The sequence below is a fragment of the Nostoc sp. LEGE 06077 genome (genome assembly GCF_015207705.1).
In the GTDB taxonomy this organism is placed as follows: Bacteria; Cyanobacteriota; Cyanobacteriia; order Cyanobacteriales; family Nostocaceae; genus Nostoc_B.
In genome coordinates this window covers 1-57671 of sequence record NZ_JADEWI010000024.1, presented here as the reverse complement: position 1 = coordinate 57671, position 57671 = coordinate 1, and the positions used below count along the sequence as shown (strand labels likewise).

The 57671-nt window shown below is 40.0% G+C and carries 51 protein-coding genes and 1 pseudogene; 33 read left to right on the top strand and 19 right to left on the bottom strand.

The window, feature by feature from the left end:
• Positions 1-27: 27 nt before the first annotated feature.
• The 14 genes from rpsK to IQ244_RS16560 all read left to right on the top strand — a co-directional run bounded on the left by rpsK (position 28) and on the right by IQ244_RS16560 (position 11718).
• Positions 28-423, top strand: a complete 396-nt coding sequence (gene rpsK / locus IQ244_RS16625) for a 30S ribosomal protein S11 (protein WP_015113409.1) — start codon at positions 28-30, stop codon at positions 421-423.
• Positions 424-733: 310 nt separating this feature from the next.
• The gene (locus tag IQ244_RS16620) at positions 734-1681 is read left to right on the top strand and encodes a DNA-directed RNA polymerase subunit alpha (protein WP_193895985.1); all 948 of its coding nucleotides are present in this window, start codon (positions 734-736) and stop codon (positions 1679-1681) included.
• A gap of 33 nt (positions 1682-1714) precedes the next feature.
• A complete protein-coding gene (gene rplQ / locus IQ244_RS16615) occupies positions 1715-2065 on the top strand; it encodes a 50S ribosomal protein L17 (protein ID WP_193895983.1) in 351 nt (116 codons plus the stop codon).
• Positions 2066-2125: 60 nt separating this feature from the next.
• Complete coding sequence (gene truA, locus IQ244_RS16610; RefSeq protein ID WP_193895981.1) at positions 2126-2947, top strand: tRNA pseudouridine(38-40) synthase TruA; 822 nt, start codon at positions 2126-2128, stop codon at positions 2945-2947.
• A gap of 64 nt (positions 2948-3011) precedes the next feature.
• Positions 3012-3467 carry a 50S ribosomal protein L13 gene (gene rplM, locus IQ244_RS16605; protein WP_193895979.1) on the top strand — a complete coding sequence of 152 codons (456 nt, stop codon included), beginning with the start codon at positions 3012-3014 and terminating at the stop codon, positions 3465-3467.
• Positions 3467-3883: a 30S ribosomal protein S9 gene (gene rpsI / locus IQ244_RS16600; protein ID WP_015113404.1), complete on the top strand. Its 417-nt coding sequence runs from the start codon at positions 3467-3469 to the stop codon at positions 3881-3883. The genes rplM and rpsI overlap by 1 nt, the downstream gene beginning before the upstream one ends.
• A 123-nt stretch (positions 3884-4006) precedes the next feature.
• Positions 4007-4246 (top strand): 50S ribosomal protein L31, encoded by a 240-nt coding sequence (gene rpmE, locus IQ244_RS16595; RefSeq protein ID WP_190588753.1) that lies wholly within the window; start codon positions 4007-4009, stop codon positions 4244-4246.
• A gap of 93 nt (positions 4247-4339) precedes the next feature.
• Positions 4340-5440, top strand: a complete 1101-nt coding sequence (gene prfA / locus IQ244_RS16590) for a peptide chain release factor 1 (RefSeq protein ID WP_193895977.1) — start codon at positions 4340-4342, stop codon at positions 5438-5440.
• A gap of 161 nt (positions 5441-5601) precedes the next feature.
• A complete protein-coding gene (locus IQ244_RS16585; RefSeq protein WP_193895975.1) occupies positions 5602-6102 on the top strand; it encodes a hypothetical protein in 501 nt (166 codons plus the stop codon).
• Positions 6103-6136: 34 nt separating this feature from the next.
• On the top strand, positions 6137-6928 hold the full coding sequence (locus IQ244_RS16580) for an Rpn family recombination-promoting nuclease/putative transposase (protein ID WP_193896052.1): 792 nt from the start codon (positions 6137-6139) through the stop codon (positions 6926-6928).
• Positions 6929-7061: 133 nt separating this feature from the next.
• Positions 7062-8756 (top strand): ABC-F family ATP-binding cassette domain-containing protein, encoded by a 1695-nt coding sequence (locus IQ244_RS16575; protein ID WP_193895973.1) that lies wholly within the window; start codon positions 7062-7064, stop codon positions 8754-8756.
• 213 nt (positions 8757-8969) lie between these two features.
• Positions 8970-10568 carry a 2,3-bisphosphoglycerate-independent phosphoglycerate mutase gene (gene gpmI, locus IQ244_RS16570; RefSeq protein ID WP_193895971.1) on the top strand — a complete coding sequence of 533 codons (1599 nt, stop codon included), beginning with the start codon at positions 8970-8972 and terminating at the stop codon, positions 10566-10568.
• A 180-nt stretch (positions 10569-10748) separates the two neighbouring features.
• A complete protein-coding gene (gene secG / locus IQ244_RS16565; protein ID WP_193895969.1) occupies positions 10749-10982 on the top strand; it encodes a preprotein translocase subunit SecG in 234 nt (77 codons plus the stop codon).
• A gap of 10 nt (positions 10983-10992) precedes the next feature.
• Positions 10993-11718 carry a peptidase gene (locus IQ244_RS16560; RefSeq protein ID WP_193895967.1) on the top strand — a complete coding sequence of 242 codons (726 nt, stop codon included), beginning with the start codon at positions 10993-10995 and terminating at the stop codon, positions 11716-11718.
• Between the two features lie 48 nt (positions 11719-11766).
• Here IQ244_RS16560 and IQ244_RS16555 read toward each other — a convergent pair whose 3' ends face one another.
• From IQ244_RS16555 to IQ244_RS16520, 8 genes are all read right to left on the bottom strand, one after another.
• The gene (locus tag IQ244_RS16555) at positions 11767-12348 is read right to left on the bottom strand and encodes an SMI1/KNR4 family protein (protein ID WP_193895965.1); all 582 of its coding nucleotides are present in this window, start codon (positions 12346-12348) and stop codon (positions 11767-11769) included.
• A gap of 50 nt (positions 12349-12398) precedes the next feature.
• Positions 12399-13025, bottom strand: coding sequence for a Uma2 family endonuclease (locus tag IQ244_RS16550; RefSeq protein ID WP_193895963.1), 627 nt, complete (start codon positions 13023-13025; stop codon positions 12399-12401).
• A gap of 30 nt (positions 13026-13055) precedes the next feature.
• Positions 13056-14204 carry a glycosyltransferase family 4 protein gene (locus IQ244_RS16545; RefSeq protein ID WP_193895961.1) on the bottom strand — a complete coding sequence of 383 codons (1149 nt, stop codon included), beginning with the start codon at positions 14202-14204 and terminating at the stop codon, positions 13056-13058.
• Positions 14205-14541: 337 nt separating this feature from the next.
• The gene (locus IQ244_RS16540) at positions 14542-16128 is read right to left on the bottom strand and encodes an MFS transporter (RefSeq protein WP_416209781.1); all 1587 of its coding nucleotides are present in this window, start codon (positions 16126-16128) and stop codon (positions 14542-14544) included.
• Positions 16115-17026: a DNA repair protein RecO gene (gene recO / locus IQ244_RS16535; RefSeq protein ID WP_193895957.1), complete on the bottom strand. Its 912-nt coding sequence runs from the start codon at positions 17024-17026 to the stop codon at positions 16115-16117. The genes IQ244_RS16540 and recO overlap by 14 nt, the downstream gene beginning before the upstream one ends.
• Before the next feature lie 118 nt (positions 17027-17144).
• The gene (gene deoC / locus IQ244_RS16530; protein WP_193895955.1) at positions 17145-17825 is read right to left on the bottom strand and encodes a deoxyribose-phosphate aldolase; all 681 of its coding nucleotides are present in this window, start codon (positions 17823-17825) and stop codon (positions 17145-17147) included.
• 298 nt (positions 17826-18123) lie between these two features.
• Positions 18124-23742: an ATP-binding sensor histidine kinase gene (locus IQ244_RS16525; RefSeq protein ID WP_193895953.1), complete on the bottom strand. Its 5619-nt coding sequence runs from the start codon at positions 23740-23742 to the stop codon at positions 18124-18126.
• Between the two features lie 583 nt (positions 23743-24325).
• On the bottom strand, positions 24326-24988 hold the full coding sequence (locus IQ244_RS16520; RefSeq protein ID WP_193895951.1) for a response regulator: 663 nt from the start codon (positions 24986-24988) through the stop codon (positions 24326-24328).
• A gap of 342 nt (positions 24989-25330) precedes the next feature.
• On the opposite strand from IQ244_RS16520, the gene lipA reads away from it, so the two are divergent.
• Positions 25331-26254: a lipoyl synthase gene (gene lipA, locus IQ244_RS16515; protein ID WP_193895949.1), complete on the top strand. Its 924-nt coding sequence runs from the start codon at positions 25331-25333 to the stop codon at positions 26252-26254.
• A gap of 125 nt (positions 26255-26379) precedes the next feature.
• A complete protein-coding gene (locus IQ244_RS16510) occupies positions 26380-26517 on the top strand; it encodes a photosystem I protein PsaX (RefSeq protein WP_193895947.1) in 138 nt (45 codons plus the stop codon).
• Positions 26518-26538: 21 nt separating this feature from the next.
• On the opposite strand, the gene IQ244_RS16505 is transcribed toward IQ244_RS16510, so the two are convergent.
• The gene (locus IQ244_RS16505; RefSeq protein WP_193895945.1) at positions 26539-27405 is read right to left on the bottom strand and encodes a branched-chain amino acid ABC transporter permease; all 867 of its coding nucleotides are present in this window, start codon (positions 27403-27405) and stop codon (positions 26539-26541) included.
• A 190-nt stretch (positions 27406-27595) separates the two neighbouring features.
• Between IQ244_RS16505 and hrmK the strand changes: the two genes are divergently transcribed.
• Both hrmK and larE read left to right on the top strand, forming a co-directional pair.
• Positions 27596-29398, top strand: a complete 1803-nt coding sequence (hrmK, locus tag IQ244_RS16500) for a hybrid histidine kinase/response regulator HrmK (RefSeq protein ID WP_193895943.1) — start codon at positions 27596-27598, stop codon at positions 29396-29398.
• Between the two features lie 70 nt (positions 29399-29468).
• The gene (larE, locus tag IQ244_RS16495) at positions 29469-30302 is read left to right on the top strand and encodes an ATP-dependent sacrificial sulfur transferase LarE (protein WP_193895941.1); all 834 of its coding nucleotides are present in this window, start codon (positions 29469-29471) and stop codon (positions 30300-30302) included.
• Between the two features lie 44 nt (positions 30303-30346).
• On the opposite strand, the gene IQ244_RS16490 is transcribed toward larE, so the two are convergent.
• Positions 30347-30709: a DUF4864 domain-containing protein gene (locus tag IQ244_RS16490; RefSeq protein ID WP_193895931.1), complete on the bottom strand. Its 363-nt coding sequence runs from the start codon at positions 30707-30709 to the stop codon at positions 30347-30349.
• A 5-nt stretch (positions 30710-30714) separates the two neighbouring features.
• Positions 30715-31866, bottom strand: a complete 1152-nt coding sequence (locus IQ244_RS16485; RefSeq protein ID WP_193895929.1) for an SGNH/GDSL hydrolase family protein — start codon at positions 31864-31866, stop codon at positions 30715-30717.
• Between the two features lie 672 nt (positions 31867-32538).
• On the opposite strand from IQ244_RS16485, the gene IQ244_RS16480 reads away from it, so the two are divergent.
• Complete coding sequence (locus IQ244_RS16480; RefSeq protein ID WP_015113380.1) at positions 32539-32751, top strand: hypothetical protein; 213 nt, start codon at positions 32539-32541, stop codon at positions 32749-32751.
• 43 nt (positions 32752-32794) lie between these two features.
• Here IQ244_RS16480 and IQ244_RS16475 read toward each other — a convergent pair whose 3' ends face one another.
• The 3 genes from IQ244_RS16475 to IQ244_RS16465 form a co-directional block, all read right to left on the bottom strand.
• The gene (locus IQ244_RS16475; RefSeq protein ID WP_193895927.1) at positions 32795-33700 is read right to left on the bottom strand and encodes a DNA-methyltransferase; all 906 of its coding nucleotides are present in this window, start codon (positions 33698-33700) and stop codon (positions 32795-32797) included.
• A 206-nt stretch (positions 33701-33906) separates the two neighbouring features.
• Entirely contained in the window at positions 33907-34923 is a 1017-nt protein-coding gene (locus IQ244_RS16470) for a DUF6745 domain-containing protein (protein WP_193896050.1), read from the bottom strand.
• A complete protein-coding gene (locus IQ244_RS16465; RefSeq protein WP_193895925.1) occupies positions 34910-35203 on the bottom strand; it encodes a hypothetical protein in 294 nt (97 codons plus the stop codon). Before IQ244_RS16465 ends, IQ244_RS16470 begins: the two co-directional genes overlap by 14 nt.
• A gap of 462 nt (positions 35204-35665) precedes the next feature.
• Between IQ244_RS16465 and topA the strand changes: the two genes are divergently transcribed.
• From topA to IQ244_RS16435, 6 genes are all read left to right on the top strand, one after another.
• On the top strand, positions 35666-38317 hold the full coding sequence (gene topA / locus IQ244_RS16460; protein WP_193895924.1) for a type I DNA topoisomerase: 2652 nt from the start codon (positions 35666-35668) through the stop codon (positions 38315-38317).
• Between the two features lie 299 nt (positions 38318-38616).
• Positions 38617-38754 carry a hypothetical protein gene (locus IQ244_RS16455; RefSeq protein WP_193895922.1) on the top strand — a complete coding sequence of 46 codons (138 nt, stop codon included), beginning with the start codon at positions 38617-38619 and terminating at the stop codon, positions 38752-38754.
• A gap of 24 nt (positions 38755-38778) precedes the next feature.
• A complete protein-coding gene (gene aroQ / locus IQ244_RS16450) occupies positions 38779-39231 on the top strand; it encodes a type II 3-dehydroquinate dehydratase (RefSeq protein WP_193895920.1) in 453 nt (150 codons plus the stop codon).
• Between the two features lie 134 nt (positions 39232-39365).
• Positions 39366-40304, top strand: a complete 939-nt coding sequence (locus IQ244_RS16445; protein WP_193895918.1) for an ADP-ribosylglycohydrolase family protein — start codon at positions 39366-39368, stop codon at positions 40302-40304.
• A 200-nt stretch (positions 40305-40504) separates the two neighbouring features.
• Complete coding sequence (locus tag IQ244_RS16440; RefSeq protein ID WP_193895916.1) at positions 40505-43225, top strand: HD family phosphohydrolase; 2721 nt, start codon at positions 40505-40507, stop codon at positions 43223-43225.
• 82 nt (positions 43226-43307) lie between these two features.
• Positions 43308-43883: a Uma2 family endonuclease gene (locus IQ244_RS16435; RefSeq protein ID WP_193895914.1), complete on the top strand. Its 576-nt coding sequence runs from the start codon at positions 43308-43310 to the stop codon at positions 43881-43883.
• Positions 43884-43928: 45 nt separating this feature from the next.
• Here IQ244_RS16435 and IQ244_RS16430 read toward each other — a convergent pair whose 3' ends face one another.
• From IQ244_RS16430 to IQ244_RS16420, 3 genes are all read right to left on the bottom strand, one after another.
• Complete coding sequence (locus tag IQ244_RS16430) at positions 43929-45170, bottom strand: DUF445 domain-containing protein (RefSeq protein ID WP_193895912.1); 1242 nt, start codon at positions 45168-45170, stop codon at positions 43929-43931.
• Between the two features lie 113 nt (positions 45171-45283).
• The gene (gene ubiE / locus IQ244_RS16425) at positions 45284-45976 is read right to left on the bottom strand and encodes a bifunctional demethylmenaquinone methyltransferase/2-methoxy-6-polyprenyl-1,4-benzoquinol methylase UbiE (protein ID WP_193895910.1); all 693 of its coding nucleotides are present in this window, start codon (positions 45974-45976) and stop codon (positions 45284-45286) included.
• 73 nt (positions 45977-46049) lie between these two features.
• Entirely contained in the window at positions 46050-47006 is a 957-nt protein-coding gene (locus IQ244_RS16420; protein WP_193895907.1) for a response regulator, read from the bottom strand.
• 241 nt (positions 47007-47247) lie between these two features.
• Here IQ244_RS16420 and IQ244_RS16415 point away from each other — a divergent pair, with 241 nt between their 5' ends.
• On the top strand, positions 47248-48333 hold the full coding sequence (locus IQ244_RS16415; RefSeq protein ID WP_193895905.1) for a RuBisCO accumulation factor 1: 1086 nt from the start codon (positions 47248-47250) through the stop codon (positions 48331-48333).
• 80 nt (positions 48334-48413) lie between these two features.
• Here IQ244_RS16415 and IQ244_RS16410 read toward each other — a convergent pair whose 3' ends face one another.
• Positions 48414-50069, bottom strand: coding sequence for a glycosyltransferase family 39 protein (locus IQ244_RS16410; RefSeq protein ID WP_193895903.1), 1656 nt, complete (start codon positions 50067-50069; stop codon positions 48414-48416).
• A gap of 97 nt (positions 50070-50166) precedes the next feature.
• Here IQ244_RS16410 and IQ244_RS16405 point away from each other — a divergent pair, with 97 nt between their 5' ends.
• The 7 genes from IQ244_RS16405 to IQ244_RS16375 all read left to right on the top strand — a co-directional run bounded on the left by IQ244_RS16405 (position 50167) and on the right by IQ244_RS16375 (position 57353).
• A complete protein-coding gene (locus IQ244_RS16405) occupies positions 50167-52638 on the top strand; it encodes an ATP-dependent helicase (protein ID WP_193895901.1) in 2472 nt (823 codons plus the stop codon).
• Between the two features lie 33 nt (positions 52639-52671).
• Complete coding sequence (locus tag IQ244_RS16400; protein WP_193895899.1) at positions 52672-53061, top strand: hypothetical protein; 390 nt, start codon at positions 52672-52674, stop codon at positions 53059-53061.
• A 600-nt stretch (positions 53062-53661) separates the two neighbouring features.
• Positions 53662-54972 carry a hypothetical protein gene (locus IQ244_RS16395; protein WP_193895897.1) on the top strand — a complete coding sequence of 437 codons (1311 nt, stop codon included), beginning with the start codon at positions 53662-53664 and terminating at the stop codon, positions 54970-54972.
• A 199-nt stretch (positions 54973-55171) separates the two neighbouring features.
• Complete coding sequence (gene rpmI / locus IQ244_RS16390; protein ID WP_062289269.1) at positions 55172-55369, top strand: 50S ribosomal protein L35; 198 nt, start codon at positions 55172-55174, stop codon at positions 55367-55369.
• Positions 55370-55393: 24 nt separating this feature from the next.
• Positions 55394-55750, top strand: a complete 357-nt coding sequence (rplT, locus tag IQ244_RS16385; RefSeq protein WP_193895895.1) for a 50S ribosomal protein L20 — start codon at positions 55394-55396, stop codon at positions 55748-55750.
• 44 nt (positions 55751-55794) lie between these two features.
• Positions 55795-56700, top strand: a complete 906-nt coding sequence (locus IQ244_RS16380; protein WP_228058955.1) for a transporter substrate-binding domain-containing protein — start codon at positions 55795-55797, stop codon at positions 56698-56700.
• A gap of 128 nt (positions 56701-56828) precedes the next feature.
• Complete coding sequence (locus IQ244_RS16375; RefSeq protein WP_193895893.1) at positions 56829-57353, top strand: tetratricopeptide repeat protein; 525 nt, start codon at positions 56829-56831, stop codon at positions 57351-57353.
• 94 nt (positions 57354-57447) lie between these two features.
• Here IQ244_RS16375 and IQ244_RS16370 read toward each other — a convergent pair.
• A pseudogene (locus IQ244_RS16370) lies at positions 57448-57671 on the bottom strand (IS630 family transposase); the annotation flags it as partial.

The window sequence follows — 57671 nt, the reverse complement described above, 5'->3', positions numbered from 1 at the left end:
GTTTTCCCTTAAATTAACTAAACAAATATGGCGAGACAACCAACTAAAAAAACTGGGAGTAAAAAGCAAAAGCGGAACGTACCCAACGGACTTGCTTATATCCAATCTACTTTCAACAATAGCATTGTCACCATCACCGATCAAAATGGTGATGTCATTTCCTGGGCAAGTGCAGGTTCCAGTGGTTTTAAGGGAGCTAAAAAGGGAACTCCCTTTGCCGCACAAACCGCAGCGGAAAGTGCTGCCCGCCGAGCTATTGATCAAGGAATGCGTCAAATTGAAGTGATGGTCAGTGGCCCTGGTGCAGGTAGAGAAACTGCAATTCGCGCCCTTCAAGGAGCAGGACTGGAAATTACACTTATTCGGGATATTACTCCAATTCCTCATAATGGTTGCCGTCCACCAAAGCGCCGCCGAGTCTAGATAGAACCTGTAAGGAAACAAAGACAAGAAGTTTAATCAAAAATTCACATCTAAATAGCTACTCAGGCTTTGATGTGAATACTAAATAACTTCTGATGGCTTAGGCGTTAAAAAGCCAGTTAGCTCTTCTCAGGGGGAGAGCTACTGTACTTTCTAAAACGCCATATATATGGATAATCGCCCCTGAATCAGGAGATCCGATACAGCCTGGGATTTTGGCAGTTTGATCAACCTGAAGAAAGTTCAGGGCAAAAGTAAATTGAATAGGCAATTAATTGCTAGCAGCACCTTAATCAAGGGAGGCTACTCCGTGGCGCAGTTTCAAATTGAATGTGTAGAGTCTAGTACAGAGGAAAGTCGGAGCCATTACAGTAAGTTTGTCTTAGAACCCCTAGAGCGTGGTCAAGGCACAACTGTTGGTAATGCACTCAGACGGGTGTTACTGTCAAATTTGGAAGGAACAGCTGTTACCGCAGTACGAATTGCGGGTGTAACACACGAGTTTGCCACAGTTCCTGGTGTGCGGGAAGACGTGCTAGAAATCTTGATGAGAATGAAAGAAGTTATTCTCAAAAGCTATTCTTCCCAAGCCCAAATTGGCAGATTGCTTGTTACTGGGCCAGCAACAGTGACAGCAGCCCATTTTGATTTACCTAGTGAAGTAGAAGTCGTTGATCCTACCCAATATGTTGCTACCCTGGCTGAGGGCGGTAAGCTGGAAATGGAATTTCGGATCGAACGAGGCAAGGGTTATCGCACTGTAGAACGAGGAAGAGAAGAAGCTACATCTTTGGACTTCTTGCAAATCGACTCGGTATTTATGCCAGTGCGAAAAGTTAACTACAGTGTTGAAGAAGCACGGGTAGATGGCTCAATTACAAAAGACAGACTGTTATTAGAAGTTTGGACAAATGGCAGTCTCTCTCCTCAAGAAGCACTATCTTCAGCAGCCAGTATTCTGGTAGATTTATTCAACCCGCTGAAAGATATTTCTTTAGAACCAACAGATATTGGTTCGGATATTCCAGACGACCCAACCGCTCAGATCCCCATCGAAGAATTGCAACTTTCTGTGCGCGCATATAACTGTCTCAAACGCGCACAAGTTAATTCTGTGGCAGATTTATTGGATTTTACCCAAGAAGATCTGTTAGAAATTAAAAACTTTGGTCAAAAATCAGCGGAAGAGGTTGTAGAAGCCCTGCAACGACGTTTGGGGATTACCCTACCGCAAGAAAGAAGCTCCAAACACAACTAAAGCAAAACCTTTCATAGTTCATAGTCCACTATTATGCGTCACCGTTGTCGGGTTAAAAAACTTGGTAAACCAGCTGACCAGCGTCGCGCTCTCCTGCGTACCTTAGCCACTGAGCTAATTCGTCATGGTCGAATTACCACCACTTTGATTAGAGCGAAAGCCCTGCGAAGTGAAGTAGATAAAATGATTACCTTAGCTAAAGACGGCTCTTTAGCATCACGTCGGGCAGCTTTAGGTTACATATACGATAAACAACTGGTTCATGCTTTGTTTGAGCAAGCTCCTACTCGGTATGGTAATCGCAGTGGTGGTTACACCCGCATTCTGCATACTGTACCTCGGCGTGGAGATCATGCGGAAATGGCAATTATTGAACTGGTGTAAGTAAGTCAAAAGTCAAAAGTCAAAATTATTTAGACGAATGACGAATGACACAAAATTTGTATGCAAGAAATTAGCCAGCCTAAACAAACTCAAAGAGTAGCCTTGGTAATTCAATACCTAGGAACTCATTTTCATGGCTGGCAACGGCAAAAGGCACAGCGGACAGTTCAAGAAGAAATCGAAACAGCGATCGCGAGTATTCTTGGTTATCATGTGACACTGCATGGTGCAGGACGTACTGATGCTGGAGTTCATGCTGCTGCACAAGTAGCCCATTTCGATGCTACAGGTTTAATTCCGCCTCACAAATGGGCAACCGTTCTCAATAGTTATCTGCCGCCAGACATTATCATCAGAGCTTCAGCAGCCGTAAGTAACGCCTGGCACGCTCGTTTTAGCGCAGCTTATCGGCGATACCGCTACACGATATACACTGAGAAACGACCCAATTTGTTCGTTAAGCCCTTCAGTTGGCATTATTATCATGAGCCGCTGGATGAATTTTTAATCCAGTCTGCCATGAAACCTCTGCTGGGTAAGCATCATTTGGCAGCCTTTCACCGTGCAGGTTCCAAGCGATCGCATTCTTGGGTAGAGGTACAAGCCGCAGAATGCGATCGCAACGGCTCATTGATTCATATTGAAATCCAAGCCGATGGATTTTTATATGGCATGGTTAGGTTACTAGTAGGGATGCTAGTACAAGTAGGCGCTGGACAGCGAACACTTGCTAATTTCACGGAAATTTGGCAAGAAGAGCGCCGAGAAGAAGTAAAATACGCCGCCCCCGCTCAAGGTTTGTGCTTGTTGCGAGTCGGCTATCCTGATTTTCCTTTTTCTGGCGATGTTTGGTATGATACGCAGCCAAAATTTAGTTTTTAGTCATTAGTCATTGGTCATTAGTAATGACTAATGACAAAGGACAAATTACAAAGGACAAACAAAAATGAGTAAAACCTACCTTCCGCCTCAAGCTTCACTTGAGCATGATTGGTACGTAGTAGATGCTACCGACCAACGTCTCGGCCGCCTCGCTACCGAAATCGCTATGATTCTCCGCGGCAAAAAGAAACCTGAATATACACCTCACATGGACACTGGTGACTTTGTGATTGTGATTAACGCCGAGAAAATTGCAGTCACAGGTAAAAAACGGACTCAAAAACTTTATCGCCGCCATTCTGGTCGTCCTGGTGGGATGAAGACCGAAACTTTTGCCAAGCTGCAACAGCGCGTACCCGAAAGGATTATAGAACAAGCAATTAAAGGTATGCTACCTAAAAATAGCTTGGGTAGACAGTTGTTTACCAAGCTCAAAGTTTATGCTGGGCCGACACATCCCCACGAAGCTCAACAACCTAAAGAATTAAAGATTAGTACAATTCCTGGAGAAGAAAGTTAATGGTAGTAGCAGAAGCCAATAGCGGTCGTGCCGTTTACTGGGGTACTGGCCGCCGTAAATCCGCAGTCGCACGAGTACGTCTGGTGCCTGGTAGCGGTCAATTGACAGTCAATGGCAAGTCAGGGGATTTATACTTCCAATTCAATGCGAATTACTTGGGAGTCATTAAAGCGCCCCTAGAAACATTAGGCTTAGAAAGCGAATATGACATCTTGGTCAAAGCTGAAGGCGGTGGTTTGACGGGTCAAGCTGATTCGATCCGTTTGGGTGTTGCCCGTGCCTTGTGCCAACTAGACCCAGAAAATCGCTCACCTTTGAAAACCGAAGGTTATCTCACCCGTGATCCGCGAGCCAAAGAGCGCAAAAAATACGGTTTGCACAAAGCTCGGAAAGCTCCTCAATACTCAAAACGATAAGTTACTGGATTTTGGGTACGGAAAAGTCAAAAGTCAGCAGCGTTTTATCTTTTGACTTCTTCACCCGCATCTTTAACCACATCAGAAAGTTATAATTTATATAGATTCACCACAAAAGGAACAATGGCTAAACCTGATATTCATCCCCAGTGGTATCCAGATGCTAAAGTTTACTGCAACGGTAAAGTCGTTATGACTATTGGTTCTACCAAGCCAGAATTGCACGTAGACGTTTGGTCTGGAAATCACCCTTTTTATACTGGTACTCAAAAGATTATCGATACCGAAGGTCGCGTAGAACGCTTCCTGCGGAAATACGGCAAATCAAGCGAGCAAGGCTCCGGCGACAAAAAGAAAAAGTAGCGGTTTGGCTCTGCTGTTAACGACGACCCTGCGAATGCTGGGTCGATTGTCATTTTTTGAGCCAAGTTGTTATTTGAAGGAGCGATCGCTTTTATGGCTGAAACATACCTGCTGGAGAAATTAAAATCTGTTGAACAAACCTTTAATGAACTGACACGCCGCCTTGCTGACCCAGATACCGCAAAAAACCCAGATGAGTATCAACAAATAGCTAAGGCTCGTTCTTCTTTGGAAGAGGTAGTGAATACCTATGAAACTTGGAAAATAGCCCAAGAAGACTTAATTGGAGCGCGTCAGGTTTATAAAGAAGCCGCCAGTGACCCAGAAATGCAAGAAATGGCCGCAGTGGAAGTTAGTGAATTAGAAGAAAAAATAGCATACTTAGAAGCTCGCTTAAAAGTATTATTACTCCCCCGCGATCCCAATGATGAAAAGAATATCATGTTGGAAATTCGTGCTGGAACTGGTGGTGATGAAGCGAGTATCTGGGCTGGCGACTTGATGCGGATGTATACTCGTTATGCTCAAACTCAAGGTTGGAAAGTTTCCCTAGTCAGTGAATCTTTGGGAGAAATGGGCGGTTGGAAAGAAGTCATTTTAGAAATTAAAGGTGACAACGTTTACAGCCAGTTAAAGTTTGAAGCTGGAGTGCATCGCGTACAGCGTGTACCAGTCACCGAGGCTGGTGGACGGGTTCACACATCTACAGCCACGATCGCAATTATGCCAGAAGTGGATGAGGTGGAAATTCACATTGACCCCAAAGATATTGAAATGACCACGGCTCGTTCTGGCGGTGCTGGTGGACAAAACGTCAACAAGGTGGAAACAGCCGTTGACTTAATGCACAAACCAACAGGAATACGAATTTTCTGTACAGAAGAACGCAGCCAGTTGCAAAACAAAGAACGGGCGATGCAAATTTTGCGGGCGAAACTGTACGAAATGAAGTTACGCGAACAACAAGAGGAAGTAACTTCCATGCGGCGATCGCAAGTTGGTACAGGATCGCGATCGGAAAAGATTCGCACTTATAACTATAAAGATAACCGCGTCACCGACCACCGCTTAGGTCAAAACTTCTCCTTAAACCCTGTTCTGGAAGGTGATTTAGAGACTGTGATTCAATCTTGCATCTCTCAAGATCAGCAAGAACGGTTAGCGGAGTTAGCAACTTCTGGAAATATGAACTAACCTTGGTTTTGAAAATTAATTTAACTGAAAACCGTCTGGTGTGTTTTTATCTTTAATGCACAGACGGTTTTTTAAGTTGAACTTGTTTCAGCAAATATACATAGTTACACACATATAAATAGTTTTAAAATGGTGAGCATTAAATTTTTATAGGTGCAGCTATGTCCTTGCTACGTAACGAACCTTCAGATTGGCAATCTAATGCAGAAACATCTTATATACCTATTTATCATAAAGGTAGTTTAGTTGGTTTCTTTAAGCAAGAATATGTGAATGAAATTCTTTATTTTTTAAATGAAGAAGAAGTTTTAAAAAAAGCTCTCAAAAAAGCTTGTAGTGATTTACTAAAAAAGACTGGTGGCGATACAAGTAAGGTTAATTATTTAGTACAAAAATATATCAAAGTTAGTGAACGTCCTAAATATGGGACAAGAGCGATCGCACTGTTATTACAAGAGCGACAAAAAGAACTTGACCTCAACAATCAGGAATTTGCTAAATTCTGCGATACTTTTAAAATTTCTCCTCCAGAACTCAATAATATTTATGCTGGAGAACCTATTGATGATAATTTGTTAGCACCGATATCACGAGTATTAGGGATATCGAAAGAACGCGTCCAAGAAGTGCGGGATGGTGAAGAAGCACAAACAGGTACATAATTATTTATGTAAAATTATCTCGTCTTATCCATCTGTGAAAACAGACAGCGTATTTTACCGCCTATTTCAAGAATTTCCCGATATCTTCTTTGAACTGATTGGGGATTCTCCTGATACTGCTAGTATTTACCAATTTTCGTCAGTTGAAATTAAACAAACAGCATTCAGAATTGATGGTGTATTTGTTCCGAATGTTGCAATGGATCAGCCAATTTACTTTGTGGAAGTGCAGTTTCAAGCAGATACAAAGATTTATTCGCGCTTGATTGCCGAAATATGCTTATATTTGCGTCAAAATCAGCCTGTCAATGATTGGAGTGCTGTTGTTTTATACCCAAGCAGAAGTGTAGACACAGGAGATATCAAACACTACAGAGAATTTTTTATCAGTCAGCGAGTTAGGCGTATTTATCTGGATGAATTAAGCTCTGAACCATCACTACCAATTGGCATTGCAACTGTTAAATTAATTGTCACATCTGAAGACACGGCAATCATAGAGGCTAGGGAGTTAGTAGAAAGGACAAGATTAGAAATAAACTCACCAATAAAACAACAGCAATTATTACAATTAATAGAGACTATCTTGTTATACAAGTTTCCCACGATGACTAAAGAGGAGATGGAGAAAATGTTTAGCATCAGTGAATTAAAAAATACCAGATATTTTCAGGATGTTTTTCAGGAAGGGAAGGAAGAAGGTCAGCGTCAAGAAAAGCTAAGAATGGTCGCTCGCTTTTTGAAACTAGGTTTGACAGTGGAACAAGTAGCGGAGGAGCTTAGTTTAAGTATTGAAGAAGTAAAGCAAGCTGCACAAAATTTGTAAGTAACCAAAATTCAGTGGTAGTTGAGGTTAATTACAACTTACTAGGAGGAATTCTTGGTTAATTTTTGTTAATATTGGACACGGTGTTGGTACTTCGTCCTTAACTATCTATTTCCTACCTGAGAGAAACTCGATGCTGCGACTCGAACATATCAGTAAAATTTATCCAACAGGCGAAGTCCTCAAGGATATCAACTGGGAAGTCAAACCAGGCGATCGCATTGGCTTAGTCGGCGTTAACGGTGCGGGAAAATCTACCCAGTTGAAAATTATCTCTGGGGAAATGGAACCTACCGCTGGCGAAATCATTCGTCCTGCTAGTTTACATATCGCTTACCTCAATCAAGAGTTTGAAGTCGATCCCAGCCGCACCGTTAGAGAAGAATTTTGGACAGTATTTAAAGAAGCAAACGAAGTACAGTTATCTCTGACGCAAGTGCAACACGATATGCAAACTGCGACACCAGAGGAACTGGATCGACTAATTCACAAGTTGGATCGTTTGCAGCGTCAGTTTGAAGCTTTGGATGGTTACGGTTTAGAAGCACGCATCGGCAAGATTTTACCAGAGATGGGATTTGACCAAGAAGATGGCGATCGCCTCGTCAGTGCTTTCTCTGGTGGTTGGCAAATGCGGATGAGTTTGGGTAAAATTCTGCTGCAAGCACCCGATTTACTGCTGTTAGACGAGCCGACAAACCATTTAGACTTAGAAACCATCGAGTGGCTAGAAACTTACCTCAAAGGCTTAACAACGCCGATGGTGATAGTTTCCCATGACCGAGAATTTTTAGACCGCCTCTGCACGCAAATTGTCGAAACTGAACGTGGTGTTTCTAGCACTTACCTCGGTAACTACACGGCGTACTTGCAACAAAAAGCCGAAAATCAATCAGCACAACTGAGTGCTTACGAACGTCAGCAAAAAGAACTGGAGAAACAACAAGCCTTTGTTGATCGATTCCGCGCCAGTGCTACCCGCAGTACCCAAGCCAAAAGCCGGGAAAAACAATTAGACAAAATTGAGCGCATCGAAGCACCCATTGGTGGAGTCAGAACTCTGCATTTTCGGTTTCCTCCAGCACCTCGCAGTGGACGGGAGGTTGTGACCATCAAGGATTTAACTCATACCTACGATGATAAAATCTTATTTCTGGGAGCGAATCTGCTGATTGAAAGAGGCGATCGCATTGCCTTTTTAGGCCCCAACGGTGCAGGAAAATCTACCCTATTGCGAATAATTATGGGTACGGAACCAGCCACCGAAGGTACTGTTAGCTTAGGTGATCATAATGTGATTCCTGGTTACTTTGAGCAAAATCAAGCCGAAGCTTTGGACTTGAAAAAGACAGTTATGGAGACTATTCATGATGAAGTTCCTGACTGGAAAAACGAAGAAGTCCGCACCCTTCTAGGCAAATTCTTATTCACTGGTGACACTGTATTTAAATGTGTTGAAGCCTTAAGTGGAGGAGAAAAAGCACGTTTAGCCTTGGCAAAAATGCTCTTGCGTCCAGCCAATTTGCTGATTTTAGATGAGCCTACCAACCATCTAGATATTCCCGCAAAAGAAATGTTGGAAGAAGCTCTGCAAAACTATGATGGGACGGCAATTGTAGTTTCCCACGACCGTTATTTTATTTCTCAGGTAGCTAACAAAATTGTGGAAATTCGGGATGGTGAATTCCGAGTTTATTTAGGAGATTATCACTACTACCTGGATAAAATCGCTGAAGAAAAAGAACAAGCAAAATTAGATACTATAGCTGCGGAAAAAGCTGCTAAGAAAGCAGCCAAAGCGGCCAAGGCTGGCAGTAAGAAAAAATAAAATATCAAGTTAGTAGTAGCATCCTAGGTTTACTACTAACTGATTAACCAACATGGAATATCACAAAATATATGTAACAGTTGCAAAAAGTAAAAAAAATCTAAAAAATCTCTCAATAAGTTATAAAACAAGTTAATAAGCAGAAATTCACTTGCAGCTGTGGTTAGCAGTGGTATCATTCGGGTATTACAAAAAGTAAAGGGCAATTTTATTATGACCAAGGCACCTGTTGCTCCTGTGGTGCTAGTCATTTTAGACGGATGGGGCTACTGCGAGGAGACGCGAGGAAACGCTATTGTGGCGGCGAAAACGCCGATTATGGACAGCTTGTGGGTGGCGTACCCGCACACCCTCATCCGCACATCAGGAAAAGCCGTAGGCTTGCCAGATGGTCAAATGGGTAACTCAGAAGTTGGTCATTTGAATATTGGCGCTGGGCGAGTTGTTCCACAAGAGCTTGTACGCATCTCCGATGCAGTAGAAGACGGTTCAATCCTCAGTAACCCTGCACTGGTCAAAATTTGCCAGGAAGTTCGTTCTCAAAATGGCAAGTTGCACTTAGTGGGTCTTTGTTCTGATGGAGGGGTACACTCGCATATCACCCACCTGTTCGGACTACTTGACTTAGCCAAGGAACAGCGAATTTCAGAAGTTTGTATCCATGCGATCGCTGATGGTCGGGATACTTCCCCCAGCGAAGGGATCAAAGCGATTCAACAACTGCAAGATTACATCGATCGCGTGGGAATTGGACGCATCGCTACCCTCAGCGGCCGTTACTACGCGATGGATCGCGATCGCCGTTGGGATCGAGTCAAACGGGCTTATGATGTCATGACCCAAGATGGCGCAGGCGATGGGCGCACAGCTGTACAAGTCTTGCAAGCATCTTACGCCGAAGGGGTGACAGACGAGTTTATTAACCCAGTTCGCATTGCTCCTGGTGCAGTTGAACCAGGAGATGGGGTAATATTCTTTAACTTCCGCCCTGACCGTGCTAGACAATTAACTCAAGCCTTTATCAGTTCTGAATTTACAGGCTTTGAACGCAAGCAAATTCAGCCAATATCCTTTGTTACTTTTACCCAGTACGATTCAGACCTACCAGTAACAGTAGCTTTCGAGCCGCAGAATTTAACTAATATTCTCGGTGAAGTAATTGCGAATCATGGTCTGAAACAGTTGCGTACTGCGGAAACCGAAAAATACGCCCACGTTACTTACTTCTTTAACGGCGGTTTAGAAGAACCTTTTCCAGGGGAAGACCGAGAACTGGTTAGTAGTCCAATGGTAGCGACCTACGACAAAGCCCCAATTATGTCAGCCGCCGCCGTCACAGATGTAGCGATCACTGCCATTCAAAAAGGTATATACTCTCTCGTTGTGATTAACTATGCTAACCCAGACATGGTAGGGCATACTGGTCAAATACCAGCCACAATCACCGCCATTGAAGAAGTTGATCGCTGCGTGGGTCGCCTTTTAGAAAGCATTATCAAAGCCGGCGGAACAACAATTATTACCGCCGACCACGGCAATGCTGAGTATATGCTAGATGAAGAGGGTAATTCCTGGACGGCGCATACTACCAACCCAGTACCCTTGATTTTGGTGGAAGGCGAAAAAGCAAAAATTCCGGGACATGGGACAAATGTCGAACTGCGTAGCGATGGCAACCTGGCCGACATTGCACCCACCATTCTGGATATTTTACAGCTGCCTCAGCCACCAGAAATGACCGGGCGATCGCTCGTCAAACCAATTGAATTTGACATAAAACGCGATCGTACCCCTATGCCAATTGGTCTGTAAAAAGTGCTGAGTTGAAAATGCTGAGTGCTGAGTAATTTTGACTTTACATAGCACTCAGTCCTCAAAACTGATGATGGTAAGAATATTGGGAGTTAAGAGTTATCAAGTAATGAACTAAAATCTTTGTCACCCTTAACTTCCCACATCTTTTTTCAAACCACTATAAATGAGATTGCTAACATGACAGCTACAAATATCGTACAAATTGTTTGGTCATTAGCCGCCCTTGGACTAATTGTTTTAGTATTACTGCATAGCCCTAAAGGTGATGGGATTGGTGCTATTGGTGGACAAGCCCAATTATTTAGCAGTACCAAGAGTGCAGAAAATACTTTAAACCGAATTACTTGGGCTTTGACAGTCATTTTTCTCGGCTTAACAGTGGTTTTAAGTGCAGGTTGGCTACCCAAATAAGGATAGGGAAATGGGGAAAATCGCCCTAAACCCAATGTTAAATATTAGAAAATTTCTAACAGCCCTTGTCTTAACTATAAGTACAGGGCTGTTAATTATTTTGGCGAATTTTCCATCCAGCGCCGTATCTCCACCTACCCCAAAACTTCATCCCCTACCAGCTACACTGCTTCAGTTGAAAGATAGTCAAAATAGTGGTGATTACTTTTCTCAAGTCGCAACAACTGAAGTGGGTTATTTAATTTGGTCACAATTTCCGGTTCGAGTATATGTAGAACGACCAAAAACTATTAGTAATCAACAAGCAGAAACATGGGTAAAAAGTATTGTGCAGGCTGTACAGGAATGGAGTGTTTATTTGCCTTTAACATTAGTAGAAAAGCCAGAAATTGCTGATATCAAAATTGAGAGGAAAGCACCACCATTACAATTATCACCAGATAAAAAAATTCCCCGTGCGCGTTCTGCTTTAACTACATACCAGTTGTATACCAACAATAACGTTTTATTGCACCGTTTTACTATTCTCTTGAGTCCTAGTCAGACAGGTAATTATGTCCTTGCTGCTGCACGCCATGAACTCGGCCACGCCTTGGGAATTTGGGGTCATAGTACATTACAAACTGATGCTTTATATTTTTCTCAAGTCCGCAACCCACCAACTATTTCAGCTAGAGATGTAAATACTTTGAAGCGAGTTTATCAACAGCCCACCAGCCTAGGGTGGAATTTATAAAATTTTGAATAGAAAAATTTAATACTTTTACTATAAAAATTGAAAAACTTAATACAAACCCAAGTCAGGTCTATTTTCAATTCCTGGATGGTATTTACAGAAAAAAGAATCAGATTTGGTTCTGCCTTCTTCTAAAAACCCAGAAGAGCCAACATAGTAAGCTCCACTTTCATAGCAATCTGCCATCATTAATATTAAATTTGTCAAACTAGTGTAACAGATTACAGGATGATCACCAGTGTATACGACCCACACTTGAGAAGTATTATTATTTTCCTCATCAGCAACTACAAAGAAAAATGACTTGTCTGTACTAAAGAGTATCAGGCTATTTCGGGAAGCCATTAACAGAGTGTCATCTGGCTGATACTTTACAGTTTTATAGTAAAAATCCAAAGATTCTTCTAAAGAATAGAATACTGAAAATGGAAAGAAGCCCTGGCCATGCAAAGTACCATTACGCCATTGATAAAGTTCTTTTACTTCTCTTGGTAGTTTAAAAGGTAAATCTTTGGTTAGTTCTTGAATTTGTTCATTCGTCAATCCTGGATAAGGAAATGACGCAACTGATGGACAGTTAGCTTGCAGCCACACCAAAATTCTTTCTAGCGTTTGTGTAAGTAGCGACATAATATATAGTATCAGTTCGCTCACCATCCGTTTAAAAGGATGCACTTCTATCACTCAATAACACAGTGCAAAATTTGCTTAACAGTGAGATTTAAATCTAAGAATGTTGGCGACTCTATACGGTCATCGCCTCTAAACTGTTTACCACGATATTCTCCCTCATCACTTAAATAGTAAATTGTGATTGTTGGCTGTTTGGGGTCGCCTATCAATTCCTTACTACCCAAAGCTGCATAATCCACAATCCAATATTCTTGGATACCCATTTCTTCATAGTCAGCAAACTTTTTATGATAATCATCTCTCCAATTAGTGCTGACTACTTCAATTACTAATGGGATTGAATCTGGGTAACTCAGGACTGATTGTTTCTCCCACAGTGGTTCATTGCTCAAGTTAGAAAAATTCATTAATAAAACATCTGGATAATACCCTGATGTTTTATTTTCTGGCTTCACTGTAGCAGTTTTAGGTATACCGTAATTAAGTCTCAGACGAAGACACTCATACCCTAAAATCATTGTTAAAAATGCCACTATTTGCTCATGTTGCCCTGGTGGTGGCGGCATTTGAATAATATCTCCATCGTGTAATTCATAACGAATATTCTCTGGTTGCGTTGCCAAAAAATCTAAGAATTCATCAAATGTAAATATTTTTTGGAGAGATTGTGTCATGATTTTTACGTTGGTTTAGGGATGAACTTTTTAAGCTCCCCAACTCAGATGTACAGGCCGCTGTACTAAAACTTCCTTATACAATTCTTCTAGCTGTGTAATATTTTTCGTGAGGGTATAGCGTTCTAAAACACGATTTCTCGCTTTTTGTCCTAGTAGAGTTGTTAATTCTGGATGGTCTTGACACAGTGGTAAAAGGGTTTTTAATTGCGATCGCACTGTCTTAGTACTTAAAACTATACCAGCCCCTTTTTCCAATACTTCCCCATCTGCACCTACATCTGTAGCTATACAAGCTACTCCACTAGACATTGCTTCTAATAAAGACAGAGACAACCCTTCTACCAAAGAAGGCAAAATAAATACATCTGCACCCCTTAATATATTGACGCGTCGTTCTTCTTCCGCTACAAAACCTAACCAAAAGATGCCATATTCTGCACCATAGAATTGCTCTAAGGAAGGTCTTAAAGGGCCATCGCCAACAATTAATAACTTACTCTCTGACCCCATATCTGACTGTTTCCAAGCCCGCAGCAAAGCTTCAACATTTTTTTCTGGGGCGATCCTTCCTTGGTAGACAAATAAACGTTCAGTTTTAAATTCGGTTTTAATAGTGGAATATCCTGGAGAATATTTAACTGTATCTACTCCATTGGGAATAACAGCGATATTTTCTTCCCGTACACCCATACGTGCAAGTAGTTCTCGCTGAATTTGCGAAAATACAATCACCCGATGATAGTTATCTAAAAAAGGTGCATATAACTGATAGGCTATCAGCTGCGTTCCTGATATGAGTTTTGCGCCTTTACCTGCAAACGGTGTATGGAAAGTAGCAATTAAAGGTAAATTTAGTTGTTCACAAATTTCTGGTAAAACAAAGTCAAGCGGCGATAAAGTTAAGGAAGCGTGAACTATATCTGGCTTGATTTCTCTTAAGGATTCTGTTAAAACTTTTGTCGCTTTGAGCGCCGGAATTGTATAAACTTGAGACTTATAAATGAAAGGTAAAGATACTTCTTGGAATTTTGGCCAGTTGTCTGGTTCAGGTTCTTCTTGGGCGAAGTGAAGAAAACTAACTTCATGTCCCCTGTCTAATAAAGCATTCGTTATCTCTCGACTGTAGGTGACGTTGCCACAAAAGGGTGATTTTTTTCCAATCCAGGCTATACGCATTCTTTAAAGTTAGTTCTAAGAAAGCTAGTTTTATTTATTAGTTTTGCGCCTCAGCTGGATTTAATTTTTCCTGATTTTACTTGATGATGCTGAACTAAAAAACACCAATATAAACTATTGATCAAACTGCCTATCAGCTGATGAAAACAATAGATTATCGGGTTGGTTTATTTTAATGAATAAGTTGCGAACTTTTCACTTGGAATACAACTTAGTTCGATGTAATCTCAGGTTTATTCCCAGCGAGTTAGGTACTAAATTATTGCTGAGTTCATTTTATCATGAAATCAAAGTCAATAATAAATTCTGGCTTTTGTCAAGCGATGCAGCAATCTGTTTATAAATACTGACGGGAGTTATACCAGGTTAAGATACCACCAAAAAAGACGATCGCAGCTAGTCCCAGAAAAACTGCTTTCAACCCCACAAAGGTTTCCGCTACACCTGCCAGTGCTAAAGGTAAAGTCAAAGCAATATTAATTACATTGTTTTGCAGTCCAAAAACTTTACCGCGCATTTCTGGGGGAGTTTCTGTTTGAATCGCCGTTTGCATGGGAATTCCCACTAATGACCCAAAAATACCCAATATCGCTATAAATAATAGGACTAGCCATAATTGTGTAGTAAATAAGGCTAAACCAATTAAAGATGCTGCCATTCCTAAACAACCATACAACCCCAGTTGAGAATAGGAGAAGCGTTGCCCAAACTGACCGAGAATTGTCGCGCCAGCAGCAATACCCACACCACCTGCTGCTAGTAAAAAGCCAAATTGCGAGGCTTTTAAATTAGGAATTACTTCTGCCATCCGCACTGCTAAAACAGTTAAAGCGGCAAATACAGAAAATAAAATAATCAGTCTAACTAAAGCATTCCGAACGTGATGATTGTCTTTGAGGTAAGCAAAACCATCTTTTAAATCAGAAAAAACGTGAGGAAATTCGGTGTCGGGGGGGTGGGGTTTCTCCTTTGTGGATAGCAACATTAAAATTATGCCAGCGATCGCATAACTGCCCCCCACTAAAATTTCTTTACCCAGTCCATTACTACCACCAAACTGCGCCCAGATACTATCTGCGATCGCTAAAATTGGCTCCCCGATGGCAAAGCCAATAATCACCGATGCCATCATCGTTGTTGTGTAAAGGGAATTCGCCGAAAGTAAATGCTGTTCTTCCACTACTAAGGGAATTGCCGCTTGTTCTGCTGGGGCAAAAAACTGTGTCAGTGTAGAAACTAAAAAAGTCACGCCCAGAATAATAGCAAAACCTACTGGCAAAACTCCGATGGGTTGCCAATCATGGGTTAACCACAACAAAAAAGGAATTGCGAAGACTAAAAGGCCACGCCAAATATTTGTGGCTACCAATACGGCTTTCTTCGACCAACGGTCTACAAACACCCCAGCGACAGAACCAAACAATACTGCGGGAATTGTAAATGCCATCATTAACGTTGATACCCAAGCACTGATGCTTTGACTACCTGCTTGAAACTGCGTATTAATTAAAGCAATCATTAATACTAGATACACTTTATCAGCCAGTTGGCAAAATACTTGGCCACCCCAAAGTGCTAGGAAATTCGGGTTTTTTAATACAGGGAAGAATCCCTCCTGTTGTAAATTTCCTGATTTCGCTTCACCACCAGAGCCGTTCCAAGCTGCTTTTTCTGGTGCAGCGTCTACTGGCAAACTCTGCTCCTTGTTGCTTGGAGCAACATTGATGGATTTTTCTGATGTCAACTGTTTCCCATTGCTCGAAATATCTGGTTGAGAAATTTCTTGGTTGGAAATTTGACTATTTGTAGATGGGGGAACCGATTTCAAATGATTGGTCACAGAAGGAGTTGTAGGCCTACTCTGTTTTTTCGTATGGCTTGGTGATAAAGGTAGGATTTTTCTATCCAAATCAGATGGTTGCATCATGGTTGGCAGCAAAATAAGAATCGATCAGGGTTGCGGAGCGAATAGAGTGGCCTAAATGATACTGAGCATACTGACGTAAAATCTGCTCAATAGATAACCAGCCATTATCTCTAATTCCATCAATTTGCATTATCTCTGGTTGTGACAGTTGTTGGAGGAGAGCGAATTCTGTAGCGCTCAGACGATAAGAAATAACTGGAATTTCTTGGCGATGGACAACAGTCTCGTAACGAGGAATAAGAGAATTTGCGGATGGGGGAGATTGGGAATTATCTCTATTTTCCCATCTTTCTATCTCCTGCTTTCTGCGTAAATTTTCCCACGCCTCCAAACAAATCACCCCACCAGTAGGAACACTAAATCCTACTTGCCAGTTGGGATTGGCAAAGTCTGGTTTTAGGGAATCTTGAGTTAAACAACATACTTGGATTTGAGGAGTCAGTCCCGCCAAGACTAAAAGTTGAAACACTCCCAGGGCTAGATATGCGTAAATGGCTGATGTTTCAGCTTTCGGCAGAATTTCTAAGTGGTGAAGGTGTTCATTAAGTAACTCATAAAGTTCTTCTTGGGGTTGTTCACTTAAAGCCTGACATATAGCTATTTCTGCTAAATACTGGCTTGCGGCTAATTTTCCTAAATCTTTAGCTAAACCAGGATATGTTTTTAATGTCTGAGCTTGAGTAATTTTATCGAGCGATCGCCCTTTCGCAATCAGTAATTCATTGACCACAAACATCCCACTCCGACCACCAAGGCTAGAGTTGTGTTTGCGTGCGCCTGGAGCAACGGCTCGAATCAGACCGAACTCTCGTGTCAAAATTGTCACTATCCTGTCTGACTCTCCCAGCACCTGAGTTTTTAAATTAATACCAGTTGCTTTATAAGTTTTACTCATCAGTCATTGGCCATCAGTCTTTAGTCTTTAGTCATTAGCTGAGAGCGAAGAACACCACTTGCGACAAACTGGAGAAGCTTTCCAATGCAGTGGCTCACAAATGACAAAGGAAAAATGACTATTCCCTTTTCTCCAGATTATCGCGCTGGCGGATCAAATCGATACCGCGAGACGTGCCTAATCTAGTAGCGCCCGCTAGGATTAAGTCTAAGGCTTGCTCGTAAGTCCGAATACCTCCAGAAGCTTTAATTCCTATACTTTCTCGGACTACTCCTTGCAAAAAAGTCACATCCGCTACTGTGGCACTGCCATTCCAACCTGTACTTGTTTTCAAGAATGCTGCACCTGCATCCATACATATTTCTGCCGCTAGTCTTTTTTCGGCATCTGTCAGCAGGCTGGTTTCCAAAATCACCTTGACTGTTTGCCCAGTTTCTTCGCAAATCTCGGCAATTTCTTGGTGAACTTCCTCTGTTTTTCCCACCTTCAACCAACCTAAGTTAAGCACAACATCTAACTCCGTGGCTCCATTTTCCACAGCTTCTTGAGCTTCATACAGCTTAACTGCTGAAGTTGTTGCCCCATGAGGAAAGCCAATCACTGTACAAACTTTTGGCGTTTTCCCTTTGAGAAGTTCTGCTGCTTGCTTAACATAGGTGGGGTAAATGCAAACCGCCGCAAAGTTAAATCTATATGCTTGTTCACACCATTGCTCAACCTGCTCTGGAATAGCCGTTGGCGTTAACAGGGCGTGATCGATAAATGGCGCAATATCAATATCTGGATAGTCTGCTGCCATTGAGCTTTTGCCTATGAATGATTATTAAGCTTTATAAAAAATTAAGACATTTACTATATCTTAAACCACATCGACGACCAATTGATCCCCAAAATAGGCTGATCATTTGGTTTAATCAATCAGGTCATTTTGAGTTTCTTTAATTATTGTAACTAATTTGTTAATCTTTAGGCAGTTTGCTCTTGAGGCAATTCAACAGTTTTTCCGGGTTAATTCCTAAAAAATCAAGAATAGTTTTAGCTAATTTAGTACATATTAAATTTATAATTTAAGCTCTGTATTGTCAGGAAAAAATCTATCACCTAGGTATTTCAATCACAAACTCAGTTCCTTGCCCTAATTCAGAATTAAAAAATAAATTGCCCTGATGTTTATCAACTACAATCTGATAGCTAATTGATAAACCCAACCCAGTACCGCTTCCCACTGCTTTAGTTGTAAAAAATGGGTCAAATATTTTTTGCCGAATAGTTTCTGGTATGCCGCTACCATTATCAGCAATTTTAATTCTGATAGTATGAGAGTCTGCTAGTTCCGTACAAATTTTGATTTGCGGATGCTCATTCTTTGGCTGATTTTGATTATTTCCAAAGCTGCCTTCTAAAACATCGATCGCATTACTCAGAATGTTCATAAAAACTTGATTAAGTTGACCTGCATAACAGTTGACCTCTGGTAAATCTGCATATTCTTTAATTACCTTAATCTCAGGTAAGTGACTTTTTTCTTTGAATTGATGCTGTAAAATCATTAAAGTATTATCGATACCTTCATGAATATTTACAGGTTTCATTTCCGATTCATCTAAGCGTGAAAAGTTACGTAAACCCAAAATAATATCACGAATACGTGAACTACCAATTTTCATAGAATCGATAGTTTTAGGTAAATCATCTATTAAGAAATCAAAATCTATTTCTTCAGATTTCTCAGTAATAATCTCTGTAGGATGTGGATATTCTTGTTGATATAAAGCCACTAATTTTAGTAAATCATTAATATATTCACTGGTGTGAACAAGATTGCCATGAATAAAATTGATGGGATTATTAATTTCATGGGCAATACCTGCTACCATTTGACCTAAAGAAGACATTTTTTCACTTTGAATTAACTGTGCTTGAGTCCTCTGTAACTCCTGTAATGCTTGTTGCAAAATTTTATTTTTATCTTTGAGTTCGATTGTCCTTGTTGCAACTTTCTCCTCTAAATTATGATTATATTCTTCTAATTGCTGTTTAGTTCGGTTTAAATTCTCATAGAGAGTAGCATTCTCAAGAGAAATTGTAGCTTGGCTGGTTAAGAGATTGAGAATTTTTAAGCGATCGCTAGTAAAAGCACCTGTAGCCAGATTGTTTTCTAAATACAGTATTCCAACCAATTGATTTTGATTAATCATGGGAATACATAACAGACTCTTGGGTTGTTCACGCAAAATATATGTGTCTGTTCCTAGAAATGCTTGAGCGATCGCATCATCAATTACTAATATTTCTCGGCTACGTTTAACATAGTTGATTACAGCAATTGGAACATCATTGCACAAGTCCAAAGAAATTGAGGGAAACTCTGTATGGACATTTGTTGAACTGCCAATATAGCTGATAGCGCTGACAGTAAACCCTGAATTATCATCTTTATTCAAAACTAAAACACATTTAGAAGCACCTGCATTTTCCATAACAACTGTCATGAGAGTAGAGAGCAAATCTTCAAGATTAATTTCACCTGACAGCGCTTGCGAAGCTTTAATAACAGATGCTAAATCTAGCATATCTGAAATACTCGTATTAGAACTAACAACAGTTTCATTACTGCTGAGAGAAGTCTGCATATTATGAGTTAAAGATATGCACAACTCTGCTTGGTTATGTTGTTTGAAATCTTGGCTTAGTTTTTCTTCTTGGATAATAGTAGCGAGTAAATAAGGATGGCGTTTTTGCAAATCTTGGGCTTTAGTTAATGCTCCCCAGCGCACATAGCCATAATAAGCATCAATCAAGTAAGGTTTGGCAATCTTTTCTTTAGCCCAAAGCAAGTAAAAATTAGCGGCTAATTCATTAGCTAAAGCTTCTTCATGGATAAACTCATTTTCTTTAGCCAGATAAATAGCGCGATCGTAATAATCTATTGCTTCCAGATACTGGTTTAATATTCGACATTTTTCCGCTTCTACTAAATAAAATTTATTTAAATAATTTTTGGGAGCGCTCAGTGACCATCTCCACATTTTTGCCTGATTAGCTAAAACTTTAATCAATATTTCGGCTTGTTTAGATGCCTCAGAATTATGATATACAGCTAACCAAGCAAGAGAATCATAAAAGAAAAATTGCGGAAAAGCAAATTGACCAATTCCCCCACTTAAATACTGTTCCGCATATATGGCATAGTTAACAGCTTCAGTATATTCTGCTAGTAAAAAACATAGATGTAGTTTGCATAAATATAAATAGAAAAGAGCATTTATATCGTTAGCTTGTAAATGAAGAGGAACTAATTTTTCTTCATTGTAAGCATTACCAATTAAATAACAAGGGTTTTGAACATTATCTTTTAAATTTAAAACAGTCTGTCGATAAATTTCAATCCAGTAAAATACCCGATCTTGTTTTATCTGCTGAGAGGCATAACTGTAATTTGCCATTTCCCTTTCCAGAGAAATTAGTGTTTTACCACTAAAATAGGCAATATAGCAGGATGCTTTTAAGGAATAGGCCGCAAATTCCAGATCTCCCACTTCTAAACCAGCAGAGTAAGCTTCTAGAAGAGGCTTCAAAGATTCACTAACAGGATCTTGCCAATGTTTAATATGGGCGTTAAATGTCTGAGTAACTTTAGCCCTCATTTCTTTATTATTTAATTTTGATAATAAGCTTGTGGCTAATTTACCAAATTTATAGCCAGACTCAATATCTTCAACTAATCCACAGAGTATTAGTCCATAGCAAACATACGCATATGTAGAGAAGGAAGAGTTACCATACTCTATAGATAAATTTATCTGTTGCAAAACCATCAGCGGAAAAAGTTCAGGAATTACAGTGTAGGCAAAAGCAATAACACTAGATAAAATATGCATGATTGCCAGTGCTTCTGCATCTTTCATATTTGGCAAATATATTAAACTTTCAATGTCCCTATTAATAAAATATTTATCTGTTTCATCCATTGCTTTTTGAACATCCAACTGGCTAGGATATTCTGGAAATTCAACGCCAAACAATTTTAAAAAATCTAGTCCAGCTTTGACACCTTCTCGTGCTTTATTTTGCGCTCCAGATGCCTGAATAGTAATGTCAATTACCTTGACTTTATCCAAGATATTTTTAGCCTTGAGCAAAACTATTTGCACAAGTTTCTCTGTTTGGGCAAAATCTCCATTGAGATATGCTACTTCTGCTGCTGTCTCATACAGACCTAAAGTCAATTCATATTCAGTATCCCAGCTATTATCTGTCAGTAGGCTAATACCTGCATTCAAATATTTAAATGCTGCTGAATAAGCTGTTGAAGCTAAAGCTTTACGTCCAGCAGCCAAATTCATGACGGCCAGTTCACTACGCTGAGTCTGTTGGGTAATAAATTCTACTGCTATATTCAGCTGATTAACCAATTCAAAAATCTTTTCTTCTCTTTCTGCTATTGGGATATTACTTAATAAAAGTAATCCAATTTTGAGATGAGTTAATTTCTTTTGGTCTTTGTTAATTAAAGAATAAGCTGCTTGCTGTACACGGTCATGAACAAATTTATATTTAGGTAGTTGATAATTAATCGGTGTTTGATTTACAGGATGATTATTAATACTATCTAATTTAGAATAATCATCATCTGACAAAGAAATAGATCCATTATTTTGAGGTATAATTAGACCTTCAATTAATGATGGCCATAAATCTGATGCCGTATCCATCACAGATTTTTCACATACGATAGATAGAGTTTTTAAGTCAAATTCATTACTAATACAAGCCGCAAGCTGTAAAATATTTTGCGTATTTTGTGGCAGTTTTGCTATTTGAATTGCCATAAACTCTACAACATCATCTGTAAATGTGAGATTTTTAATTTTTGCTAGATCATATTGCCAATATCCCAATTCAAAATTTAGTGTTATGAGTCCTTCGTCATATAATCCCTTAAGAAATTGCGTAGCAAAAAAGGGATTGCCCTGAGTTTTAGCAAAAACCATTTGTGTTAAAGGTATAGCTAATAACTCAGAACAGCAAAGTGTATCAGCAATCAAATAGTTTAAACTAGACTGATTTAATGGTAAAAGTTGAATTTGATTAATTTTAGTTCCAGAGTCACTAATTTCATTTAATGTTAAAAATAAAGGATGTATATTAGATATTTCATTATCCCTATATGCACCAATTAGTAATATATTGCCTGGAGTTTGGACTGAGTTATTTGTTTCACTTACAATAGCAGAAGATGTATTAGAGCTTATTAATAATTGAATAAATTTTAAAGAAGCATGATCTGCCCATTGTAAATCATCGAGAAATATGACTAGAGGATGGTCTTTTGTAGTGAAAACTTGGATAAATCTTTTAAATAATAAGTTAAAGCGATTTTGAGTTGCACTGCCAGATAGTTCTACAATCTGTGGTTGTTTACCAATAATTTTTTCCAATTCAGGAATCACATCAATTATTATCTGGCTTTGTGTTCCTAATACTGACAAAATATTGTCTTTCCACTGTTGGATATGGACATCATTTTCTGCTAATAATTGCCCAATTAGATTTCGTAATGCTTGAATTAAAGCTGATAATGGTATGTCACGTTGAAATTGATCAAATTTACCTTTAATAAAATAACTACGTTGCCGAATAATAGGTTTATGAATTTCATTAATTACAGCAGTTTTACCAATACCAGAAGAACCTGTGACTAAAATAACTTCTGTTTGATGACTAGCCACCCGCTCAAAAGTACTTAGTAAAGTTTCGACTTCGCGTTGTCGTCCATAAAGTTTTTCTGGAATAACAAATTGACTAGATATATCCTTCTGTGCTAGTTCAAAAGGTAAAATACTTCCAGTCTCTTGCCATTGCTTTTGACATATTTCTAAGTCATGTCTCAGTCCGTGAGCGCTCTGATAACGGTCTTCGGCATTTTTAGCAATTAATTTATAAACAATATCAGAGAGAATTGATGGAATATTAGAGTTAATAGCATCTGGTTTTGGTGACTCTTTAGCAATATGAGAATAAACTAGCTCCATTGGTTCAGAACTGATGAATGGTAAATTTCCAGTCAGTAGTTCAAAAAAAGTTATCCCCAAAGAATAAAAATCGCTACGGTAGTCAATACCTCGATTCATCCGTCCTGTTTGTTCGGGAGAAATATAAGCTAAAGTGCCTTCTAAGATATTAGGATTAGTAACTGATTGAATTTCTTTGGGTAAAAGTGTAGAGATACTAAAGTCAATCAGTTTGAGTTCTCCTGTTATTGGGTGAATCAAAATATTTGCCGGTTTGATGTCTTTATGAATAATGCGATGACGATGGAGTAGCTCTAAAGTTGTTGTGACTTTAATAGAAATATGAAAAAAGTCATTTAGGGACAGAAAATTTTCACCAATTGCATATTTTTCTAACCGCCATTCTTTGAGAGATATACCACCAAAATCTTCCATAATCAAAATATAGCCATTGCGGTAGTTTTCTAGGCTATAGGGTTTGACTATTCCAGTAATTTCAAGATTTTGAGTAATAGTGTATTGATTACGAAATTGAGCAATTTCAGTAAAAGTCGGATATTCATTTCGCATCAGTTTGAGAATAACAGCTTTGTGGTCTTGTTCTCTAAAACCACGATAAACTAGGGTTTTGCTACCAGAGTATATTTGCTCAGTAATTTGATAGCCAACTATAGGATATATCGTGTCTGATACTGTTAACATCTCAGCTTATGCCTAGTTCTAAATACTATTGTTTCAGTATTCCCATAAATAAATTACTAATATCATTATTAACCCTAAATTTCTGTTTAAATTAATTATAAAAAATATGGGCAGTGCAATAAATATATAAAATATTAATATAGCAATTCTCAAGCACTTAATATATACCGCTTTCCAAAAGGATGGCTGGAGAAGAGTGATTTTATACCTTACCGGAATTGGAAATACTATAAAACTTTATAAAAAATTGTTCTTGTATATTTCAAGACTTATGTAATTTTTATCTATGTCGAGAGGAAATATATGAAGTATTTAAGCTGAAAGTGAACTAACAGAAAATAAATTATTGGCTATAAATAATATAATTTAGTAGAGATATTGTAGTTTAATATCTCTACTAAATTAAGACTCCTAATCATTGACTACTAGTAATGTTATTACTTTCTAGAAAATTGACTCATTGGTAGTATTTATCCTAGGTTTTAACTAGAATAAATGAAAAGATTACTCTCTAAACCCAACTTGAATGTGAATTTTGACAACAAATTACTAAATGCAACAGAGATAAAAGTAAGTTGGAATTTTACTTGATTTTCTGTTTAATAAATGTTACTACCTGAGCTAACTGTTTTTTCAATCCATCTATCTCAGCTTGCATTTGCACTACTTTCTCATTCAGCGCTTTAATTTCTGCTAAGGAGGCTGTTTCAACATTAGATGTTGTTGGTAATGGAGACTTATCAACACCAACTGCGGTGATTGTGTCGTGATCGGCGATCGCACTTGTACTGCTTGTATTTACACTAGTGGCAGTACTAGCACCATTTTTCGCAGCAACTGCTCCTACCAAAACTGGTTCTTGACGCGGTAGCTTGGCCTTAGCCATCGCTGATTTAATCGCATCAATCAATTGCTTTTTATCAAATGGTTTGCCCAGAAAATCAAAGTATTCAAATGGTTCTGGGAGTTTTTCGGTAACTTCTTCCTTGCGACCAGACATGATCACTAAGGGAATTTTTCTTAACTCAGGCTGGGCTTGAATTTGTTGAAAAACTTCCCAACCACTCATTTTCGGTAGCAGGAAATCTAGCATGATCAAGCTGAGTTTTTCTTGACGGATAAAATTTAACCCTTCTAACCCGTCTTTAGCTTCTAATACATCAAAGTTACCTGGAGGTAACATTTCTCGTACTTTTACCCTGACAACTGTAGTGTCATCGATAACTAAAATTTTGTTACTGGCCACGACTGATTTCTCTAACAGAAAATTTAAGTTTAATCACGGCTATGCCGCTTGACCTTGAGAGTCATCCCACTATATCTAAATTTTTTATGGATTGGGGGATAGTATATTTCGGTATAAATAGCTTTGTTGACAGTGTTTTGGAAAACTTGTATTCGTACTCTCAGTAGTTTGTGTCATGGTGATATTTAAGGCTTCAGGACTTACGCACAACGGTTAATTGTTTAAGTTGGGTATCAGGGTTTTACTCATTTACATTGCTCACCCCCTTATCCATAAACTTTCTGTGTCCGCCTGAATCGAGAGAAAACTACCTCACGTTATCTTTGAATTTATCTGGGATTTATGACTCCTTTACAACCAGCCGAATTTAAGTCAGAAATCATAGCCATGCCTAGCTGGTTACGGCGCTCTATTGGCAAAGCCAGCGAAATTTCTACTGTACAACGCATTATTAAACAGCGCCAAATTCACACAATTTGCGAAGAAGGACGTTGCCCGAACCGGAGAGAGTGCTATGCCCAAAAAACGGCGACTTTCTTACTCATGGGGCCAACCTGCACCCGCGCGTGTGCTTTTTGTCAAGTTGATAAAGGTCATGCACCAATGCCACTTGACTTAGAAGAATCACAAAAGGTAGCAGAGTCTGTGCAACTTTTAGGCTTACGTTATGTGGTTTTGACTTCTGTGGCGCGGGATGATTTGCCAGACCAAGGTGCAGAACACTTTGTCAAAACAATGGCAACTATCAGGCAGTTAAACCCAGAAACTCAGATTGAAGTATTGACACCTGATTTTTGGGGTGGTGCGGGCGTTGCAGAAGCAGGACAGCGCCAACGAATTGCGCTGATTGTCTCGGCTAAACCAGCTTGCTTTAATCACAATATTGAGACAGTCCAAAGATTAACAGGCCGAGTACGTCGGGGGGCAAAATACGATCGCTCGCTGCGAGTCTTGGCTATAGTTAAAGAAATTGACCCGACTATTCCCACCAAATCTGGTTTAATGCTGGGACATGGAGAGACAATAGAAGAAGTCATTGAAGCAATGGCAGATTTAAGAACTGTAGGATGCGATCGCTTAACTATTGGCCAGTATATGCGTCCTTCTTTAGATCATCTGCCCGTACAAAAATACTGGACTCCAGCGGAATTTGATCAGCTTGCCAGCCTAGGATGGAAAATGGGATTCAGCCATGTCCGTTCCGGGCCGCTGGTTCGCAGTTCTTACCATGCAGGAGAAGAAACAAGTGTGAAGTCTGAAGTCTGAAATATAAAGTGTGAATCTTAACTTAGGACTCAGCCCTCGCTAGACAAATATTTTTAACGAATATGGCTAATTGGTGCAGCTATTTGGTATTTCTGAAAAAGTCATGACATTTAGGAGAACCCTCTATGGCTACTCAAAGCAAGAATTCCGCAGTTGCTAACACTGGAGCAAAACCACCCTACCCATTTCGTACAGCTTGGGCATTGCTGCTTTTAGGTGTTAACTTCTTGGTAGCAGCTTACTACTTCAACATCATTCAATAGTTAGAAGTGGGCTGGTGCTGCTCAAATCGTGCCTTTAAATAAACCTTTAGGACGGATGAGCAGCACCAAAATCATCATCAGCAAGGCAATACCTTGTTTATACTGAGAACCCAGCCAAATAGTGCTAACTTCCTGTGCAATACCAATGATAAAGGCTGCAGCGATCGCTCCGTAGGGATTACCAATTCCCCCTAAAATTACCGAAGCAAACAAAGGCAAAATTAAAAACCATCCCATATTTGGGCGCACTGCTGTAATTAAACCGTACATACTGCCACCCAAAGAAGTGAGTGTTCCAGCAATCAGCCAAGTCCAAAGAATAACTTGCTCAACGTTGATTCCCGAAACTCTGGCTAAATCTAGATCATCTGCTACGGCTCGCATTGCTTTCCCAATTTTCGTATTTTGCAGGAGGTAATGCAGTCCGACAATTGCTAACACTGCTAGACCTAATACCAACAATTGATTTTGTGGGACTTTGACACCAAAAAAATCCCAAGCAGAGGTTACAGGAACATTGTAATTTTGGTTTTTGCCACCCCAAAGCAAAATAATGCCATTGCGGAGGAATAAGGCTAAACCAATCGAAATAATAATCAGTGTTGTAGAAGTAGCACGAATCAAGCGCATTTTTGACCACAACAACTTCTCTGATAACAGCATTGCCGCTACTGTTCCGACCACTGCCAAAATCATTGATAGCCAGATATTTACCCCAGCGGTATTTACCAACAAAGTCAAGTAAGCGCCTAAAGTCAGAAAATCACCATGAGCAAAGTTAGATAACCGTAAAATCCCGTAGGTAAGAGTTAGACCAACAGCAGCTAGAGCAATAATGCTTCCTAAAGCAATACCATTGACAATCAGTTGTATAACTTGTGTATCCATGATTTTTAAGCAAATAAGTTAATCTCAAGAAATTTGATTTGAGTGATTTATGCAAAAACTATTGTTACGTCTGTTACCATAAACAGTAAAAGTTAGAGTTTGTGAACAATAAAGATTTGTGAGCTAATATACATAGAATCTTGTTCGCAATTTTGCGCCAGGCTAAACTTGTTCAGCGGTCTAGTTGACCATGCAGCAGTATTCAAGCTTACCAGAACAAAACTCACAAGTAGATGCAACGCCAACACTGTTGGCAACAATTCAACAACTCCGTGCGGAGTTGTGGTTAGAGCGCAGCTTGAACAAGTTGCAAAGTCGCCTGAATGATTACCTACTTTCTGCTTTTGCGTCTACTGTACAGATAGAAACTACAGAAGCACATATTTTTCAAACAGTTGTCGATGAACTCGATATTGCTTTGAACAATAGTAGAGTAGCGATCGCACTGTCTCAACCACAAACAAAATTTGCTCAAGTTTGTTATGTTTCCGCTTCTCCATCGCCAGTTTTAGAAGTGATGTCGGAAAAAGGCAAAAAACTGCGGTTGAAATTGGCGCAGATAATTGAAATTGAAGATTTGCAGCATTTAGCCAATCAGCAACCGCCCAGTGCTTGGCCTTTAGCCAGTGATTCTGGCATTATTGGCTGGCTAATTATTGCGAAAGCACCTCGTGAACTGCTTACAGCATCACAGATACAACTTAAACCACAATTATTCATCAGAGTTACCCAACAGTTTGCTGAGGCTCTGGCTCAAATTAAACAAATACAATCTTGGCAACAACGATCTCAAAATATGGGTAGTTCTAATCAAGAACTAGAAAGAACAAATCAACTCAAAAATCAATTTCTGGCCAATACCAGCCATGAAATTCGCACACCCTTGAGTTCCATTATCGGCTTCACCCATCTACTCTTAGCTCAAGGTTACGAACCAACTAAAGAACGTCATCAAGAATATTTAAATATCATTCAGTCTAGTGGCAAACACCTGTTAGCTCTGATTAATGATATTTTAGACCTCTCGAAAATTGAAGCTAATCAGTTAGAAGTACAACAAGAAGAAGTGAATGTGCCAGAACTGTGTCGGAATGTTTTGGCATTAGTCAAAGAAAAAGCGGCTAACAAAGGTTTAAAGCTGCACATAGAACTAGACCCCACAGTAAAAATTTTAGTTGCTGACCCCTTACGGCTCAAGCAAATGCTGTTAAATTTGCTCTTCAATGCCGTTAAGTTTACTTGTACTGGTGAGGTGGGTTTACAAGTTGTACCTCAAGGTGAATTTGTCAGTTTCACAGTTTGGGATACGGGGATTGGCATCTCCAAAATAGATCAAGCGCAACTTTTTCAACCTTATTTTCAAATTGCTAACTCTGTAACTAATCGTGATGAAGGTACCGGTTTGGGTTTAGTTGTGACAAAGAAACTCGCGGAAATTCACGGCGGTTCTGTGGAAGTAGAATCAGATGTTAACTGTGGTTCGCGTTTTACTATTATCCTTCCTGTTAGACCAGTAACAGAAGTGGAGGAAAATAGACAAGCTCAATTAGATGCAGAAGATATTTCAGGGGTATCTCCAGATGTCGCCCCTAGTTCTAACTTCAGCATTTTGTTAGTGGAAGATGATCTACCTAATGGTAAGTTGATGCAAACTTATCTGGAGAGGTTGGGTTATCAGGTAACTTGGATTAAAAATGCCACAGAAATGAAGGTGATTCTTTCACAGCAAAAACCCGGATTAATTTTAATCGATATTCAGTTACCAGATGAAAACGGACTGAGTGTGGTGCAGCAACTACGTCAACAGCCTGAATATCGCATGATTCCGGTAATTGCTCAAACGGCAAGAGCGATGAAAGGCGATCGCGAAACTTGTCTAGCATCAGGAGTAAATGAATATATCTCGAAACCTCTGGATTTACCACTTTTAGCGGCGCTGGTAGCTAAGTATATTAAATTACCAACCCCAGAATCTGAAACATCAAACAGCTAAAACACAGATTTTCTTTACACCCTAAAATAGAATTTGTGGGGAAATGTAAAGCTTGTGTCAGGAATTTAAGATGAAATTAACTGAAAAACTGGAGCAACTAAAAGCCTTGTTTGGCGAAATGGAACGTGCGTTAATTGCTTATTCTGGCGGTGTAGACAGCACTTTAGTTGCCAAGATTGCTTATGATGTTTTAGGCGATCGCGCAATGGCTGTGACAGCAGTTTCACCTTCGCTGTTACCAGAAGAATTAGAAGACGCAAAAATTCAAGCCGCAACTATTGGGATTTCCCATCAAATTGTTCAAACCTATGAGATGGAAAATCCTAATTACACCTCTAATCCTGTAAATCGCTGCTATTTTTGCAAAAGTGAATTACACGACACTCTCAAACCATTAGCTATTCAGTTCGGATACCCCTATGTAGTGGATGGGGTGAACGCCGATGACTTACATGATTATCGTCCAGGAATTCAAGCCGCTAAAGAACGAGGTGCGCGATCGCCTTTAGCAGAAGTTGGTGTGTCAAAATTAGAAGTCCGCCAACTTTCCCAACATCTTGGTTTACCTTGGTGGGATAAACCGGCTCAACCTTGCTTAAGTTCGCGCTTTCCGTACGGTGAAGAAATTACGGTAGCCAAATTGCAACGAGTTGGTAGATCGGAAATTTATCTGCGAAAACTCGGATGGGAGAATTTGCGCGTACGTTCTGAAGGTGATACAGCAAGGATTGAATTAGCGCCAGAAAAAATTAAAGATTTTGTCTTAGCAGTTGATTTACCATCTGTAGTTTCCGCATTCCAAGAATTTGGATTTATCTATGTCACCCTCGACTTAGAAGGTTATCGCAGCGGTAAGTTAAATCAAGTGTTACACCAGAATTTAAAAGTTACAAATCAGATTTAACTTACAAACACTTTCGATATTTAACTGATTACTGATTACTAACATTAAATAATCTCCGCTTCTACCGATACTAAAATGCAACCGTTGATTCTCCAAGTATCATCAAGTTGCTGTTCCATAAAATATAATGCCCTTAAAGGCACTCCATGAGGACTCAGCAACAACACAGGTTGAGTAATATTGTCTTGGATAGTAGTAATTTTTTCAAAAACGACTGAACGAGGGCGATATACAGCCGGGTAGTTCACCATTACCATCCGCATAAAGCTTTCTGGGCTTTGAAATTGCTCTTGAATTCCTGGACTAGCGAAAGTAAAAGCAACTTTAGCATCATCTTTGAGAAAAGCCGCTAATTGACCTTCAATTACAGAACGGATGGCAATAGAATCACTATCATTAATTTCCATAAATTTTAAAATTGCGATCGCAATCTCTCATGTTCACCCTGAGTAAGCTTATACTCGACCTGTTCCAGTGCTGAACGCCAAACATCATACCCCTCTTGAGATAGATGTAATCCATCTGTGGTTAACTCTAAACGTAAATTGCCTTCAAAATCCGTAAACCAATCATGAATATTTAAATAATTAGCTCCCTCTTGTTTAGCAATGAGGGAAAGTTGAAAATTAATCTGACGAATTCGGCTATTAGAAATTGTTGGTAAGCTTGTAGGCAAAATTGATTGCACAATTATTTGAGCGTTTGGGTGTTCCTTTCGTAAACGGCGAATAATCTGGCGGTGATTTTGCAAAATGCTTTCATCGTTTACCCCTTTGCGTAAATCGTTAATCCCCGCCATGATGTAAATAATTTCTGGTCTGGTTGCGGAAAACGCTCCCAATCTTTTTAAAATTCCACCAGACGTATCACCAGATATACCTTGATTCAGCCAGAGTTTGCCACTTGGAAGTTTTTCGGGGGGAAACCACATACTTAAAGAATCCCCCACCATAATACTTAGATGATTGTTTCCTTGACCTTTAGTCACTGCTTTAGCTTCTAAAGCTAATAAACTTTTCCAATCTTCGTAAGTTAATTGGTGCTGTTTATTAGACTCGGAAAAAGATGGGGAATCATCAGATATACGTGTATAAATTTGACCAGTCTTTAAAGCTGCGAGTCTTTGGTAATAAAGTTGATAACCAGATGTTAGCGGCAGATTTGATGGTTGAGGGTTGCGATTAAATAGTGATTCTATTGGCGCTAAAAATCCTTGTTCACTAATTGCTGGTAAAGATTCATCAAGATTTGAGACGTTTTTTTCGTTTACTTTTGACTGTGAATATTTTAAAGGTTGTGATGAAATATCAACACTAGGAATAACTTTTGCACCTACTGTTGAGTGCGAATTTTTTATATGTTGTAAAGCTTGGTAGGGTAATTCTGGTAAGGATGTATCAAAACTAGGAAAATTTTTGTTTCCTACCATTAACAGTGAATGATGTTTTGAATTCCACAGGTAACTAGAATTTACTGGCAATATGTTTAACAGAGGTGGAAGCGTCGATGCTGGTATCGCCAATCCTGTTAACAAGCCTACTGCCAACAGATAATTGTGCCTCATCGCTTTGTATTTCCTCATACTTAGTACTTTCCCTTATGACAGCATTTGTTACCTGTGTTCAGGATGAATTCCTCTGGGTTAAGTTATTATTTTTATTTACACTGAGTAGTACTGTAAAGCAGTTTAACAAGATTATATTGGGAATTCATAATCTCTTTAACGCAACTTGTTCTAGAAATAGGACTTTCTGAGTAATTGAAATGACTTTACTGCCGCATTACAGTGAATCTGGAAATTAGTTAATTGGGTGGGTTAGCTCTTTGCAGATACTTTATATTGTGACTCAATCAGTCAATATATTTACGGTATCTAGCAATAATTTTCCTAAGTATACCAAGTATTTAACGTAATTAAATACACGGACGTTGATACTACTGCTAGAGGGGAGTATTGTGTCTCAGCTTTTTCGCGTGAGATGCAGATAATCATGCTGTGGAGGTTTTTGCCAGCGATCGCCATCTTGAATTACTGAGTTAAAATTTAACAAAAAATGAGTGAGTACTAGCAGTTCAGATAAAATGCTGCAAAAACAGCGAAAAATCAAGGTCAAACCTCTTGAAAATAAAACAATTACGTTTAAATAAGTAATTATTCTTTTTGGTCAAGTTAAATCGAATAACAGATATATAGAAGAACTTAGAGGGAAATGCTAAGATTTAGGCGGTGTCTTGAATGTTATATATTTGTTCTGTGGCTAGAGCTAGTACAGCGATCGGTGTTAGTCCGATTATTAAGGAGATTGTGCAAAAACAGGCACATTCAACTCGTTTAACTCTCAAAGAAGTCATCCTCATGGGGATGTTAGCGATTGATAAGCTTGACGATCAAAACCGTCAAGAATTGGCAGATCAGGTTCATAAAATGCAAGTAGATGGAGAGATTTAAGTAAAAATTCATAAGTTTTAACCTTAATCTCAATTAGATTTGGCTACTCAACAAACCGAAAACGACTCCCAGCAACGTAAACCTGATTAATTTCAAAAGAAATCCATTGGCGTTGTAACGTTTCAGCCACAAAACCAGTTGTGTTTGAACCAGCAAATGGATCTAGAACCATATCATCTCTATCAGTTAGAAACTTGATAAAAAATTCAGCAAACCCCAGAGGGAACCGCGCCGGATGGGGCTGAATTCCTCCAGCTTTACAACGCCGTAAATAAAGACTATTTGACTCTGTGTTAGGAATTTCTAATAAATTGGGTGGAATTGCACCCTGATTATCTTTTTGGAATTTATCCGAAATTTCATGTCCACTAGGACGCATTTTAGCTGTATAACCATGTTTGAGTAATCGCTGCATACTCTGGCTATAAGGCTTTAACACTTTGCGATTATCTGCTTTAGGATTTGGTGTTTTTGATAACCACCAAACAACATTAACCGCATCTTTTACCCGAATTCTTCTAATTGTTACCCACTCAGCGGGGGTAGGTAATCGTGATGGGTTGTAATGGTAAAATTCTTGCGCTAAAAAAAAGCCGACTTCCTTACACAATCTCAGCAACAATTCGTATTGATAAAGACTCCGCACCGGATTACCAGGAAGATAAGCACCACCTAAATCTAAAATAAATGAGCCGTTATCTGCTAAAACTCTTTTAAACTCATAAGCAAAAGGCAGAAACCACTCAATATATTTTTCCGCGCTTTCATTCCCATATTCTTTTTTGCGAGTCAACGCAAACGGCGGCGAGGTCAAAATTAAGTTAACACTGCTGTCTGGCAAAAATTTAATTAGTTGCAGAGTATCACCTAAATAAATTGAGCCGTAATTTTGAGTATAGTAAGGTGTGAAATTAATAGATTGTGATGTGTTCTCTGGTTCAGTTGCCAAAATTGATAAATATTAGTAACTATATTATTGATTAATTTAACGTTAGTTCCACAAGTTTTTTAAACCCCTTTCCAAACCTCTCCCCTGCAAGGAGAGAGGCTTTAAAAGGTATTTTCGCATTAAACACTAATGATATTTAAGCCCCTCTCCGCGTCGGAGAGGGGTTGGGGAGAGGTTCATAAAATTAATATTAAATTGGTATCTATTCAAGTTTCTATTATAAAATTATCTGGATCAACTCCCCAATTAACCCAGCGAATCGCTTCACGGGCTGACACCATATTTGGGGGAACACGTAAAACATGAATAAAACCTGTACTTGGACAAGTCATTTTTAATAACAAAATCGGTTCAATATCAATAAAATCATTATCAATTTTTAATAGAGTATATCCAGCCCAATTATCTAATTCAATAACTTGTAAATCTTGGCAAATACGAATGTAACCTATACCCTGAATCAACACACGCCGCAGTTCAGCATTAGTTTCTGTTAATAGCCATTGGGCTTGCCATTGCTGTGGATGAACTTTACCGTATCTTTCCGGCAAAGTGACACCGTGATAAGAATAAAGGCTATAGCCATCAGCAAATTCAATTGCTGGTTCACCTTCAGCGTGGAGGCGGTTTTCGTTATCGAAGCGGATGTGAAGGGGGCGATCGCAAATTATACAAGCTTTGCTGTATAAAAAAATCCAGCCACAAGATTTAACTAAAGAAACGTAATTAGACCATTCTCTCTGATTGTGATGAAATTGCAAAACAGAAATACAATAATCAAACGCACAAGCATCCACAGCTAATGCTTCTGTTTGTAGGCAATTTAAAACTAATTCAGTATCAAGTATTTCTCCAAGTTGCTTATCTAATTGCCAGCTAATAGTATTGATTGATCCTGATAGGATACTATTAGTTTCATTCAGCAAATAAGTTAGAAGTTCAGGCTTTAACTGTTCATCAATTTGACTGAAAAAATCCACCCATAATTCTTGAAAAAGTTGTTCACTTAGTTTGTGGGATGAATGAATTAAAGCTTCATAAGGACTAGCACAAAAAATAATTTCAGGCTCATCTAAATTAATATGTTTATATATTTCCTTAACTGCTTCAGCCGCTTTCTCTCTATCAATCCTTTCAGTAGAAAGCGCAATTTTGCGCCACTTCTCTCGATAAACTGGAATCAAAGCTTCTTGCTCAGGCGTGAGTTTTTCAATCAGCGACATATCGCCAACCTTCCGGCTCATACTCACGCTGAATTTTGACTATCCAGTTACCTTGAGGGATAGGAATTGCCTGATGTTCTTCGTGAGTCAACAACGCTGTCTCCGACACAACACGTAAATAAAGATTGCCATCCTTTTGCGATAATTCTGCCTGTCCTTGACTAATTCGATGCTTGTGTCCGGTCACTTCGCCTTCTGCCAAAGTTAAATGAGGTAGTTTTTGCCCATCAACTTGCTGTACAGGGAGTAAAATAACATCACCTTGACGAATCGCTTTCATAGTCTTAACTCTCAGCAAACAGTAATGAACACTACTTCGTTTTTCATCGCAATTTTGATTTAATTTTGGCACAACCTCAAAAATTCTAGAGGGAGTCAGTAGTATGCCTATGACAAACAATACTGAGTATTAATCCACTCTCGCCTTATTTGTGTATATCTAGCCCCTAAAACTTATAAAAAGTATCGTATTAGTACACTTCGACAGTATTTTGCTAACTATAGTCGCCAATTTGCCCTAGATAAGTTAAAGATTGAAATAGTTGGAAATTCAGATCCAACGTTTCTTTATCCTATGCTTTAGGAAAGACTGCACCTAAAGTTTGGCGATTTTCGCATTAACAGGCAGTTTGTGTAAGGATGAAATCACAGCCTCCAAGCTCGAAATTTTCTCTTGACATTTTGCAGAACTTGCCCCAACTTGACTGTTTAGCTTAACAGCTATCTTTTTTTTAAAATTTCCATGTCAACTCTCGTCATCGTCGAATCTCCCACAAAAGCTCGTACCATTCGTAACTACCTGCCAAAGGACTATCGGGTAGAAGCATCTATGGGTCATGTCCGTGACCTACCCCAGTCAGCAAGTGAAATCCCCACCACTATCAAAGGTGAAAAATGGGCGCAGTTAGGGGTAAATGTGGACGCAGACTTTGAACCGGTGTATGTTGTCCCCAAAGACAAAAAGAAAATTGTTACCCAGCTGAAAGATGCCCTAAAAGATGCAACTGAACTTATCTTGGCAACTGACGAAGACCGCGAAGGAGAAAGCATCAGTTGGCATTTATACCAGTTGCTCAAGCCCAAGGTTCCCACCAAGCGGATGGTGTTCCACGAAATCACCCAAGAAGCGATTAAAAAAGCTTTGAAAAACTGCCGCAATATCGATGAGCAGTTAGTCCGCGCCCAAGAAACACGGCGGATTTTGGATCGTTTGGTTGGTTATACACTCTCTCCCTTGCTGTGGGAAAAAATCGCTTGGGGGTTATCCGCTGGGCGTGTACAGTCGGTAGCCGTCAGGTTATTGGTCAAAAAAGAACGCCAACGCCGCGCCTTCCATGAAGGCACATATTGGGATTTAAAAGCGTACTTAGAACAGGGCAAAGCACCGTTTACATCCCAGTTAGTCACCTTGGGTGGGACGAAAGTAGCTAATGGTAGCGACTTTGACCCCGCAACGGGACAAATTACGGCTGGACGCAATGTTGTATTGCTCAAAGAAGCGGATGCTGTCGCGCTGAAAGAACGGCTGGCTGGCAAAACCTGGAATGTCTCCGACATTGAAGAACGCCCAGTCACCCGGAAACCTTCGCCACCGTTCACCACTTCAACCTTGCAGCAAGAGTCAAACCGCAAGCTACGCCTTTCAGCACGGGATACCATGCGGATTGCCCAAAACCTGTACGAGCAAGGGTATATTACCTATATGCGTACAGACTCGGTGCATTTGTCAGAACAGGCGATCGCAGCTGCTCGTGACAGTGTAGAAAAGCTATATGGTAAGCAATATCTCAGCCCCCAACCCCGGCAATACACTACCAAATCTAAAGGCGCACAAGAAGCCCACGAAGCCATTCGCCCAGCAGGTAGCACCTTCCGCACCCCCCAAGAAACAGGTTTAAACGGTCGAGAACTGGCTCTCTACGACTTAATTTGGAAGCGTACCGTCGCTTGTCAAATGGCCGACTCCCGCCAAACTCAAATTACCGTACAGTTGCAAGTTGAGGATGCAGGTTTCCGTTCTTCTGGTAAACGCATTGATTTTCCTGGTTATTTACGCGCCTACGTCGAAGGTTCTGACGACCCCGAAGCAGCACTAGAAGACCAAGAAATTATTTTGCCAAACCTGAAAGTCGGAGATCATCCAACTTGTAAAGAACTAGAAGCAGTTGATCACGAAACTCAGCCGCCAGCCAGATACAGCGAAGCAACTTTGGTGAAAACCTTAGAAAGTGAAGGTATTGGTCGTCCTAGTACCTACGCCAGCATCATTGGCACAATCATTGATAAAGGTTATGCCCAATTGGTGAGTAATGCGTTAATTCCCACTTTCACCGCCTTTGCAGTCACAAGCTTATTAGAAAAGCACTTTCCTGATATTGTCGACCCTAGTTTTACCTCCAAAATGGAGCAAACCTTAGACGATATCGCCGAAGGTGAAGCGAACTGGCTACCTTACCTCCGCGAATTCTATCTCGGTGACAAAGGTTTAGAAACCCTAGTTAAAGAACAGAAAAGTCAAATTGATGCGACTAAAGCTAGAACCGTAGAACTAGAAAATTTAGAAGCAAAAGTCCGCATTGGCAAATACGGGCCTTATATCGAAATGGATAATGGTGAAGGTGTCATTACCGCCTCCATTCCTAAAGATTTAACGCCTGCTGACCTCGACCCGGCACAAGTTGAAGTCTTATTACGGCAAAAAACTACTGGCCCTGACGAAGTTGGTCGCCACCCAGAAACAGGTGAGCCGATTTATATCAAAATTGGTACTTACGGCCCTTATGTCCAATTGGGTGACAAAACAGAAGAAAATCCTAAACCGAAACAAGCCTCAATTCCCAAAAACGTGCCGAAAGAAAATGTCACTCTAGAAATAGCGGTGGGTCTTTTAGCGCTTCCCCGTGCCTTGGGAACCCATCCGGCTACGGGGGGTAAAATTCAAGCTAGTATCGGCCCCTATGGCCCTTACATAGTTCACGACCAGGGAAAAGAAGGCAAAGACTATCGCTCGTTAAAAGCAGCAGATAATGTTTTAACAGTTTCTTTAGAAAGAGCATTGGAATTGTTATCAGAACCGAAAAAAGGCCGGAGTTCTACTAACAGCAAATCCAAAGCCGCGTTACGGGAATTAGGAAACCATCCAGAAGACGATTCACCCGTGAATATCTACGATGGCCCCTATGGCCCTTACATTAAGCATGGCAAAACTAACGTGAGTGTGCCAGAAGGGCAATCAGTAGAAGATATGACGCTATCAAAAGCTCTAGAATTGTTAGCTAGTAAAACTTCGTCATCTAAGTCTAAATCCACCCGCAAAACCAGCAAAACAACTAGCTCACGGGCTAAATCAACTACAAAGTCATCCAAGACTACTACAAAAAAGAATGAGGCGTAAAACCTAGTTATTAGTCAAAAGTCCATAGTCCATAGTCTAAAAATCATAACTAATGACCATTGACTAATGACTATTGACTATTTCTACAACATACCCATCCTTAGCCAAATACAGTTCATTAGGTTGCTGATGTGATACTCTAAAAAGTAAGGGAAATCACAACTTGAAACTTTCAAAGTGGTTAATACCCGGAATCCAAAATTCTGGATTAGCCAGGTTAGCAGCAAAACGTGTAAGATAAAGCCAATTTCCGCGTGGCTGTTAATTGCAATAGATAGTAACTCAGGAGCGGTCAGTTCATGGACTATATAGAAAAGGTACTGGAAAAGCTGAAAGAAATGGCACGCAAGCTGATTGAAGCCCTGCTTGGGCCAGATGCTGAACCGGAACCGGAACTGATTCCGATTCCAGTCAATGAACGTTCCCGCCGTCGTTAAAGCTGAAGGGACAGAAAATTGAAGGTGCAACCTTTAAGCATTTTGGTACTGCATGGGCCAAACTTAAATTTGCTGGGACAGCGAGAGCCTGGAATTTATGGTGCTGTAACTTTGGCTGAAATTAATCGCTTATTGCAAGAAAAAGCGGCGCAAGTACAAGCAAGTGTTTTTGCCATTCAGTCTAATCATGAAGGAGCTTTGGTAGATGCGATTCATGAAGCTTTGGGTAAACACCAGGGAATTTTAATTAACGCTGGGGCGTATACACATACGAGTGTGGCATTACGAGATGCGATCGCCGCAGTCAATTTACCAACAGTCGAGGTACACCTCAGCAATATTTACCGTCGAGAAGATTTTCGCCATCATTCTTATATAGCTCCTGTAGTGATTGGACAAATCAGTGGTTTTGGCGAACAAAGCTATTTGTTAGGCTTACAGGCTTTAGTGCATCATTTGCAAAAGAATGAAGTATAGCAAAATGCTGAGTATGAATTCGGTTGCTGCTAAGTTTTGAGTAATTAAAAATGCACTAATTTCTGTTGCGACTACTATAAATTGTAAAGGCTGAAATTTCAGACTTCACACTTTATACTTCATACTTCAAAAATATGCGTTATTCACTATTCAGCAGATTTAGAGGTACTTTAATAGGGGCTTTATTAGGTGCAAATTTAGCCAAGTCTGGAGAGCAAACACCTCAAGCTGTCTCTGAGATTGGCAAATTGATGCTCCTGGGTACTGAAAGTCTCATCTCTTTAGGCAAATTAGATTTGGATGACTGGAAACAGCGTCAGCAAAAAGAATTGCCTAACTTCAATATTAGTCAGAATATGACTACAGAAATCATTTTAGCCACCTTACCAGTGGCACTTTTTTTTCATGACAATCTGCCAAAATTGCGGCTTCATCTGCTGTCTACGGCACAACTTTGGGGAGATGACCCAGTTGTCAGGGATGGAATATTAGCCGTAGGATATGCGATCGCTTTATCTTGCAGCGAAAAATTAGATCCGCAAACCCTCATACCCCAAATAATTAGTTTTGTTGGGGAAACACCAACATCATTACCCAAAAAATTATTACAAGTTCATAATTTGTTAACCAAACACCTTGGGTTAGAAAAAGCCAAAGTAGAGTTAAGCACAGAAGATAAAATTAGCAGTGCGATCGCCATAGCATTTTACTGTTTTCTGAGTACCTTAGAAGACTATCGTTTGTCGGTGTTGCGGGCTATGCACCAGCAAACAAGGCTTTTACCTTCGCCAATTATCGGTGCGATCGCAGGTGCTTTATCGGGAGCTTACAATAGTACAGCCGGAATTCCTACCCAGTGGAAAGTTCTGCACTCATCAGCCCATAATTCTACCGGGATACTGGTCAATTATCTGCAAATGTTAGAATTAACCGATGCACTTTTAACTGTATGGTCAGGAGTTTATAACCTATCTTTACATCCGCAGCAACTTCCCCAAGAAGGATATATAATCCTTGACAAACAAAATTCTTTTTCTGTATTTGCAGCGCCACGGGTAATTCGGTCACGTTAATCCAGCGCTAAATAACAATTAATCATCAATCCAAGCTCACACCAAAACGTAGAATTTTTCTACTTAAATTTCCATTTTTACCTCCACCTGATTCTGAAAGCAAACATTCTAAATCATCTTGGTCAATTACTTCCGACTCAAGCTTAAGCTTTTATTAAAAAAATTTTGTTCTGACCTATCAAAGTCAGCAGCTAGAGGTAATGAAAAAACCGCGATTTTTTCAGTCCTTAACCCAGCAATTAACTGATTGGCGACGCTCTACAGCTATGTGTCGCTCACGTTGGCTAGTTAAGAAACGTCAAAATAGCCAAAGCTGCCGTAGTCAACCTCAAACAAATATTCTCAATGATTTTCGGCGGTTTTTGTTAAAAATCAACAAAAATAGCAAACAGTATCAACGAACAACGGTATCCAGATCAATGGCAAAATCGAGCAAAACTCAGACTGTAATTAATGCAGTCGGTTTACGCTGGGTACATGAAAGACGTTCTTCCGTGGTTTTTGCGATCGCAGTTGTATCTTTGACAGGGGTGCTAGGTCATAAGTTATACAACCAACCCCAACTGCAAATAGGAGCTTACGCACCACAAACTTTCAAAGCCCCCTACCCTATCGGTATTGAAAATAAACAAAAAACTGAAGCTCGACGTAAAGCTGTGAGTAAAAGTTCTGCACCAGTTTTAATGGTCGATGCTGCGATAACTGCCAAGATTAACCAAGAGTTGCAAAAAATTCTCGACCAAGGTAATGAAATTCGCTCTGTTGCTGGGTCTTTTCCTTTTTTCGACACCGCAGTTTTATCCTTACCTACCCAGCAATATTTACGTGCTTGTTCTGACTCCGAATGGAAAACATTACTAGCAGCTGTCGAAAATCAGAGTAAACAGAAATTAGAGCTTTTACCCAAAAATCAACCTAGGCAGAAACAAAATTCTGCCAAATATCTTCCTTTATTTCCATCAGCCACAGGTTCACCCATTGAGCAAAACCAGTCACTGACAAACCCTAATTCTCTTAATTTCACCCAGTCTCTAGCTTCTAAGCAACCTAAACCTAGTAATACCACCCAAAGTAAAGATTTTCAACTGGTAGTAGGAGAGTTAGACGCTTACCGAATCACCACCTCAGCCCAGAACTTATTGTCATTGGTGCAGCAAATATCTCAAGTACGGCAAGGGTATATCCAAGCAAAGGCGCAACTTTTACAATTAGAAACTGTTAACCCACAAACAATTTATCAAGAAACTGTCATCTTAGATTTATCAGATGATGATTGGTCATCTACATATACACAAGTTCGCCAAATTGCTGATCGCATTTTGACGCAAGGTATTCCCGAAGGACTACCAGAGCAAATGTTACAAAAGGCAGTAAGTGTACATATTCAAGATTTAGTGCCAAAAGATGCGGAAGCTTTAGCATCAAAGTTGTTATTGACAGTCCTAGAACCGAATTTAAAAAAAGATGAGGCAAAAACTCGCATCCAGACGCAACAAGCAATGGAAGGAGTTTCACCTGTAATAGTAAATGTGAAGCAAGGTGAGGTAATTGTCCGTAAAGGACAAAAAATTACTGATTGGCAGTTTGATGTATTAGAAGAGTATAAATTAATTCGTCGGGAAAATAATTGGCTAGGATTGACGAAGTTAGCACTTATAATTACAGGTGCCATCGGGATTTTTGTGTGGGTAGAAAAGCACAACAAGCATCGGTTACGACAACGCGATCGCCTATTAATATTACTGCTAACGTTGAGTACTCCAGGCGCGATCGCAATGGGGATAGTGCATACTACCTGGAGTGGCATTGGTTTATTATTAGGGAGTTTTTACGGGCCGACTTTGGGTGCAACAGTTATCGGGCTATTGTTGCTAGTTATACCGACAAGTTTAGAAGTCAGTAAAATAGCCTTGGTAGCTGGTGTAGCGGGAGGAATATTAGGTAGTTGCATCGCCCAAAGACTGCGATCGCGGGAAGAATTAGCAATATTAGGTGTAGCTATTGCGGCAACTCAAGGTGGCCTTTACCTAATTTTGAGTTTATTCTTTGGTGGAGCATTTGGTACAGGCTGGTACATGATCTTTCAAGCAGCCGGATTATTTACTTTATCAGGTTTAGCTTGGAGTATCGTCGCCTTGGGCGTAAGTCCCTATTTAGAAAAACTATTTGATTTAGTCACTCCCATTCGGTTAGCAGAACTGGCGAACCCCAATCGCCCCTTATTAAAAAAACTCGCCACAGCAACCCCCGGAACTTTTCAACACACCCTCTTTGTCGCCACCCTAGCCGAAGCTGCGGCGAAAAAATTGGGGTGTAATGTCGAATTAGTCAGGGCTGGGACTCTCTACCACGATATTGGTAAAATGCATGATCCTTTAGGTTTTATTGAAAACCAAATGGGGGGGGCAAATAAACACGAAACAGAAATTCAAGACCCTTGGAAAAGTGCCGAAATTATCAAAAAGCACGTTAGTGAAGGGTTAGTTATGGCACGTAAACATTGGTTGCCAACAGCAATTCAAGCGTTTATTCCCGAACATCAGGGTACAATGCTGATTGCCTATTTTTATCATCAAGCACAGCAGCAAGCCCAAGCCGACCCCAGTATAAAATTAGATGAAGCTGATTTTCGCTACGACGGCCCAATTCCCCAATCGAGGGAAACGGGAATTGTCATGTTAGCAGATGCTTGTGAAGCCGCACTGCGATCGCTCAAAGAAGTTACACCAGAACAAGCTTTAACTACACTAAATAATATTTTGCGTGCCAGATGGCAGGATAATCAAATCCAAGAATCTGGATTAACACGCGATGAAATGACGCAAATTGCCCAAATTTTTGTCGAAGTTTGGCAGCAATTCCACCACAAACGCATCGTTTATCCCAAGTTAAAGGTTACTAATGAGAAATTAGCTAAATAGTCAATAGTCAAAATAGCAAGTGACAAATGACCGACTACAAAATTTACTGCTAGGCTACAAATATCAAAATTGAGGAATAAATATGACTGCTTTGATTCTCGACCTCAGCCCTGTCATTGAGTTAACAGATGAGCAGTTCTTTAAAATTTGTCAAAATAATCGAGACTTACGTTTTGAGCGTACAGCCCAAGGAGAAATCATTATTATGCCGCCTACGGGATGGGAAAGTGGAAATCGGAATAGCCGTTTAAACCAACGGTTGAGCAACTGGGCAGAAGTTGATAGTACAGGCTTAGTATTTGATTCTTCTACAGGGTTCATTCTTCCCAATGGTGCAACACGCTCTCCTGATGTGTCTTGGGTAAAAAAGGAAAGAATCCTCGCTTTAAATCCCGATCCTGCTAAGTTTTTACCTATGGCTCCTGATTTTGTCGTAGAGTTGCGCTCTGCTACAGATAGTCTAGAAAGATTGCAACGAAAAATGCAGGAGTACATTGATAACGGTGTGCGTCTAGGTTGGCTGATTGACCCTCAGAATCAACGGGTGGAAATTTACAGACTAGGGCAAGAAGTTGAAGTTTTACAATCTCCCGGTAGCTTGAGTGGGGAAGATATTCTGCCAGGGTTTATCTTGGATTTAGCTCAAATTTTGAGTTAGGCGATCGCGAACCGTGTCCGAAGGACTCTGGCTTTAATTTTACATTTATAATGACTGCTGACTCAAGATTAAAAATACTGTTTGGAATAATCCCACAATAAAACCTAAAACCCCACCTAAAGTTACAATTGCCTGTAATTCATTTTTAACAATTCCTTCAATTGCTGCTTCTAAATCAGCAGGAGAAGTTGACTTTACCCGGTCAATAATTACTTGGTCGATTGACAAAATTGGAATTACTTGAGTCACAATAGCTTCTAAGTCTTTTTCTAAATAACGTTCTAAAATTAAAGCTAATTCCAAGCTGACAACTTCTAAAGAAGAACTGACAACAGGTGAAGCACTCAGCCGATTTAGCAGTAGTGTAGCAATGTTTTCCCAATTCACAGAATCAGTGAATCCTTTTAACAAATCACTACCACTGGTTTGAATATATTGGCGGACTGTTTCGCGGGTGGTTTTACGTAATTGACGTACCGTACCAATTGGCAAGTTTTGTAAAGATAAATTTTGCAGGATTTTTTTCAGGCGATCGCGTACTTGCAAATCCTGGGTTAATTCTTTTAAACGCGCATTAGTCGCTTCTTTCTCATCTAAACAAAAAGTTCTCAGTCTGGTGAGAGTATTGCGTAAACCAAACAAATTGGCTACTACCCAATAAGTTCCACTGGTTTTTTCCCGGAAGCTTTCATCGATAATTTGAATTGTGCGATCGGTTAAAAAATCAATAATTGCCTGACGTAACACATCTGGCGGTAAAACTGTCTGCAATAACCAATCAGCTAAACGTGTAGCTTGTTCATCAGTTAGTTGTAAATCTAGCAGTATTTGATCAAAAATTTGATTGATTTGCGCTTCTAAAAAATCTTCCCGTCGTGCTAAAACTTTTAGCAAGCGGGGTAAAGATTCTCCTAGCAAATCGCGCAAAATTCCTGCCACAATTTTGGCACTTTTTTGGTCTTTATCTGCTTTTATTTGTTCAATTGCTAAACGTAACAACCATAAAATTGCTGCTTGGACTCGCTCTGTTTGTAACAAGCGCCGTGCCAGATTTTGCAATTCTACTGGAGTTAGCAGCGACCCCATGATAGTACTCGAAATATTTTTAGCCAAACGTTCCTGGTTGCGAGGAATCAAACCAGGTGTGAAAGGCATTCTTCGTCCACCAATATAAATTGCTCGGTAGGGACGAAATAACATTTTGATGGCTATATCATTTGTGAAGTAGCCAATTACTCCACCCAGTATTGGAGGAGACACATAAAGCCAAAGATGAGACCAATCCACAGGATTTTGGACTTGCCAATTTTGAATTTGAAGATCTTAGATCAAGATGTTAGTTTTTGGATAACTTTTGCTTCTTTGCCAGCAGAGCCAATCCCAAATCTCCCATCTCTCATCTAAAATTTACTGACTACTAACACTCCCATCATACCGTTCACAATGGGGTAGTGTGTAACTGATGCAAAACCAGCTTGCAGGGCTAGTTCTTTTTGTTCGTCTCCTCTAGGGAAACGATCTAAGCTGGGGCTGATATAAGCATACTGTTCTTTTAAGCCCAAATTTTCAGCCATTGGTACAACTATAGAATCCAAGTACCATTGTTGAAAAGCGCGTAATTGCTGGTTATTTGGGCGATGAAAGTCTAAAATTGCCGCCTTAGTACCTGGTTTTAACACACGGTGAATCTCTCTCAGGCTTTGGAGAATATCCGTTACATTTCTTAACCCATAACCCATTGTTGCCGCATCAAATTGGTTATCCTCAAAAGGTAAATTGAGGACATCAGCTTCTATCCAAGTTACGGCAGGTTGAGGGTATTGTTGTTGAGAGCGTTCTTGAGCAGTTGCGAGTAGCTTAGGTGAAAAATCCACACCATACACCTGTCCTTTGTTACCGACACGCCGTGCCAAACGCAACGCTAAATCACCACTCCCACAACACAAATCAATACAAGTATCTCCGGGTTTAGCACCACTCCATTTAATCGCCATTTCCTTCCATATCCGGTGTTGTCCCAGACTCAACCAATTATTTAGCTCGTCATAGACTGGAGCAATACTGTCGAAAATGGCGCGAATTTCATTAGTCATTGGTGAATAGTCAAAAGTCTATGGTCAATAGTCAAGAGTCAACATAACCTCACTCTGGACTATGGACTCTTGACTAAATTTGGCCTTGATAGCAACGACTGCTAGTAAGAGCGATCGCTACTAATTGAGCTGATAAATTAATCAGGTTCAGTTCATCTTCTCGCAAAGAGCAAGGTTGTTGCCATTGGAGTGACAACACACCTAACATACCATTGCGGTAGGTAATTGGGATAACTAAATGTGCTTGGACACCTGTATCTTGATAGTGATTTAAACCAGTGAGTTTAGGTTCTTTAGCTACATTTAAAGCTGTTTGGACTTTTCCTGTAGCGATCGCTTCAGTCACTAAGGGGTCTTGATCTAGCCAATTGACAGTAGTACCAACACGGCTATAAGAACCTTGTACATTAGCTAATTCATTTCCTTCTACCAGCTGCAAAATACAGCCTTCAGCAGTGAAACTATCACTAAAAGCTGTAGCTATTGGTTCGAGAATTGACTCTAAAGTATCTGCGGCTTGGGTGACTTGGACTAACACAGACAATAACGCCATTTGAGCATTAGCGCGACGTAATTCTTCTGTACGTTGCTTCAACAAGTCATAGGTTTCTGCGGCTCTTTGGACAACCGCCTTCAGTTCTCCTGGATCCCAAGGCTTGGTGATATATTTGTAGACTTGTCCAGCATTAATCGCTTCTACCAAGTCTTCAATATCAGTAAATCCGGTGAGGATAATCCTGACTGTATCGGGAAACTGCGGCACAGTTTTGCTCAAAAACTCTGTGCCTTTCATTTCTGGCATTCGCTGATCGGAGATAATAACTGCTACTTCTCCTTCTGTTGCCAAAACTTCTAAAGCATTTATGCCGCTATCAGCCTTTAAAACATGAAAGTCGCGCCGAAAAGTCCGATAAAGTAAATCGAGATTATCTGGCTCATCATCTACTACCAATATTTTGAGTTTTTTTGCTCTTTCTAAAGTTGCTGTTTGCCGACGACTTGTATTTATTTCAAGCGTGGGATTATCCATGAGATAATTCCTGTAAATAATTCACTATAGTGTTATATTCCACACCAAGCTTAGTTGATATATGGTGCGTAAGCCTTGCGTGAAGGTACTGATCAGTTCCAATGGAGAACTTGTGTGTACTATTGATAACCTATAATTTTGTTTGACGGTAGAGTGATGGATAGTTCACTGTTAAAGATTAGAATAAGACTTGCCGATCAGGTATCGGTAGTTTTCTCTAGCTCAAGCGCCACTCCAGATTATGACAGACTTACCACCCAACGCCCAAAACCCTGACACCACTAGCAACGACAATGCCCAGGAGTTATTGCGTAAGCTGAGGCAAAAGCAAGGTAATTGGGTGGAATGGGGAATTGCGATCGCCACTTTGCAAAAGTCTGGTCATAATCCTCAAGAAATTTTTGAAGCAACTGGATTTGAGCCAATACAACAAAATCAGGTCATGGTAGGCGCTCAAGTTTACAATTCTATAGAAAAAGTTGGGGCATCAGAAGCCGCGCGATCGCACTACTCTACACGAGGTAGTGATGTTTTGTATGAATTACGCTTGCTTAACCACGAAGAACGAGCAGCGGCGGCGGAACTGACTTTTATTCACAAAGTTGATGTAGATGGGGCGAGAGAAATAGCCAAAGCAATTAAAGATTACTCTTGGTTACGTAATTTACCAGACGGGTTTTCAGATCATGTCGGGGATGCAATTGCTTACCAAGCCTGGAAATTAGCCCGGCAAAATTCCGATTTAGCCGAGCGATCGCGGTTGATAGCTAGAGGATTGCGTTTTGCTCACACCGACTCAGCGAGGAAGCAACTAGAACAACTGCTGGTCGATTTTACGGTTATCCCCAAGCGCCCGGCTCCCCTATTGCCGTTTTACCGCTTTGACTCAGAAGATGAACTCCCACGTATCCTACCTGTTGTGGGTAAATTTCCCTTAACACCACAAGATTTACAGGCTGTACCTTGGATTACAGCTAGTGAACCATTTCAAATAGTCAAGTTTGCCGGGGAACAAGCTTGGGTTCCCTTACCGGGTTGGCAAGTGCTTTTAAATGCAGAAGATCCAGTAGTAGTTTTGGCAAATAGCGATCGCCTTCCCAATCAACCGAAAAACAGGCAAGAAGAAATATTAATAGTTATTGATCGCGCTCAAAGAGAATGGGACGCTTCTAGCTATTTTGTAGTTGATCAGAATGGGGAATTAGATATTCAATGGTTAGAAACTGAACCAGAGATTTCCATCCTAGGAAAAGTAATTGTCATGGTACGCCCGAAGCGAATTTTTGATGAAGAAGTTAACAAAGAACCTTGGCTAATTGACGAATAAAGCACCGCGCAGGCGCAGAGAACACATATAAAACCTCTGTTTACCTCTGCGCTAACCTCCGCGTATCTTTGCGTTTTCAATCATTTTTTCTCACATCGATAAAGTTGATAGGGAATTCCGATCCGATAATGATGTTTAGGGTCTATATGACAAACAGTTTGCCCAGATAAAATTACCTGCTGTTGATAATCGCGTCGCCGCAAACCAGGGGCGACTATCCATAAATTTAGTTTAGATGTATCAGTAATAGATAATTGCGAAAGTTTCTGCCAAAAAGGAATCACACTAGAGTTTTGATTAATAAAGGCAAAATTATCTAATGTATCTGCATTTCTCAAAGGTTCTAAAGCTAAAGCAAAACTTAATCCTAGAGCCACATCTTGATAACTGCCGTAGCCTGTAACTAACATGAGTGGAGTAGATGGCTCTAAATTCATATTATAAGCAACTTTTTCTGGTTGAAAAGGCTTTTGAAAAGCTAGATTATTAACAACACAAATACAACTAATAAAGCTAATAATTAAAAAGATAGGGATTGATTTTTGATTCTTGAAAGTAGAATTAATCCCTACTGCTAAAAGAGCGCAAAAGCTAGGGTAATAAACAAAGTTATATCTGGGAACAACAGTAATATCTTTACCGAAGAAATAAATAATAATTAAAAATTCTAAAATGACGAAAAGAGTAAAAGTCAAAAGTATATTTGTTGCTATATTGGTTTTCTTATCTAATAACAAACCTCGTAATCCGGGAAATACTTTATTTGCTAACCATATAAAAAATCCTATCATCATCAATACACTAATAATTGCTACTGGTAAAGGCTGATTTTCTACAGGTAGAGAAATTGTCATTAACACCCAGTTAATCAAAGTTTGATACAAGGGGGAAATGTAGTTAGGAGTTGGTAACCAATTTGTTTCAGTACGCTGAATATGATTGAATATTCCTAGTAGCCAAGGAACGAAACTGATGAAAACAGTAGCAGTAGAAATAAATAGAAATAACCAGACTTTTTTTATGATTGCAAATTCTAGTTGATATTGATAAATCAGCAAGATTAAAGTAGCAATTTCGGCAATGAACGCTAGAGCAAAAAAATAGTGAACATAAAAACCAATACTATTAACTATTGTCCACAATAGCCAAACCCAAAACCGAAAACGCGATCGCCTAAATATATCTTGTTGAATTTGCATCAATCCTAATAACGATAAAGTGATGAGGAACATTGGTGCAGTATAGTGTCGTGATTCTTGGGAAAGGTATACAGCAAAAGGTGAAGTCGCCATCACCAAGGCTGCGACAATTCCCGATGACTTGGAAAAAGCAAGGCGATTTAGCCAATACATCGCCGGGATGGTAGCGACACCGAATAAAGCCGGAAGCGATCGCAATTTTGTCACCCAATCGGTTCCTAAAGGAGTCATCCAACTTAGCCATCCATACATCGCACAAAAAAATAAAGGTGGATGGGTAGACTGTGTATCAACATTAGTGGCGATTTGCGAACAACTGACACCAGGATTAAAAGTAAAAATTTCCTGTACCCGTTCTAGAGGAAATAACACATCCAAAGGCAAATCATGATAATTTTTGCCTAAACTAAAGATGGAAGTAATTACTTCATCCATCCATAAAGGTTTTAGATCTAAATGCCAAAAGCGCAAAATTGCACCAAGGGCGATCGCACCAACTAAACCAATATAATGTAGAGAAACTCTGCTATTTATCATTATTGGGCTATGAAAAATTTTCACTGTTATTGTTATTAGTCATTTGTCCTTTGTTATTGATCACGAATGATTTAGGACTACTATATTGGATTGCTTTATGTCAGATACAAACTTTACTGTGACTGTACCTTTAGAATCTACCCAAAGGGAATTATCCCATTCATCGCCTGTTTTATCTTTGCGTGAAAAAATATTAGCAATTCGCAACGGCTTGCGCCAAGGACAACAACAAATGGCCGATTGGGAATCGGGGCCATTAGCGGTTTCTGCCGTTCCGGGGGCGGGGAAATCTACGGGTATGGCGGCGGCGGCGGCGATCGCGATCGCCCGTCAGTATGAACGTTTGGCGCAATCACGTTCCTACGTTCACCGTCAATTAGTAGTTGTTACCTTTACTCGTTCGGCAGCTGCTAATATTAAAGCGAAAATTCGTAAATATCTCCGTGACGATTTATCATTACCCCAAACAGGTTTTGCTGTCTATACATTACATGGCTTGGCGTTAAATATAGCCAGTCGTTACCCTAATTTATCGGGGTTAGAGTTAGAAAATCTGACATTAATTACTCCTAGCCAAAGCCATCGCTTAATTCGCACAGCTGTAGAACAATGGATTAATAACAATCCTGAAAAATACTTCCGTTTACTGGAAGGACAACAATTCGATGGTGAAGAAACCGAAAGATTGCGTCGTCAATCTGTACTGCGAACAGAAGTTTTACCAGATTTAGCAACCACAGTTATTCACGAAGCCAAAAGTTCTGGTCTATCGCCAGAACAATTACAAAATTGGAGTCAACAAACTTCAGATGAATACGAAATTTTAAGCATAGCGGCAGGATTATACGAACAATATCAGAACTTAATGCGATCGCGTGATTTCATCGACTACGATGACATGATTCTCGCCGCCCTGCGCGTATTAGAAAACGACAGCGCCCGCCGCATCGAACAAAACCAAGTTTTTGCCGTTTTTGAAGACGAAGCCCAAGATTCCAGCCCCCTTCAGACAAAACTTTTAGAAATTTTAGCTTCTGATTCAGCGGAGAGAGGAGGGGAAGATGAGGACAATATATCACTCCCCACTCAGCACTCAGCACTCAACCCTCCCCACTCCCCACTCAGCACTCAGCACTCAGCACTCAGCACTCAGCACTCAGCACTTAATCTCGTCAGAGTTGGTGATCCTAATCAAGCAATTAACTCCACCTTCACACCAGCCGACCCAATTTATTTTCGGCAATTTTGTGAGGAGTGCGATCGCGGTGAAAAATTGGCGACCATGAATCAAGCAGGACGCAGTACAAGAATTATTATTGCGGCTGCTAACTTTGCACTGGAATGGGTGAATAGCTTTTATGGCGCGAAAAATCGCAATTCGCCACATATCACCACTTCCTCTCCCTTCCGTTCCCAGACAATTTACCCCGTTAGCAGTAATGACCCACAAAAAAATGCTAACCCAGCACCAGAAGGGCGAGGACTGGAACTATATACCCCCCGCGATATTCATCACACAGTCGAACTGCTGGCGAAAAGAGTAGTAGAGTTATTCACGCCAGACCCCAGTAATACCCGCGCGGCGGTGTTAGTGAGGGAAAATCGCCAAGGTCGATGGTTAGCAGAAATGTTAGCACCTGTATGTAAAGAGCATAAAATTACACTTTACGATGTGGGCGAACGCGATCGCCGTTCTCATGTACCCCAAGAAATTTTAGGATTACTGCAATTTTGCGATCGTCCCCACTCTCCTGATTATCTCAAAGCAGCCTTAGAAGTATTAGTACAAAGACAATTAATTCCCACCCAAGACCTCAACGCCCTAGCTAGTTTACCGGAAGAGTTTTTATATCCTGGCCCCTTAGCTGCACCCCAAGCAGAACCAGTTGAAAAAGCTGCTCACCTTTGTCGTAGCTTACTCCGCGCCCGGATGGAACTACCGCTTTACCAATTGATATCCTTTCTCGCTTTGGCGTTGAATTACGACCAAGCAGAATTAGCCACTGCTGACAAACTTGCAGAACGAGTCAATCAGCAGATAGCTGGTGGTAGTTCAATGAGTGCAATGCTGGCGACTTTAAGCGAAATTGTCAGTTCAGAACGGTTTGAGCCTGTGGAAACCGAGGATTTAGAAGCACACTATACCCGTCCTAATCAACTGACTATTATTACCATGCACAAAGCCAAAGGGTTAGATTGGGACTACGTTTTCATTCCTTTTCTGCATGAAAACTTGATTCCTGGTAGATTTTGGGTTCCACCTCAAAGCCAGTTTTTAGGAGACTTCACCTTATCAGAAGTCGCCCGCGCCCAAATTCGCGCCGCCCTTCATGGAGAATCGGGTATACCTGATGTCAGCCAAGCTTGGGAACAAGCCAAACACTTAAAAACTGCGGAAGAATATCGTTTACTTTATGTGGCGATGACACGCGCCAAGCGTTTGTTATGGATGTCTGCGGCGCAAAAAGCACCATTCACTTGGAGTAAACCAGATAATTTACAAGAACAAGCGCCTTGTCCTGTGTTTCCAGCGTTAAAGCGCCAGTTTCCTGAATCAGTTGAAGTTTGATTTCTTTAAAATTTAATAAGTCAAAATATTTGTATGGATAAAATAGAACTGAATAAAAAACTAAATAATGGAGAACAATGGGGTTTTAGAAAAGATACAAATGACCATAAATATTTGGGCTGGATTTTAATTAATAAGCTTCCAAAACTCTCATTCACGCCTAAAAGGGAAGATTACTTAGAGGAATACTTATATTTAATCAAAGTTAGAGAAGCAGAAAAAAGAGAAAAAACACCATATCATGTAATTATTAAAGAGTTACGGCGGGATGTTCACGAAAGTGGAAAATATGAAACAGGAGATGATATTAGGCAAAAAGATAACTATTACTTTTCTTGTATAGATGATGTAGAAAAGTTTATGCAAGAATTAGGATACAGCTTTGACAATATTAAACATCGAGGTGAAATAGATGCACCTTAATATTTTAGCTACAAATGTAGGTTTGTTGGAAGAAGCGAAACTAAAATTACCCACATACGTAGGTTGGGTTTCGCTATCGCTACACCCAACCTACGTATGTGGGTAATTTCTATTAATAACTGATGATTAAATCTTGCTTTATGTTATGTCTAATATAGAAGAATCAAATATTGAAAAGATTGTTTTAGAGCTTTTAGAGTTCTTCGTCTGTATTCCCGGAAAAAAGCCCCAGTTAACAGACAAATTTAATTCACTATTTGATGGTTGACGGAGATGATTTTATTGATTTTGTTCTAGAAATTCAAAAAATATTGAAAATTAAAATTCCAGTTCATGAATGGAGCAAAGTGTTTACTGTTCAAGATGTTGTTAATTTAAGCAAGCAATTTTACAAGTTACAAAACACATCCTACAGTAATTCCTGATATATTGTAGTGAATTTTATCTGAGAAAAGAAAGCGCATCGGAAGATTACCAAGCAACATCAGCAACAATCAATCTGTGTCATCCGTCAACTCACCTAGAATAGCTACGCAAAAGTCCAACCTTTCGATGTTTGACTTTTGAAAATAGTATTTTTACTTACGCAGGTATGACGGTATGAAATCAAATATAAAGTCGTCTCATATCATGAAAAGCGTCAATCAGTTTCCCAGAGGTGTTGCTTTGACTCTGGCTTTAACCAGCTTGCTATCTTTTGGACAGGGATTTGCAGGTAATTATTTGGCGGAAGCTGCGCCGCTTGGAGAGTCGGTACAACTTTCGCAACGCTTACCTGACCATTTTCGGAATCGTACCAATCGCTTACCAAGGGGAATTGCTAACATCATAATTAGCGATGCGGCTCGGCGTGCTAGAGTATCAACTGGTCAGGTGAGAATTACTCAAGCTACTCGCAAAACTTTTGGGAATCCCTGCATATTTAATTTTGGGGAAGTTTGTACTAGGGAATATAACCCAATTCAAGGATGGGAAGTAATTGTCAGCGTTGAGGGACAGTCTTGGATTTACCACACCAATGAGTCTGGTTCTCAAATTGTTTTAGATCCGCAAATTAACGACTCAGGTTCAGACAATAGCTATCAGCTACCGAGAGCGATCGCAAATAATATCTTACGAGATGCTTCCCGTCGTTCTGGTGTCAGCACTAGCAATTTAAGAATTACCCAAGCGACACGCAAAACCTTTGGTAATGCTTGTGAGTTTAACTTTGGCGAAGTTTGTACACAACAATATGATCCTATTGAGGGTTGGGAAGTAATAGTCAGAGTTGAAAGACAGTCTTGGACTTATCACAGCAATGAATCTGGTTCCCAAATCGTTTTAGATCCGAATACTAACGATTCAGGTTCCGAAAACAGTGGACAATTACCACGCGCGATCGCAAATAATATTTTACGAGATGCTTCCCGTCGTTCTAGTGTCAGCACCAGCAATTTAAGAATTACCCAAGCTACTCGTAAAACTTTTAGTAATCCTTGTGTATTTAACTTTGGCGAAGTTTGCACCAGAGAATACAACCCCGTTCAAGGTTGGGAAGTAATTGTCCAGGTTGAAAGACAGTCTTGGACTTATCACAGCAATGAATCTGGTTCCCAAATTGTTTTAGATCCGAATATTAACGATTCAGGTTCCGAAAACAGTGGACAATTACCAAGAACGATCGCCGATAGAATTTTAAGAGATGCTTCCCGTCGTTCGGGAGAAGATGAGAGTGATTTAAGAATTGCTCAAGCCGAACGCAAAACCTTTGGTAATTCTTGTGAGTTCAACTTTGGCGAAGTTTGTACCAGGGAATATAACCCAATTGAAGGTTGGGAAGTGATTGTCAGAGTGCGTCGTCAGACTTGGACTTACCACGTTGATGAATCTGGTTCTCGTATCGTTTTAGACCCAGACATTGCACGCTAGACTGGTTTCTCTGTGCGCTCATCAGGACTTAAGCATAGAGGTTGTGATTGAGAGTGGGTGTAAAGTAAGATTCTGGAACATTTACACCCCTGACTAGATAAACTTTCTGATGGCTTTATTTAGCGGATCTTGGCATTTGAGCAATTTTAATAGTATATAATGATGGATTGTGTCGAATCGTCAAATTTAGAGCCAGACAATGCCTAAACTAAAAACCCGTAAAGCAGCAGCGAAACGGTTCCGCGCTACTGGTAGCGGTAAAATCGTCCGTCGCAAAGCTTTCAAAAATCACTTGTTAGAACACAAAACCACTAACAAAAAGCGTAAATTCTCCAAAATGGCGATCGTCAATGAGCGCGATGAAGAAAACGTGCGCTTGATGCTGCCTTATTTGTAATGTAAATCTTTTAGGAATTAAAACATGACACGGGTAAAACGCGGTAACGTAGCTCGTAAACGCCGCAATAAAATTCTCAAGTTAGCTAAAGGTTTTCGCGGTTCCCACTCAACGCTGTTTAGAACTGCTAACCAGCAAGTAATGAAAGCACTCCGCAGTGCTTACCGCGATCGCAAAAAACGCAAACGCGATTTTCGCCGTCTGTGGATCACTCGGATCAATGCTGCTGCTAGACAACATGGTTTAAGCTACAGTCAGTTGATTGGCAACCTGAAGAAAGCTGATATCCAACTCAATCGCAAAATGTTGGCACAATTAGCAGTCTTAGATCCTAACAGCTTCAGCAAAGTGGCTGAATTGGCAATCCAAGCTAAGAAATAACGGTGATAACGGATGAATAACCTTTGAAGGATGAAGTGTAAAGTATGAAGGCTGAAACTTACCCCAAAGATAAATCAAGGGGTTGGCAAAAATTTGGCTCGTTGCTGAAAAAATTCATGACGCAACAAGTTGGGTTTTCATCCTTTATCCTTTATCCTTTATCCTTGATTCGGTTATATCGGGTGTTATTCACCGCCATTTTTGGGATTTTCTGCTGCTTATTTTTACTCACAGGATTACCTGCATCTGCCGCAGAAATGCCAGAAATTCAGCGGCGGGGCTATTTTACAATTGCAGTCAAAGATAATTTACCTCCCTTGGGGTTTAGAGATGGTAATGGTAATCTCCAAGGCTTAGAAATTGATTTGGCGCAACGTTTAGCCACCGATTTACTAGGCAAAGCCGAGGCTGTAAAATTCCAACCCGTAGCGAACCGCGATCGCTTATCTGTAGTATTCAATCACAAAGTTGATTTTGCTATTGCCAGAGTCACTGCTACTGAGTCACGCTCTCGATTAGTAAGTTTCAGTGTGCCTTATTATTTGGATGGAACTTACTTGATGACGAAAGATGCTTCTGTAAAAGAGCTTCAGGATTTAGCCAAGCATAAAATAGCCGTACTCAACCACTCAAATACAATTGCCCAAGTCCGTTATTATGTCCCCAATGCGGAGTTAGTGGGAGTAACTTCCTACGATGAAGCGCAAGAACAACTAGAAAGCAACGCAGTCACAGCCTTTGCAGCCGATGCTAGTATCCTCAGTGGTTGGATAAAACAATATCCGCAATATCGACTGCTACCAACTAAGCTATCAACGGAACCCTTATCTGTAGTTATGTCCAAGGGCTTGCAATACGACGAACTGCGACGTAAGGTAAATGAAGCGATCGCTCGTTACATTGCAGAAGGTTGGCTGAAGCAACGCGCTCAATATTGGGGATTGCCTTAAGAAAGCAAAGTGCAAAAGGTAAAAGTTAAAAGAGTTATTGTACTTTTGCCTTTTAACTTTTAACTTTTAACTTCTCTACGGTTGATAATAGATAGAGAAAGTAGTTTTAATATGTGTCTTGACAGGCGATGGATAATAATCTAGCTGTTGTTTACCTCTCAATTGTGGTTGGAATTCTCACCTTTGCTGTTGTGAGTGTTCTCCGCCAAATTCTCAAAACTCGGAAGTTGGAAAGCGCATTTTCAAAACTGCGTAAAAAATTGGAGAAAGAAAAAGGTACAACTCAGGAATATTACGAGTTAGCTTGTATCTATTCGGAAAAAAAATTGTATAGTCAGGCGATCGGACTATTTCAAAAAGCTCTCAAAGCCGCTGAAGAAGAAGGTGAAGAAGCAATTGCGCCTATTTATAATGGGCTGGGATATACTTACTTTGCTCAAGAACAATATGATTTAGCGATTCGCCAATACAAAGAAGCTCTGAAAAATAAACCAGATTATGTGGTGGCATTAAATAACATTGGTCATGCCTATGAGCGCAAGAAATTAAATACTCAGGCGCTACAAAGTTACGAAGAAGCACTTAAATTGGCTCCTAATAATTCCACTGCTAAACGCCGTGCTGCATCTTTACGCCGTTTGGTTTCTGCATAATTAATAACTGTGTAATTTTGCACAAAAAACTGAAAAGCCAGGCTTCTTAAAGAAGACTGGCTTCTTGTATTATTTGGGTTGAATTAATACCAATTCACGAAAAGCCTGATACAAATAAAGCATCAAGAATAAAATCCCAACCTGTGATAGAAGCAACAACTGATGTGTTTAATTGTTCCAATCGCTTCCAGATAAATTCTCTTAATTCATCTAAACTTGAGAAGCTTTCCCAAGTTAGATGCCTTTTAACTTCTTCCCACAATCTTTCTATTGGATTAACTTGAGGTGTATGTGGAGGTTGAAATAACAAAACTATGT

Bases quoted from the DNA above. Each gene is read 5' to 3' on its own strand.
- rpsK (WP_015113409.1), top strand. From the start codon at position 28: ATGGCGAGACAACCAACTAAAAAAACTGGGAGTAAAAAGCAAAAGCGG.
- rplQ (WP_193895983.1), top strand. From the start codon at position 1,715: ATGCGTCACCGTTGTCGGGTTAAAAAACTTGGTAAACCAGCTGACCAG.
- truA (WP_193895981.1), top strand. From the start codon at position 2,126: ATGCAAGAAATTAGCCAGCCTAAACAAACTCAAAGAGTAGCCTTGGTA.
- rplM (WP_193895979.1), top strand. From the start codon at position 3,012: ATGAGTAAAACCTACCTTCCGCCTCAAGCTTCACTTGAGCATGATTGG.
- rpsI (WP_015113404.1), top strand. From the start codon at position 3,467: ATGGTAGTAGCAGAAGCCAATAGCGGTCGTGCCGTTTACTGGGGTACT.
- rpmE (WP_190588753.1), top strand. From the start codon at position 4,007: ATGGCTAAACCTGATATTCATCCCCAGTGGTATCCAGATGCTAAAGTT.
- prfA (WP_193895977.1), top strand. From the start codon at position 4,340: ATGGCTGAAACATACCTGCTGGAGAAATTAAAATCTGTTGAACAAACC.
- IQ244_RS16585 (WP_193895975.1), top strand. From the start codon at position 5,602: ATGTCCTTGCTACGTAACGAACCTTCAGATTGGCAATCTAATGCAGAA.
- IQ244_RS16575 (WP_193895973.1), top strand. From the start codon at position 7,062: ATGCTGCGACTCGAACATATCAGTAAAATTTATCCAACAGGCGAAGTC.
- gpmI (WP_193895971.1), top strand. From the start codon at position 8,970: ATGACCAAGGCACCTGTTGCTCCTGTGGTGCTAGTCATTTTAGACGGA.
- secG (WP_193895969.1), top strand. From the start codon at position 10,749: ATGACAGCTACAAATATCGTACAAATTGTTTGGTCATTAGCCGCCCTT.
- IQ244_RS16560 (WP_193895967.1), top strand. From the start codon at position 10,993: ATGGGGAAAATCGCCCTAAACCCAATGTTAAATATTAGAAAATTTCTA.
- IQ244_RS16555 (WP_193895965.1), bottom strand. From the start codon at position 12,348: ATGTCGCTACTTACACAAACGCTAGAAAGAATTTTGGTGTGGCTGCAA.
- IQ244_RS16550 (WP_193895963.1), bottom strand. From the start codon at position 13,025: ATGACACAATCTCTCCAAAAAATATTTACATTTGATGAATTCTTAGAT.
- IQ244_RS16545 (WP_193895961.1), bottom strand. From the start codon at position 14,204: ATGCGTATAGCCTGGATTGGAAAAAAATCACCCTTTTGTGGCAACGTC.
- IQ244_RS16540 (WP_416209781.1), bottom strand. From the start codon at position 16,128: ATGCAACCATCTGATTTGGATAGAAAAATCCTACCTTTATCACCAAGC.
- recO (WP_193895957.1), bottom strand. From the start codon at position 17,026: ATGAGTAAAACTTATAAAGCAACTGGTATTAATTTAAAAACTCAGGTG.
- deoC (WP_193895955.1), bottom strand. From the start codon at position 17,825: ATGGCAGCAGACTATCCAGATATTGATATTGCGCCATTTATCGATCAC.
- IQ244_RS16525 (WP_193895953.1), bottom strand. From the start codon at position 23,742: ATGTTAACAGTATCAGACACGATATATCCTATAGTTGGCTATCAAATT.
- lipA (WP_193895949.1), top strand. From the start codon at position 25,331: ATGACTCCTTTACAACCAGCCGAATTTAAGTCAGAAATCATAGCCATG.
- IQ244_RS16510 (WP_193895947.1), top strand. From the start codon at position 26,380: ATGGCTACTCAAAGCAAGAATTCCGCAGTTGCTAACACTGGAGCAAAA.
- IQ244_RS16505 (WP_193895945.1), bottom strand. From the start codon at position 27,405: ATGGATACACAAGTTATACAACTGATTGTCAATGGTATTGCTTTAGGA.
- hrmK (WP_193895943.1), top strand. From the start codon at position 27,596: ATGCAGCAGTATTCAAGCTTACCAGAACAAAACTCACAAGTAGATGCA.
- larE (WP_193895941.1), top strand. From the start codon at position 29,469: ATGAAATTAACTGAAAAACTGGAGCAACTAAAAGCCTTGTTTGGCGAA.
- IQ244_RS16490 (WP_193895931.1), bottom strand. From the start codon at position 30,709: ATGGAAATTAATGATAGTGATTCTATTGCCATCCGTTCTGTAATTGAA.
- IQ244_RS16485 (WP_193895929.1), bottom strand. From the start codon at position 31,866: ATGAGGCACAATTATCTGTTGGCAGTAGGCTTGTTAACAGGATTGGCG.
- IQ244_RS16480 (WP_015113380.1), top strand. From the start codon at position 32,539: ATGTTATATATTTGTTCTGTGGCTAGAGCTAGTACAGCGATCGGTGTT.
- IQ244_RS16470 (WP_193896050.1), bottom strand. From the start codon at position 34,923: ATGTCGCTGATTGAAAAACTCACGCCTGAGCAAGAAGCTTTGATTCCA.
- IQ244_RS16465 (WP_193895925.1), bottom strand. From the start codon at position 35,203: ATGAAAGCGATTCGTCAAGGTGATGTTATTTTACTCCCTGTACAGCAA.
- topA (WP_193895924.1), top strand. From the start codon at position 35,666: ATGTCAACTCTCGTCATCGTCGAATCTCCCACAAAAGCTCGTACCATT.
- IQ244_RS16455 (WP_193895922.1), top strand. From the start codon at position 38,617: ATGGACTATATAGAAAAGGTACTGGAAAAGCTGAAAGAAATGGCACGC.
- IQ244_RS16445 (WP_193895918.1), top strand. From the start codon at position 39,366: ATGCGTTATTCACTATTCAGCAGATTTAGAGGTACTTTAATAGGGGCT.
- IQ244_RS16440 (WP_193895916.1), top strand. From the start codon at position 40,505: ATGAAAAAACCGCGATTTTTTCAGTCCTTAACCCAGCAATTAACTGAT.
- IQ244_RS16435 (WP_193895914.1), top strand. From the start codon at position 43,308: ATGACTGCTTTGATTCTCGACCTCAGCCCTGTCATTGAGTTAACAGAT.
- ubiE (WP_193895910.1), bottom strand. From the start codon at position 45,976: ATGACTAATGAAATTCGCGCCATTTTCGACAGTATTGCTCCAGTCTAT.
- IQ244_RS16420 (WP_193895907.1), bottom strand. From the start codon at position 47,006: ATGGATAATCCCACGCTTGAAATAAATACAAGTCGTCGGCAAACAGCA.
- IQ244_RS16415 (WP_193895905.1), top strand. From the start codon at position 47,248: ATGACAGACTTACCACCCAACGCCCAAAACCCTGACACCACTAGCAAC.
- IQ244_RS16410 (WP_193895903.1), bottom strand. From the start codon at position 50,069: ATGATAAATAGCAGAGTTTCTCTACATTATATTGGTTTAGTTGGTGCG.
- IQ244_RS16405 (WP_193895901.1), top strand. From the start codon at position 50,167: ATGTCAGATACAAACTTTACTGTGACTGTACCTTTAGAATCTACCCAA.
- IQ244_RS16400 (WP_193895899.1), top strand. From the start codon at position 52,672: ATGGATAAAATAGAACTGAATAAAAAACTAAATAATGGAGAACAATGG.
- IQ244_RS16395 (WP_193895897.1), top strand. From the start codon at position 53,662: ATGAAATCAAATATAAAGTCGTCTCATATCATGAAAAGCGTCAATCAG.
- rpmI (WP_062289269.1), top strand. From the start codon at position 55,172: ATGCCTAAACTAAAAACCCGTAAAGCAGCAGCGAAACGGTTCCGCGCT.
- rplT (WP_193895895.1), top strand. From the start codon at position 55,394: ATGACACGGGTAAAACGCGGTAACGTAGCTCGTAAACGCCGCAATAAA.
- IQ244_RS16380 (WP_228058955.1), top strand. From the start codon at position 55,795: ATGAAGGCTGAAACTTACCCCAAAGATAAATCAAGGGGTTGGCAAAAA.
- IQ244_RS16375 (WP_193895893.1), top strand. From the start codon at position 56,829: ATGGATAATAATCTAGCTGTTGTTTACCTCTCAATTGTGGTTGGAATT.